Below are 57,671 nucleotides of genomic sequence, written 5' to 3'. Positions count from 1 at the left end.
GCGTCCCGCCGACGTGTCCCAGCTCGCGCACCGAGCTCTCGAGCAAACCGCTCGCCTCGGTACTCCGTTCGGCGACAGCCCGTACCCGCTCCATACTCTGGCCGACCTGCTCAGCCACCACGCTCTGCTCCTCGGCAGCCGCGGCGATCTGCCGACTCATTTGTTCAACGGTCGACACGCCCGCAGCGATTGTTTGCAATGCCTGTGACGCCTGAGTGGCAAGCACGACGCTTTCGCCGGTTAGCGCCTGGCTATCCTGCAGCCGTCCAGCGGCTTGCTCGGCGACCGTCCGCAGTTGCTGGATAATCGCGGCGATTTCATCGGTGGAGGCTTGCGTGCGCCGCGCAAGATGGCGCACCTCGTCGGCCACCACCGCGAAACCACGACCGTTTTCGCCAGCACGTGCCGCTTCGATCGCCGCATTCAGGGCCAGCAGGTTGGTCTGCTCCGCCAAGGCGTTGATGACGTCGAGGACTTTGCCAACAGCTGCACTTTCATTAAGCAGCAGCCCCATCGCATTGGAGCACCCGTCCATTTCGTGTGCCAGGCGATCGATCTTCGCCGCTGCCTGGTGTACCAGGTGATCGGCATTTCGCGCCTGACTGTCGGCCTGCACCACCGCCTTTCGGGTATCACTGGCGTTTCGCGCGACATCTTGTGCGGTTGCAGTCATCTGCTGCATAGCGGTCGCCGCCAGTTCTGTTTCCTCGCGTTGTTGCTCGACGCCCTGGCGGGTGCGTTCGGTGACCTGCACCAGATTGTCGGCCGCCTGGTTCAGCTGCCCGACACCCTGGCCGATGCGACCAACCAACCCTCGCAAACTGTCGAGCATGCTGCCGACGCTGGCGAGCAGCTGACCCATTTCATCGCGCCTACCCGAGGCATCGATCCGCGCGCTGAGATCACCCGATGCCACTTGGCGGGTCAGTGCAACGGCCTGGCGCAGCGGCTGCAGAATCAGATGCCGGATCAACACGCTGGCGCCAATGCCAAAGCCGAGGGCCAGCAGCACAATTACCGCAAGCAGCCTCGATACCCGCTGGCTCATCGTCTGCGAAGCCTGCAGTTGCGTGGCGCCCATTGAATCCAGCAGTTCGGTTACCTTGTCAGCGGCGACATTCATGGCGGTTTGACTGTCGGTGGCTTGCGCACGGCTGGCAGCGAAACGTTCAAACGCAGCGCGATAGTCACCCAGCGCCGCGCTGGCCTGGGTCAGAGATTCCTGCTCGGCGCCTTCGAGCCGCACTGCCAGGTTTTTCATGTAGGCATTCAGCTCCGCCATCCGCATTTCCCAGTCGTTACGCACCTGGGAACTGCCCTCCAGCGTGAAAAAGAGCTCCCGGTCACGCAGGTTCGCCAGCTTGTCACGCAGCATCGATGCTTGCTCGAGCTGCAGCATGCGCGTCGAATCAGCCGGCTGCGCCTGTTCGGCGAGCAGGTTGACCGCATCCAGTTGATCCAGCAGCACTACGGTGAAGCTCTTGCCAAGCTCCTGGGCCGTTTGCTGCATGCTCAAACGCGCAGAACGCGCATCTCGCTGCGCCTGGGCGTACTGCTCGAATTGGGTGAGATAGGTGTTTGCCGCCGCGATGGAATCGTCCTGCCCGGCGTCGCCCTGATGCCCATCCAATAACGAGACCAGCTCGCCGATGAGGTGGGTGACCCGCTCGCCCACTTCCGGCGCCAGTTCCAGCCCGAACACCTTTTCCGCTACCCGCGCTCGTAACATCAATGACTCGATGTTCGCCACGTCGCGCAGCTTCTCGCCGCGCGCCTCGAGCGTGTTCAAGGCATAAAAAGCAGTCGCCGCCACTCCAAGCGTCGACAACAGCACCAAACCGAAACCGAGGGACAACTTGGCCCCTACAGACAGGTTGCCCAGTACGCGAGCCAACATAGGAAATTCCTTTTATGCAACGAACGATCGACACTCCACTGTGAGTTGCGCAGATCTTTGAGATCTGCGCATCCATTCAGTAGCTGTAACGGATAAAACCAATGCTCGTAGCAGGAGCACTTCGCTCGTGATCAGGCGGCGCTGAACATCTTGTGTGGGTCGATGACGAATTTCTTCGGCACGCCGGCATCGAACTCGCCGTAGCCCTTGGGCGCTTCGTCCAGGCTGATCACCTGCACGCCGACCACTTCGGCAATGTTGATGCGGTCCCACATGATCGCCTGCATCAAGGCGCGGTTGTACTTCATCACCGGGGTCTGGCCGGTATGGAAGCTATGGGACTTGGCCCAGCCCAGGCCGAAGCGAATACTCAGGCTGCCCATCTTCGCCGCAGCGTCCACTGCGCCCGGATCCTCGGTGACGTAGAGGCCGGGAATTCCGATCTTGCCGGCGACCCGCACCACGCCCATCAATGAGTTGAGCACCGTGGCTGGCGCTTCATGCTGTACCCCGGCATGGCCATGACCGCGGGCTTCGAAGCCCACCGCATCCACCGCGCAATCGACTTCCGGCTCGCCCAACAGGTTGGCGATTTGCTCATGCAGCGGGGTGTCCTGGGACAGGTCGGCGATCTCGAAACCCTGTGCTTTCGCGTGCTGCAACCGCACCGGATTGACGTCACCGACGATGACCACCGCAGCACCGAGCAGACGCGCGGACGCAGCGGCGGCAAGCCCGACCGGGCCTGCACCGGCGATGTAAACCGTGCTGCCCGGACCGACGCCCGCCGTCACCGCGCCGTGATAGCCGGTGGGCAGGATGTCGGACAGGCAAGTCAGGTCGCGGATCTTTTCCATCGCCTTGTCGCGGTTGGGCAGCTTGAGCAGGTTGAAGTCGGCGTAGGGGACCAGCACGTACTCGGCCTGGCCGCCGGTCCAGTCGCCCATGTCGACATAGCCGTAGGCACCGCCCGGGCGGGCCGGGTTGACGGTTAGGCAGACGCCGGTATGCATTTCCTTGCACGAACGGCAGCGCCCGCAGGCCACGTTGAACGGCACCGAGACCAGGTCGCCAAGCTGCAGGTTCTCGACATCGTTGCCTTTCTCGATCACTTCACCGGTGATTTCATGGCCCAATACGAGACCGGTTTGGGCGGTGGTGCGACCGCGAACCATATGCTGGTCCGAGCCGCAGATGTTGGTGGAAACGACGCGCAGGATGACGCCGTGTTCGATCTTGCGTCCGCGCGGATCCTGCATTTTCGGATAGTCGATGCTTTGAACCTCGACCTTGCCTGCGCCGAGATATACCACTCCACGATTGCCTGTCATTGTTATTTTTCCTCGTGTATGGGGCCTTGAGCCGACGATGTCAGCCAAGGTTGCAGTGGCGCCGAAGGCGCCGGAGAACACAGGCCGCCGAACCGACGGCTTGCCTGAAGAATTTATCTAGCGGCGCCGCAAAGTCGATCGATGACGCGGCGAGCGCGATTGGCGCCAATGTCGACATGGATATCTATCATGGGTGGGCTATCGAACTGGCAGATGTTGCGGTACTGCGACTCGATGACGACCTTGTCCTCCATGAAGGTCAACGCCGTTTGCTCGATGACTTTGGCTTTGACCGCCTCATGGTCTTGCGTCGGGTTGGTCGCCATCGACCAGAAGTAGTGGCAGCTGGTGTCGGTCTCAGGCGTGATGCCATGGAAACCGCGCATGTGGAAGCCGCCGCGTGCTGGGTCATCAAGCGATTCGGTTCCCTCGTCCACCGCGCCGGTCCAGATGCGCAGGTGGTTGAAGAAGAATTCGATTTCCTGCCAGCGGTCGATCTTGTCCTTGAAGGGATAAGCAGCGGTGTAAGTCGGAGGTGGAACGGAACCGGGCATATGGCGAATGACCCGTACCGTGTCGCCCTCCTGCTCCACTTTCATCTTCGCATTCATATGAATGCTGGCATTGCCGCCGATAGTTTTCAGATGCACGTAACCCAGATGGCTGAGGTCCATCAGGTTGTCGTGAATCAGCTGCCAGGGCGCGTTGTAATGAAAGACGTCGCCATCGAACAGATACTGACCGTTGGTATGAACCTCGTAGGCTGGTGGTTCGTGGGTCGGCTGGGGATGCGCCTCACTGCCGAACCAGATCCAGACGATCTGATCGCGCTCCTGAACAGGCCATGCCGGCACGATAGCTTTGCTTGGAATCTTGTCCTGACCGGGGATCTCGATGCAGCGCCCTGCCCCATCGAACAGAAGTCCGTGATAGCCGCAGCGAATGCCGGTCGCCTCAAGCGTGCCGTCCGAGAGCGGCAGCGCACGATGGCAACAACGGTTCTCCAAGGCCGCGGCCTGTCCATCGGCGGTGCGGAACAGCACCACAGATTTGTTCAGCAAGGTTCGCCCAATGGGCTTGTCCTTGAGCTCCCACCCCATGGCAGCGACATACCACTGATCAAGCGGAAACGGCTGCACGGTTGGCTCTACGGGTTGCGCCTCGGCGCTGGGGACGGCAATCGATACGGTCATGTTCTTCTCCACGTTTTTGTTATGGCGGGTGGTCAAAGATCGAGCACGAGTCGGGCGCTCTGTGCTCGTGAACAACAGGGGGTGAATTGATCGTTGCGAGCGCGTTCGGCGTCAGTGAGGAACTGGTCTCGATGTTCAGGTTCACCTTCAAGCACGGGCGTCAGGCACGCGCCACAGATGCCCTGCTCGCAGGAGCTTTCCACCGCCACCCCCGCCGCTTCCAGGACCTGAAGAGCGGTGAGCTCAGCCGGCACCTGAACTACGAGTCCAGAGCGCTTGAGTTCCAGTTCGAAGGGCTTGTCCGTACCTGTATCCGTTGCCGTTGGTGCAACGAAGTACTCACGATGCAGAACGCCATCTGCCCAGCCCTGCTGCCGTGCGGTGTCCAATACATGATCCATGAACCCGGACGGCCCGCAGACGTAGACGTGTGTGCCTGCAGCGGCTTCGCTCAGTACAGCCTTGGCGTCGAGCTTTTGCTGAGCGGGCTCGTTATCGAAGTGAAACTGAACGCGATCTGCAAAGGGCGCGGCTTCGATAGCGTCCACGAAGGCCGCATGCGTCTTCGAGCGTGAGCAGTAATGCATCTCGAATTCAGCACCCATGGCGTGCAGCCGCCAGGCCATGCTGAGAATGGGCGTCACGCCGATGCCGCCAGCGAACAGCAGATGCCGCGTCGCAGTCGGGTCCAGCGCAAACAGGTTGCGCGGTTCGCCAATGTGGAGCCGGTCTCCCACCTTGATGCCCTCATGCAAGCCGCGCGACCCGCCGCGCGACGCCGGCTCGTTGAGCACGCCGATAACATAGCGATGCGACTCTGCCGGGTCGTTACACAACGAGTACTGCCGGATCACGCCGGGGGCGACATGCACATCGATATGGGCGCCGGGCTCGAACGCTGGCAGCGGACCTTCGACGCCAATCAGCTCGAAGCTACAGATGCCCTCGGCGACGGAGCACTTTTTTGAAACGATGACTTCAATCACGGCATTCCCTCCGAGCATTCATTCGCTTGAATAGTGAGCGTCCTGGCCGCCTCACTCAGCGTTCTGGTAGTAGCCGGTCGCGACCAGCAGATGACCGGTTTTACGCAACAGTGCGTACTTGTCTTCCACCTTGCCGGTGACTGGATTGCGCCAGCGATAGCCGTAGCCGCCTTCGGAGCGGTCTTTCATCATTTCCAGGATCGGCTTGCCCACCGGCTTGCCGTCCGGGTCCTTGATGGTCGCAAAGTCGACACCGAGCAGCCGTCGGTTATAGCCGTGCGCTACGTAGCGCCCGCTGCGCAGGTCGATGACGAAGAGGTACAGGTCGTCTTCATTGAACCGGGGGGATAGGCTGTTGACCGCCAGGATGCTGGCTTCCGGCTCCTGCTCGATCGCGTCGACCGCGCGGTCCAGAAACGCCCGGGCCTGCTCGGGAGTGGCTCTCGGCAGGTACACGCCTACAGCCAGCACGCGATCACCGACGCGCTCGAAGAACACGCGCTTGCGCTCGACCTTACCGTCTCTGGCATTCATCCAGCGGTACTCGGCCGAGCGTATTTCACCCTCCGCGCCGGCGAGCGCCTGACGGAAGCCGTTGCGCACTTCGGGTTCGAGCGCTTCGGTGACGTCCCGCCCGATCCAGGCTGCGGACGTGCCTCCGCTCGCCAGCATGGTGCCGCTGGTATCCACCACGAACACATAGTGCTCACCGTCGATGAACTCGCCCTGGCGGCTGAACGCGGCAAAGGCGGTATCGCCCTGGACGCGGTAGTAGTCCACGGCGCGCTGCAGCAGATCACGGGCGCGTTGCTCCTGGTCGGCACTCGCCGTGCCCTGGGTCAGCAGCAACAGTAAGGCGGTCCAAACGAACGTCATCAGACGCATACTCTCAACTCCCTGCACGCCAACGCGCACGGTTAATGCCGAACAGAGCGCAGCAGGCTCCGCTCACGGAGGGATGTGCTAGACGCTAGGATCAGCCGGCGCTGAGCCCTGCCGCCTCGACCCCTGCTATACAGATTTCTTCGTCTTCATCGCCGGTGCCGCCACTCGCGCCGACGGCGCCCACGACTTTGCCGGTCTCGTCCTTGATCAATACAGCGCCGGTCTGGGGAATGAACTTGCCTTGCCCAGTTACGGCCAGTGCATCGAAAAACGCCGGCATGGCTTGTGCCTTCTGCAACAACGCGCGCGAAGACGCGCCCATGCTCACGGATGCCCAGGCCTTGCCCGTCGCGATGTCGGTACGAAAAGCTGTCGCGCCGTCCTGGCGTTGGAGGCTGACCACCTGACCGCTTTCGTCCAGCACGACCACGGCCATTGGCTTGTAAGCCGCGGCCACGGCCCGTTGCAGGGCGACCTCGATGATCCGGTTTGCCTGTTCAAGCGATATCTTCATGACAAAACCACTCGCTGATTGATGGTGTTTTTCGCCGCCGCGTCAGACGGCGATAGAGGTAGCGATGGTCTGGCCCATGCGTTCCTGCCATTCAGCCAGCAAGCCCGCCAGGTCAACTTCGTTGTCCGCCGCACCGAACACGTAACGATCCGGTCGCACCAGCACCGCGCTGCATTCGTTTTTGTTCATCCAGCGCGAAAGGATGCTTTCTTCTTCGAGCAAACCGTGCGCCCCGACAGTGACAACGTTGAGCATGGGCAGGCGGGGCTGACTCATGGCTGGATCGACGACAAGCAACCAGCCCTCGCCCACCAGCTCATCGAAACGCAGCCGCTCGCCGTTTTTTCTCATCCACGGCTGCGGGAAAATCGTGCCCACGGCGATGTGTGGCGTCTGCGACAGCATCCCTCCGGCCAGCTTGGGCAGCACATCCTGGCGAGGCGAATCCCTGACGACACCGCCAGCCTCGGCCAGCAATTTCGCATCGCGCTGACGGGCCTTGATAGGGTCGCGCTCGCAGATCACCGAACCGATGGCCTTGATGCGATTGATCAGGTTGCTGACGTGTTCCTTGCGCTCTTCGCCATAGCTGTCGAGCAACGCCTGCGCGGTCTCGCCGCTGACTTCGCCCTTGAGCACGGCTGCCAGCTTCCAGCTGATATTCGCAACGTCGCGCAGGCCCTGGCACATCCCCTGGCCGAGAAACGGCGGCTGCTGATGCGCCGCATCGCCGGCGATGAAGATCCGCCCCTCGCGCCAGCGATCAGCCACCAGTGCGTGAAAGCGATAACTGGCCTGTCGCCAGAGCTCACCGTCTTCAGGGTTGAGCCAGGGAGACAGCAGCTCCCACGTGCGCTCGGGGGTCGCGGCCTGCAACGGATCCTCGCCTTCCTTCAAAGAAATTTCCCAGCGGCGGTGATTGCCTGGACCGATCACCAGAGTGCACGGACGATCCGGATCGCAATACTGCACGCTGGTCTTGGGTAACTTCGCCAGCCCCTGTTCGTTGACCAGTACATCGACGACCAGCCAGGGCTCGTCGAAGTCGAGGTCTTCAAGCAGGATGCCGGCCTCGTCACGTACCAGGCTCCGCGCCCCGTCGCAGCCGAGCACGTAACGCGCACGGATGTCACCGGAGTCGCCCTGTGGGCGCTTCACCGAAATCGTGGCAGCCTCCGCGTCCTGGGCGACCGAGGTCACTTCGATGCCCAGCTCCACGGTCACGTTGCCGAGGCTGGCCACCTTGCGGCGGATGGCCTTTTCCACGGGCGGCTGGGTGAACACGATGGAAGGCGTGTACCCAAGCGGGTACGGCTTATCGATCATGGTCAGCCGCTTGATCAGCTGACGATCGACACCGTAATACTCGGAGGGCGTAAAAGGCTCCGTATGCGGCATCACCTCATCGACTATTCCGATCTGCTGGAATATCCGCATGATTTCGTGATCCAGCGCGATCGCCCGAGGGATGTCGTATACCTCTTGCAGACGGTCGCCAACCCAGACGTTGAAACCGGCATCGCCAAGCATCGCCGCGGCGACGGCGCCCGCTGGGCCAAATCCCACGATGGCCACATCGTAGAGGTCTTGTCGTTGATGTTTGGCGTCCATGTCAGGCCTCGTCGATGATCGTGTTGACCAGCGTGCCAATCCCCTCGATTTCCACCTCGAAGCGGTCGCCGTCTTTCATCCAGACCGGCGGCGTGCGGCTCTGCCCGACGCCCGCCGGGGTGCCCATGACGATCAGGTCGCCAGGTTCGAGCGTCAGGCAATCGGTCAGCAACGCAATGGTTTCGGCCACGTTCCAGATCATGTCGGAGGTGTTGGCGTCCTGCATCACTTCGCCATTCAAACGTCCCTGGATCTTCAGGCCCGAGGCCCCGGCCGGCAGCTCGTCGGCGGTGACCAGTACCGGGCCGAAGCCGCCAGTGGCATCGAAGTTCTTGCCGATCGTCCATTGCGGCGTGCGCTTCTGGTAATCACGCACTGATATATCGTTGAAGCAGCTGTAGCCGAATACCAGATCGAGCGCATCCTGCTCGGCCACATGCTTGCCGCGCTTGCCGATGACCACCGCCAGCTCGGCCTCGTAGTCGAACTTCACCGAGTTGCGCGGGCGCAGCGCCTGGCCGTCATGAGCCAGCAGAGAACTGGCGCCGCGGTAGAAGAACCAGGGGTAATCAGGCTTGTCACGACCGGATTCCTTCGCGTGATCGTAATAGTTGAGGCCCAGGCAGATGATCTTGCCCGGTTCGGGCAGCGTTGGCGCCAGCTGCAGGGAGGCCATGGGCATGCGAGCGGCCTGCGACTCATGGGCGGCACCTGCGGCGGCCGCCAAATCCACGCCGTCGCGTAGCGCCTGGCGCAAATCAGACGGAACCTGAGGCTGGGCATCGTTGAAATCGATGACGTTATCGCCTTCCACCAGACCGAGACGCGGCTGTCCGTTCTTCAGATAGGTTGTCAGTTTCATTAAAAGCTCTCCTTGATGAATTCGATGGCCCGCTGTGCTTCTTTCAACCGAGCGCTCGGTGGTTGTGAAATGCCCCACTGATCGACGCGACCCGGTGGCCAGGTCCAGTCTTCGGGGCCGCCGACCTTGTAGGTGCTGTCGATCTGCTCGACTTCGGCGGTGTATTCGATGACGAACCCGTCAGGCCCGACGAAGTAGTTGAATGCGTTGTTGCCGGGGCCATGACGGCCCGGTCCCCAGTCGATCGAGTAGCCGGCATCACGCATACGCCCACCGCCACGCATGACCGAGTCGACGTCTGGCATGAGGAAGGCGATGTGGTTGAGCGCGTCGTTGTCCGAGTCGCCCAGCGCGATCGAATGGTGGTCGCGGTCACAGTTCATGAAGGCCATGATTCGGGTGCGATCGGCCAGGCGGAACTTCAAGGCGTTCTCGAGAAACGCCTGAGCGGCTGACAGCTCATGCGCGTTGAGGACGACGTGGGCGAGACGTACCGGCTTGTCACGGGTTTCATGCGCGTCGGCATGACACTCATCGCCATGCACCACCTGGAACACCCGACCGTCCGGGTCACGCAGGGTCAGGCCGACCCCGCCGCCGGGTTCGTTCACCGCGCCAACGGGTGACAGGACCGCGCCGCCCGCCTCAACCGTGGCCTGGGCAATGTCATCCAGCGCCTGTGTACTGCGTGCGCGCAAGGTGACGGCGCGAAGCGCGGCTCGCGGGCCGGGATGCAATGACAGGAGGTGATGGTCACGCCCGGTGCCCCGCAGGTAGACCGAGTCGTCAGTGCGAGCGGCGATGTCCAGATTCCAGACATCGGTATAGAAACGTGCGGCCGATTCAACATCCGGCACGATCAGGGCGACGCTGCGAAGCGCTTCAATCCAGGGCGAACTCATCTATAAACCTCCAGGCCGAGAAAACGCTCGGCATTTCCATAAGCGAGCGCGCTTGCCGTGGCCTCGTCGAAGCCCGCAGCAAGGATTCGCTGCACGGGGGTGCGGTCGTGAAAGTTGAATGGGTAATCGGTGCCGACCATGAGCTGTGATCCGCCGAACAGTTCGACCAGGTGGCGCAAGGTCGGCGTATCGAAAACCAGGGTGTCGAAATGCAATTTGCGGGCTTGCGCCATGGGCGACTCGGTGACCGCCTCGCGCAGCGCCGGGAAGACCTGCCAGCCTTGTTCGAGCCTCGGCAGCAGGGACGCGAGCGTGCCGCCACCATGGCTGAAGGCGATGCGCAAGCGTGGATGGCGCGCAATGAGGTTGGTCGTGATGCACGATGCGGCCGCCAGGCCAACATCGCTTGGATAGGCCAAGACCTGTTGCAGCGGCGCGGGCCCGATCAGCCGATCCATCCCGGTGGGCTTGAGGGCATGCACGAACACCGCTGCGCCCAGCTCGACACAGGCCTCGAAGAACGGATCGAATCGAATGTCGCCGATGGGCACGCCATTGACGTTGCTGCCGATCTCGACGCCAGCGAAGCCGGGCGTTTGCATGAGAAAGCGCAACTCGGTGATCGCCAGCTCCACGTCCTGCAGCGGCACGGCGCCCAGCCCCAGCAGTTGGCTGGGCTGGATTGCGACCATTTCGGCGATCTGCTCGTTCAGGTAGCGCAGCAGCTGCTGCGCATCGCGGGCATCCATCCAGTAGGAGAGCAGCTCCGGCATCGGCGACAACGCTTGCATACCGAGCCCGAGGCCGGGCATGTCGGCCAGCCGCTTCTCGACGTCCCAGCACTTATCCGTGACGGTGCGGTACACCTTCTCGCCAATCATGACGTGCCGGTGGCATTCGTGTGCCGGCGCCATGGACGGCCAAGCAGAGGGCAGTCGGTCACCGATATAAGAGGGCAAAGTTGCTGGCACTACATGCGCGTGGATGTCGGTGCCGCAGCAATTTTTAAGATTATTGTTTTGCATGGCCGCAGTATCTAGCGGCATCCTGTATCCAACAACGCAATACAACGAATAACAAAAATCCACGCAACGAATTCGGAATCGCTCGCTATATGAACTTGCGAAACGTCGATCTCAATCTTTTATTAGTCTTTCACGCGATGATTGAACAACGCAGCGTGACCCGCGCCGCTGAGTCCATTGGCCTGAGCCAGCCCGCCACGAGCGCTGCACTCAATCGACTGCGCTCGTTGTTGGGCGATCCGCTGTTTGTGAAGGCCGGAGCCGAAATGCATCCGACTCCGAGGGCGACGGAGCTTATTCAGCCCGTCCGCCTGGTCATGGAAACGATCAAGGGTGAAATCCTTCCCTCCGCCGCGTTTGACCCATCAACGACGGATCGTCAGTTCCATGTGCTCACGCCAGACATCGGCGAAATCAACTTCCTGCCCAAGCTGCTTATCCACTTCGCTGCCCACGCGCCCAATGCACGCGTCAAGACGGTGTCCATGCCCAAACACGCGGCGGCGGACGCACTTGAGTCAGGGGCGGTCGATCTTGCGTTGGGTTATTTTCCGGATCTTCAGAAAGCGGGATTCTTTCAGCAGCGGCTGTTTTGCAATGAATACGTTTGCATCGTGCGACGCGACCATCCGGACATCGGACAGACCCTGACGCTGGAACAGTTTCTGAGCGCCAAGCATGCTGTGGTTCATCCCGAAGGCCGTGAACATTTATTCGAAAAGTTTTTATTAGCCGAAGGTGTGAAGCGAGCAGTACATCTTGAGGTTTCGCACTTTATGAGCTTGCTGCCGATTATCTCCACCAGTGATCTGATAGCGACCGTACCGCACGACCTGGCAGAAGCTTGTATTCGCTACGGCAACGGCAATATTCGGATGCTCCCCTCGCCCATCAAGGCGCCCATAATCGAGCTGCAGCAACTTTGGCATCGCCGTTATCACAGGGATGCCGCGCATGCCTGGCTGCGCAAGTCGGTACACAGTTTGTTCAGTGCGGAATAAAGCAAAAAAGAGAGCGGCCGAAGCCGCTCGAAGTGCTCAAGTCATCCCAAAACGAGCGTGCTATTAGACGCGTGCCGTCTCGCGCACCGGACCGTCGGCCAGGGCGGTGCGTAACAGGACGGGCGCGGACAGCGCGCCAACCAGCGCGCCGTAGCCCATCTTGAATGCCACGAACGGCCAGAACGGCATCGACACTATTCCCAGCATTACGAATGCACCGATTGCAAGCGGGCCGATAATCGCAGCCATCAGTACAGCGGCCATCAAAGCCCGCAGGAAGGCGTTATCCGGAACCCGGTAACCCATGACGCGCGATGCGCCATCACCCAAGCGAGAAACGCGTCCGGCCTGAACTCGCTTGCGCGTGATCAGTATCACCGCCGTGCCAGCGAACAACGTGAGCATGAACACGGTGATGACCAGATCGACAGCGATGCCATCAGGCCCCCACAGACCTACCCTGGGGTCGTTTCTAAACAGCAGATAGGTAAATGCGAAGGCCAGCAGGGCGTTGATCACACAGCCCAACAGCACTTCCTTACGCACGTATTTTTTGTGCGCGGAACTCAGAACGGTTTCCATGAAGCGGATCCTCTGACTGCTCGTGCCAAACTCGACGTTGAGCGCTGGCCGGCCTCATTAGACGGCCGACCAGAGCTACCCCAGGGCGCCGATCAGTGCGCTTTCGCGCCAGGCAGCTTGATCTCGGACTTAGCCCCACGACGCACGTCCGGCATACGCTCATTCGGTGCGAACACCACGCCGTTCTGCACCACGTACTGATCCCACAAGCGCACCATTTGCATGACGATTTCAGGATGCTCTGCGGCGACGTTGTGGCTTTCGCTGCGGTCCTGCTCCAAGTCGTAAAGCTCCCACTCGTTCTTGGCGAACGGAACCATGACCGACACCAGCTTCCACTTTCCGTCGCGCACATAGCGGCCGCCGAACAGTTCGCCCACGAGTACGCGATTGGCCAGCTGCTCGGTGCTAGCGTCTCCCTTGAGTACCGGAGCCAGCGTGACCCCGCTCATGGGAGAAACGGCACGGCCGTTGTACTTGTTCCCTTCAGGAAGACGAATACCCGCGAAATCAAGAATCGTCGGCGCGATATCCGTCACGTGCGTGGGTACGTTGATTCGTTCAGTGGAACCGTTCTGGCCCGGCAGGCGAACGAAAGCTGGCGAGCTGATACCCCCTTCAGCCGTGTATCCCTTGAACAATCTGAACGGCGTCGCGCTGACCTCAGCCCAGCGCGCACCGTACCCGACGTTGGAAAGGCGGCGGCCGATGTTCTCGACGCTATTGTCAGTGTTCTCGTTTGGCGGGAAGAAACTATCCGTGGCCTCGGCACCGTTGTCGGACATGAAGATGACCAAGGTATTGTCGTACTCGCCCAGGTCCTTGAGCGTCTGTATCAAGCGCCCCACGTGCCTGTCCATGTTGTGAACCATCGCCGCATACACTTCCATTCTGCGCGCTTCGTTGGCTTGTTCTTCGGGGGTCAGCATGTCCCACGATGGATAATCCTTGGACTTAGGCAGGCCCAGGTTCGGCTGTGCGTCCTCGTCCATCAGGCCCAATGACTTCAGACGTTCAAGACGAGCCGCTCGAATCGCTTCATAACCGGCAGCGTACTGTCCTTTGAACTTCTGGATGTCTTCATCCGGTGCATGCAGGGGCCAATGCGGCGCTGTGTACGCAGCCCAAGCAAAGAACGGCTTTCCGTCCCCATGGTTTTGCTTGACGTACTGAATCAGCTTGTCCGTATAGGACTTGCTCGAATAGAAATCCGTCGGCAGCTCTGTCCGCTGGTCATCTTCAACATATTGCGCGCGGTCGGCGAAGATCGGCTTGCCAGGCACCGGGGCGAAGTGCGAGCCGCCGCCATTGATTAGAGCGAAGGAGTGTTCGAAACCGCGCGCGACCGGCCACTGTTCGGGCTTCGTGCCCAGATGCCACTTACCAGCCATGTAAGTGTGATAGCCGGCGTCGCGCATGACTTCGGGTAACCAATAGACGCGATCGTTGAGATAGCCCTCGTATCCCGGCTTGCCTTGCAATTTCGGCGCTTGGGGCAAGTACTCGCCCATCGTTCCCAAACCCGCCAGATGGTTATCGGTACCCGCCATCAATGCGGCACGCGTTGGCGAACAGGTCGGGGTGACGTAGTGGTTGGTCAGCAGCATCCCCTGATTGGCGAGCTGGTCGAGATTTGGCGTAGGGATTTCGCCACCAAAGGCGCCCAGGTCCGAATAGCCCAGATCATCCGCGACGATCAGCAGTACGTTCGGCCGATCAGCGTCTCCTTTAGCGCTTTCTGATGCGGCCGGTGCGGCGATACCGAGACTGGCCGCACCCATCGCGCATAGGCTCAAGGCAATACGGCACACCATGGTTGTTGCTTTGCGTTTATTGAACGGACCCATGCTTCCTTATCCTTATTTTTCGCTTCGAGCTTGCTTGAAGCGCCATTACTGGCGCTTCAAGCAGAGCCGAAAGCTTCTTCTCATCAAGCGAGCTGACAGCACGACCGCAGATAACCTGTCCAGCTTGCCTCACGCGCTGCGGCGCGACTCAGCGAACGCCCTGAGCAGCCAGACCGTCAGAAGTGAAAATAACGGTTGGCCAACGCTCAGTCTCCTTCTGGTGATAGGACTGATCGTTCATTACGTTTGCAATGTATGCGGTATTCGATAGCAAGTCGTTGTAACCAAAAGTCTGTTGCACTGCGCCGCCAATCCCCGGCATGACGTAGTTGAACATCCAAAGGGTCTTCCAGAGCTTGCCGTCCGAATCCCAGCGATCTCCAAGAGCGGCCTGCCAGGTATCCTCATCCAGGTAATAAACGGACCGCGGCGCCTGATGCCGCTCGCCTTCGGCCAGGTTCGCCTCGACGACCCAGACGCGGTGTAGCTCCCAGCGAACATGCTCAGGATTCAGGTGCTGGCCGGTCACGATGTCCGATTCCTTGGCCTGCAGAAACTTGTTCTCGTTATAGGGAACGAGCAACTCCTTCTTGCCAACGAGCTTCCAGTTAAAGTCGCTGGTCTTGCCCGAGAACACGCTGAGCTCGTCGTAGAACATCAGCCCTGCAGTGGTAGGTGTCGGCTGATCGCAGCAGGCGTTAGGGACGCGGCGAACACGGCGCTGACCGGAGAGGTATGTATAGGTTTTAGTCACGTCTTCATCGACGTTCTGACGCGCGACTACCAACTCCCCGGCACGAATGGGCGGGCCCAAGGTTTCGATGTTCAGGTCCCAGAAGTAACCTTCGAAGTCTTCGGCGGAGCCTTCTTCGAAGTAGTACGGCATACGCTGCCGCAGCTTGGCATTAGTCGTCTTGATCAGCTTACCGTCGCCAGTGATCTGATACTGATTCAGCGCCACTTCCCACGAAGAGCCGCGCCACGCCAACTTATGGTTCCAGATCGCCTCCTGACCGTCTTTCGGGATGGGGAACGGAATCCCACCATAAACGTTCTTGGGGATAGAGCCGTCAAGCTCGCCACGAACGGCATTCTGTGCCGTATTTTTGTAAACCCAATCTGGTGCCGAAGCGGTTCGGTGGGTGGGGTAGACGTTCAGCCGGTACGTATCCGGATACTTTTGCAGCATCGCCTTCACGCCATCAGTCAGCACATCGGCGTATTGGTCCATATTCTGAGCGGTTACGGTGTAGAGCGGCTTCTCGCCCTTAAAGGGATCGCCACGGCGACCTTCCGGCGTATCGCCTTCGATGCTGCCTTGGAAGCCGCCTGTCCATTCTGGAATGGTACCCGCTGCGTTACCCGCTTTCTCAGCACCCAGCGGCGTCAGTTGGTTGCCAAGTTTTGCAGCTTCCTCTTGCGAAACAGCGGCCATCGCCGGATGGATCATGGAGGTCAGCAAGGCGAAAGTAATGGCTGTAAGACGAAGTTTCATATCAGCGATCTCCAATCAGAACGTCGTGCGAATGGACAGCGTCAGGAAGTCCCGATCTGCCAACGATTGCTTGTATTGCTGTTGCTGCGCGGTGTTTTGTGGCACGCCGGGGTCGCCATAGAAATGCACGTACTGCGCCGTCAAATACCAATTGTTGAGGTAAACGCCTTCCACGCCCACGCTCATATCACCGCCATTATCAGCACCGAAGGTCGGCCCAACCGCGGATGAGTTGCCGTGCGTGTAGCTCACGTTCAATGGGATGGAGAGATCGAGGCCGTCGAGCACCTGGCGATAGCGTGGGGTCAGGATCATGCGAACCGCGGCCGAATCGCGATCTGCAAGCGGGTTGGCGAACTCTTCTCCCGAGGTAAAACTCAGCCGCCGGTTCCATGCGATCTCGCCGACGAACGAGGTTTCATCCGCCAGCCAATTCGGCCTTAGCGAAGCGATCCAGCTGAGGTTGGCATGCGCTGTCCGGCCCACGGCGTAGCCCGGATTATCATCGTTGTCGTAGTTCCCGTTGACCGTCACGCCGGCAGGCGTGGTGAAGATGGTCAGCCCGGTGCTTTGTAACGGCGCGTTGTCGCGAACCGAGAACTCAGCGCCGAAGTTAACGTTGCCAAAGGTCTTGTTCGCGCTGACCCCGTAGGCCTCGATACCTTCGTGGTATACCTCTTGGAATGACAGTGGCGCTGACTGCCCCGGCAGGCCGGTCCAACGCGTATAGATCCCGCTGGGCCCAGAGGCGTGATAGCGAATTGCGTGGAACCCGAAGTCGGTATCAAGCGACTCAGAGTAATAGCTAAGACTGACACCGCCCTGCCCCGAGTCCTTCGCTTCCTGCTCATCGATGACGGTGAAGGCTCCCAGCGGGCCGGCGTAAACCTGCTCTGCGCCTGGCCCTACCGAGTCACCTGCGGCCAGGTAGGAGCCGACGGGTAACAAGCGACTCTTCTCCCACTCATAGCCGAGGTACGCGCCCACTGACAGGCCATCTGCAAGTGATGCCTGCACCGAAACCTTGCCCGTCGGCATCAGGATTTCTTTGGTGGTCGAGCCCGGCACCGAGCGAGCCTTGATCACATCTGCCGGCCCCTGCCCACCCGCGATGGCGTTATTGGCAAAGAACATGCTCTCGCCGAACAGCAGCGTATGGCTACCGGCCCGAACGGTGACGGGGAGCTCGTTGACGCTGAACTGTCCGTATACGAACGAATCGAGCAATTCGGCATCCCTGCCCATCAAACGAGCGGTTTCAGAGGAGAACTCATTACGAGGCTCGCCGGCCGGCCGGTTGGCCGTCGTCGTGTCATTGTCGTTATCGCTTTGATAGACGTTGTCGTACCAAGCGGCACCACTAAGCCTCAAGCCGAAGTTTTTGTACTTCGCATCGAGCTCGGAATAAACATCGAGTCTGTTCTGAATCAGCGAACCCTTATCGAAGTTATTGTTGCCGTCGTTCTGATTGGGCGAAGCAGGCGATTCGGTTGAGAGTTCCGATTGACGCCCTTCAAGTCGCCAACCGAGGCTGTATTTAAGTGTGTTATCCCAGCGGACCGACAGATCAGGCACACCGGTATCGATTTCGAAAGCGTGCGCCTGAGTGGCCCCAAACAGAGCCAGCGCAATTGCAACTTTCAGAGAACGCGAGCGAGTGAGGCCCGCAGGCTTGAATGCTGAAGTATTCATCCCATTACCTTTCTTGTAATTTTAGATTATCGGAATCGGTTACCGACCCCTGGATGATCGTTTGCTATCAGGTCCTTCCATTTCCTTTTTTATATTTATTAATCCACTTCACATACACGAAGAATGAACCGCACTACCGGCTCACTTATCGACTGGTCATCAGTGCCAAAGCTGTAGCCCTGAGAAAAATGGTTATGTGCCGGGACCACCAGAAGTTCAGGCGAATAACCATGTTTGCTAACAAGCCGGGCAAACAACTCGCCGGCCTGCACCTGCATTTGAATTAGGTCCTGCTCGGTATAACTGATCAGCACCGGGAAAGGCTCGGCACTGACCTGGTCAACGGTACTGGCGATGTCCCATTGAGCCTTGTCCGTACCAAAGTAGGGCTCGTTACGCGGATCCGGCGTGGCGATATTGAACTGAACTCGCGACTTTCCTTCCAGACGAACGTTATAGGGACCGGATAGCAGTACCGCTCCCCGGATGCGCCAATCTTCCGGTTGGAACTCGGTACGCAATGTCGCGGCGGCCACATGGGCCGCGCCGGCCGACTCGCCCATCAGAACGACGCTATTCGGATTGCCGCCATAGGCGGCTCCGTGCTCCTGCACCCAGTGCCAGACACCCACCACGTCTTGGGGGCCGGAAGGCCACTGGCTCTCAGGCGCCAGCCGATAGTTCGGCAGGATCGTCACGAAGCCCTGCTGAGCCAGATGCCAACCGATATTCGCCCGGTGTTCCTTGTTGCCCCGTACGAATCCGCCACCGTGCATGAACACCACCACCGGCCATCCCTGTTTTGGCGGCGTCTGCTCCGGCTGATACACATCAAGCCGATGCCTGGCGTGATCGCCATAGATCAGATCCACATGGCAGCGCACGCCACTGCGGTCCTGTGCTGCAAGCAACGGCTCATAGAGCGCCGCTACCGCCGGCAAGTCATTGCCGGCTTCTCGCAACTGCGCGGCCAGCTCGGCTGTCATGCCCATGCCTGCTGCTCCGGTGTCTTGTGGAACTGCCCATCTTTCATGATGGCGACGAGCCGGTTCTTGTCCTGCATGATTCGCACGTCATCCGTCGGGTCGCCATCGACGAGCAGCAGGTCGGCGAGAAATCCCTGGCGCAATTGGCCAAGTTCGTTGCCCATGCCCATCAGTTGGCTGCCCAGCGCGGTCGCGGCGTGCAGCACTTCCGCCGGGGTATAACCGAAATGGCGAACCCAGAGTTCGAGATCCCACGCGTTACGGCCGTTGGGATTGAACGGGAAGCCATAGTCGCCGCCGATCAGCAACCGCAAGCCGCGCTTGCGCAGTTCTGGCACGAGCGCCTTTTGATGTTCGAGCACGATGGCCGCGTCTTCCTTCATGTGAGTCATGTCGAAGTGCGGCGGCGGGACCGCGTCCAACGCGGCCTGAACGATGCCGATGGTCGGCGCGATGAAGATCTCGTCTTTTTTCGACTCGAGCAGGTCGAGCGCTTCCTCGTCAGCGTAGGTGCAGTGATAGAGCACCCGAAAGCCTGCGCGTACGCCCAGTTTCACCGCTTCGGCCGCATGGGCATGGCCGGTTAGCCAGACATCTGATTCGCGCGCCTGCTCGCCGGCCGCCATCAGTTCTTCCTCGGTATAGAGCAGCTCGTGGGAAGCGCCGGGTTTGAGCGCGCTCTCACCCGAGATGAGAAATTTCACGGCCTTGGCGCCGATCGCCGCGCAGTCCTTCACGAAGGCGCGCATGCCGTCCGCGCCGAGCTGGTGTTCTTCGACCTTGCCCGGATCCAGCTCGCTCTCGTTTGGCGGCTCACGCTCCACCGAGGACGGGATCAGGCGCGGCCCTGGCATGCCACCGCTCTGAATTTGCTCGTTGAGCTTGATTTCGAGGGTCTTGCTCAGCGCCCCCGCTGAATAAAGGCTGGTGAAGCCATGGTCGAGCAGGATTCGCGCATTTCTGGCGGTGGTGAGCGCCAGCTCTTCGGGAGGCAGGTACATGCCCGGCACGAACTTCTCGACGGATGTCGGCCAGGTTAGATGGCCATGCGCCTCGGTCATGCCCGGCATCAGCACACGGTTCTGACAGTCGATGACGCGTGCATCGCTACGCGAGACTGTCGCAGGCCCCGTCGCGACTTGCGCAATGCGATTCCCTTCAACTCGAAGCTCGCCTGCAAACAGCGGACTGCCGCTGCCGTCGAAAATCCGCGCATTGGTGAAAACAGTATTCATCAGATGTCTTCCTTTCTTGTTATGTCCGGATGCCGGGGGTGGTATAGGTTGCAACTGCGTTAGGGCATGTCTGTGGAGTGTGGGTCAAGGTCGAAGCCTTACGGCGCGCTGGGTCAAGAAGAAAGTGGGCCAGAGCCGGAACCAGAATCAGGGCACCCAACATGTTCCAGACGAACATGAACGCGAGCAGCAGCCCCATGTCCGCCTGGAACTTGATCGGGCTGAACACCCAGGTAATGACGCCGATGGCCAGGGTGAAGCCGGTCAGCATCACCACTTTGCCGGTGAACAGCAGCGCGCTGTAGTAGGCCTCCGAAAGGCTTTTGCCCGCACGGATCTGCGCCAGCGTGACCGAGAGGATGTAAAGCGCGTAGTCGATGCCGATGCCGACGCCCAGCGCGATGACCGGAAGCGTGGCGACCTTCACCCCCATGCCCAGCCCGACCATCAGTGCCTCGGCCAGTATCGAGGTCAGCACCAGCGGCAGGACGGCGACGACCACTGCCCGCCATGAGCGGAAGGTAATGAAGCACAGCACCACGACCGCGCCGTAGACGAGGAACAGCATCTGCCGCCAGGCATCCTTGACCACAATATTGGTCGCCGCCTCGATTCCGGCCGAGCCGGCTGCCAGCATGAACTGCACATCGGGCGTGTTGTTTTCCTGGGCGAACGCCTCGACGTAATTGACCACGTGCGTGAGGGTGTCGGCCTTGTGATCACGCAGGTAGACGTACAGCGTCAGCAGATCGCAGCTCTCGTTATAGAGCCCGCGAGGCGCGCGGCCCGTCACGGTGTTGAGGACCTGTTGATTGGGGACGAAGGCGCCCCACTTAACGTTCGCCTCGTTCAAACCAGACAACAGGCGGCGGTTGAGCAACGCCAGGCTATTGGTGCTTTCCACCCCATCGAGCTGGCGCAGCTGCCATTCCAGCGCATCGATCTTGTTCAAGGTTTCATATTGGGCGCACTGACCCGCGGGCACCTTGACCATGACCGCCAACACATCGCTCGAGGCGCCATAGGCGGCATTCATGAACGCCATGTCGCGGTTGTAGCGGCTGTCCGGACGCAGCTCAGGGGCGCCCGGATCCAGGTCACCGATTTTCAAATGACCGCTGACCACGATGCCGCCGATGCCCATGGCGATCCCGACCAGCACTGCGGCACTGGCCCAGCGCCGACGGGTAAAACAATCCAGCGCGGCCCAAAGCTTCGGCTTCTTGCCACCGGCCATGACGTCCGTCTCGGCGCGCAGGCTGCGGGTTGCGGCGGTGGCGCTGACGCCTGTGTAGGAAAGCAGGATCGGCAGAAGAATCAGGTTGGTGAAAATCAGCACGGCAACGCCAATCGATGCGGCGATGGCCAGCTCGCGAATGACCTGGATGTCGATGGTCAGCAGCACGGCGAAGCCAACGGCGTCCGCCACCAGGGCCGTCAGCCCGGCGAGAAACAGTCGGCGAAAGGTGAAGCGTGCCGCAACCAGCCGGTCCAGGCCGCGACCCACGTCCTGCATGATGCCGTTCATCTTTTGGGCGCCATGGCTCATGCCGATGGCGAACACCAGAAACGGCACCAGGATCGAGTAGGGGTCAAGCTGATAGCCAAGCGTCGGCAGCAACCCAAGCTGCCAGACCACCGCGATCAGCGAGGCGGTCACCACCAACAGGGTCGAACGCAGGCAGCGAGTGAACCAGAACACCATCGCGGCGGCGATCACGACGGCCAGGGCGAAGAAGGCGATCACGGCTCGTACGCCCTCGATCAGGTCGCCCATGATCTTGCCGAAGCCGGTCACGTGAATACGCACACCTTCGGCTTCGTATTTGGTGCGCATGGCCTCCAGCGCCTGGGAAAACTCGGCATAGTCGAGCGGCTGGCCCTCGGCGGTCTTTTCCAGCAACGGTACGTAAATGACTGACGAGGTAGCATCGCGTGCGACGAGCTGCCCGATCTGCCCGGAGCGCTGAACATTGGATTCAATCTGACCGAGACTTCCGGCGCTGCCGTCGTAGTTCTGCGGCATGACCGGCCCGCCTTCGAGGCCATCTTCAGTCACACCGAACCAGCGGGTGCCGCTCGTCCAGATCGAGCGCATGAACGCCCGATCCACGCCCGGTAGCAGGAACAGCTCGTCATTCAACCTGCGCAGCGTCTCGAGGTAGTCCTTGTCGTAAATGGTCCCGTCGGGGTTGGCGACTGCGACCCGCACGGCATTGCCCAGACCGGTGAGCTCGTTCTTGTACTGAAGGTAATGCTGGATATAGGCATGCTGCGTCGGGATCGTTTTCTCAAAGCTGGCATTCAACTCCAGCTTGGTGGCTTGCCACCCAAGAAGCGCCGTTGTCAGCGCGCAGAACAGGACGACCAGTAACCGATTGTTGAACAGCAGCCGTTCGATCAGCGAGCCCGAGTTGGGGTCGAAATGCTTGGAGTCGACAGGCGTTGTGCTTGGCCCTGAGACGTTCATTGTTTAGCTCCTTGGGCCATGACAGGCAGCGGTACGACACCCGAAAGCGACAGGCCCAACGCAGCGCCATTTTCGAGAAACAACAGATCGTTCAGCGGGCGAAGCCGGCTCTTGATCATTTCAAGGCGATTGCCGTTGAGTTTGAAAACCATCCCTGCGGCATTGGCCAACCAGACCGATCCCGCGTCGTCCACCGCTGAGCTGTTGAAATTGGCGGACACATTTCGAGGCGCCTTTAGCGCCGTCCAGCTAGCGCCACCATCGCGGCTTTGCAAGGCGTTGCCTCGCAGCCCAGCGACGATGATTTCGCCGGTAGGCGGCAGTGCAGCGGTAAAGAAACTGCCCTCGTAGGGCACGCTCAAGGCTTGGAAAGACTTACCGGCGTCAACGGAGCGAAGCACCAGACCTTGCTCAGCAGCGACCACGATTTCGTCTCCGCGTGTGGCCAGTGCATAGAGATGGAGCGCTCCCGGGTTATCGAAGCGATCGGTTATCGGAAACCAGGTCTCGCCGCCATCTTCGGTGGCAAAGGCAAGGCCGTAGGCTCCGATGAGCATGCCGTGCCGAGCATCCTGGAAAAGCACGTCCAGAAAGGGCTTGTCCGGACCATCGGCCACCATCCACTCGGCTTCTTTCAATGCTCGTTCGTTACCGCTCCGCTTCGCGGCTTCGAGCATCAGCTGTGCCGTTTGGTGTCCGTCCAGCTGTTTGGTCCAGGTCTCGCCCCCATCCTGGGTTGCCAATACCACGCCCGAGTGGCCGACGGCCCAGCCGCGACGCTCATCGACGAAGCTCAAGGCCGTCAGTTCCGTGCTGACCGGAACAGGCACCTGGCGCCAGGAAGCGCCTTGGTCATCGGAAATGATGATGACGCCACGCTCACCAACCGCGACGATCCGCGATCCGGCAAGCTCCATATCCACCAGTGCAACGTTTTGAGGCGCCCTGACCATCAGCGCAGCACGATCGAGCGCCGGCCCGACAGGAGCCGCTAGAGTCGCTTGCGCCAGGACCGTGATCGCCGCGAGAACACCGATACCGCTGATCAGCCGCTTTGAAAGACCGAGGTTCATGCCGAGGCTCCCTTTTCAATCACCGACATGGCCTGGGCTTCGCGCTGGAGCATGCGAGCCCAGGCGGGTTGCGATTCCGCACGCGCCTGCCACGCGCCCAGGGCCTGCCAATTGCCAATCTCGCAACCGCTCTGCGCCGCCCGCTGAAAACACCACAGCAGATACAGATCAGCCAGGGAACAGCTCGAACCACACAACCACTGCCGGCCATCACTCAATGCGCGCTCAGCGAGCTGGAACTGAGTGGTGAGGCCCTCTATCGCAACCTGCTGAATTCCCTCATGCGCCGCGGCCTCAGGATGGACCCGGCCAGCCCTCCGAGCCCGGAATATGAGGGGGTGCAACATTGAACTGCACCAGACCAGCCATGACGTTGCGATGGCCGTGTCGTAGGGGCTGGCGGCAGGCAACAAAACGGCCTGGGGATAAACCTGATGGAGATACAGCGCGATCGCGACCGTCTCGGTAAGCGTCCCCTCGGGAGTTACCAGCAACGGCACTTGCTCCTTGGGATTCAGCGCCTTGTACGCCGGTTGCCGCTGCTGGTTGTCAGCAAGCAGAACCGGGCACAGCGCATAGTCGGCGCCAACCCACTCGAGCGCTGCAATGGAGACTCTCGAGCACGCGCCCGGTGAGAAATAGAGTTGATAGGCGCTGGTCATTGCTGCGCCCCGTGGTCCGGGTCGCCAGGGCAGGCAAACTGGCTTACGCCAACGCTATCGAGGGATGAGATCTGAGACGCTGCAGCTAAGGCATGGCCAGCGGGCAGGTGGATCAGCACTCTCGACTTCTGCTTGGCAATACCTTCAGATGGGCACGCCAGCGCGTCATTGACATGACACATCTTGCTCTCTCCGGTGGTCGTTCTTGTCAGTCGCTCACCACTGCGTAGTGGCGACATTCTTATTGCTCCGTCGGTAGGCTGAGTCTCATTGCAGGCGCCAAATAAGACAAATGGATTTCATGTATAAATCGAATCCATCTGATGGATACCGACACTCATACGCCAACGAATAAAGCTGACTTAAAAGTCAGCTAAAATTTCATCTTATTGATTTGTAAGTTAAATGAATTCAGGTATCGGCTTCGTATATAACCGCGACGGGGTTCATTAGCCGGTTATTCGCCCTAGCGTCTCGGTTGACGGTGCCGTAGCGCTGGATAATCCTGACGCCGCGGAACGGGTCGGAGATATACGAAGTTGGCACGAGTGGTTCGCTCGATGCCCACGTCCCGTTCAGGATTCATACCGAGCACTGCACATAAGTTGAAGCGCTTGCTATTGGCTGGCAGTGCCTGAGCGCGGCCAGATATCGAATAAGACACTCGCATAAAGCGATGCGTAGAAAGGTTAGCCAGCCGTAGACATGACCTATAAATTCAAGAATCGCCTTGGGTACACCATCTATCACGCTGTGCTGTTCGCTTTGCTGCTCCTGTCGCTGAACAGCCTGGCTAGCGAGTATGTAGGCAGCGAGTCTTGTAAGACCTGCCATACCGAGGAGTACGAGCATTGGCGGCAAAGTCATCATTTCGCCGCAATAGCCGAAGCGACCGACGAGACGGTCAAAGGCGACTTCAACGACAGCCGCTTCACCTATAACGGTGTCACCTCACGCTTCTACCGAAAGGGCGATGGCTTTTTCGTCCTGACCGACAACGCCGCTGGCGAGCTCGAAGAGTTCGAAGTCACCCATACATTTGGCATCTATCCGCTTCAGCAATACCTCATCGACTTCCCTAACGGGCGCAAGCAGGTGCTCGGCATCATCTGGGACACGCGCCCAAAAGAGGAAGGCGGTCAGCGCTGGTATCACCTGTTCCCCGACTCGCCAAGCATGAGCCACGGTGAACCTGCGGTGACCAGCAAGGATCCGCTCCACTGGACTGGCATCTACTTCAACTGGAACAGCCGCTGCGCCAGCTGCCACTCGACCGATCTCAAAAAGGGATACGCATCTTCAGAGAATCGCTACGACACGCAGTGGTCGGAAATCAGCGTGGGTTGCGAAGCCTGTCATGGCCCGGCTACATCTCATCTGGCCTGGGTATCTCAGCAGGAAGGCAGCCGGCAATCGCATGCGGGTTTCGGGGTCTCGCTGGTGGACGAGGGTATTTGGAAAACGGTGCAGGACATCTCTCAGGGCGATGCAACTTCGCCAACGCTCAAACGCAGTGGGCCGCGCGCAGATGTTCAGATGCAGCAATGTGCGAGCTGCCACTCGCGCCGGCTGGAACTTGGCCAGCCGGACCCACGAATCAGCTACTACGACACCCACCTGCTCAGCTTGCTCGAGCCCCCTCTTTATCATGCCGATGGGCAGGTCCGAGACGAAGTCTTCGAATGGGGCTCATTTCTCCAGAGCAAAATGCACCACGAAGGCGTTACCTGTAGCAACTGCCATAACCCTCACAGCCTCCACCTGAAAGCTGAAGGCAACGCCCTGTGCACTCAGTGCCATAGCGCCGCCGTTTTTGATGCCCCCAAACATCACAACCACCCGACTGAAAGCACCGGCAGTTTTTGCGTCAATTGCCACATGCCCAGCACGACCTTCATGGGCGTCGATACGCGCCGGGACCACAGCCTTCGCATCCCCCGGCCCGAGCAATCTGCTGCCGTAGGTGCGCCCGATGCCTGCACTCAATGTCACTCTGATCAAGATGCTGCTTGGGCTCAAAGCAACATAGAAAGTTGGCTGAACGCGACGGGTAAAAAGCTGGCGAAACATCCGTTCGCCGAGGCTTTTCACGCCGCCGATAGCGGCCATGCTGATGCGGGCCCGCAACTTCTCAGCATTGCTCAAGATGCGTCTCTTCCCGCTATCGCCAGGGGAAGCGCCATCCTTCGCCACGCGCCCTTTCATAACCAGCAAAGCGTGGAAGCGCTGTCGAAGCTGTTGAGTGATCCTGAACCGCTGGTTCGGCTGGGCGCGCTGCGCTCAATGAACACCTTGCCGTTGCAGCTGAGATACCAAGTGCTCGCGCCCCACTTGGGCGAGCAAACGATGTCGCTCAGAGTCGAAATAGCGCGCCTCCTGGCAGGCCTCGAACTCAATCAGATTGACGCCCGGCACAAGAAACAACTGGACGCCCTCTATGATGATTTCATCCAGGTCGCCACTTACAACGGAGACACCCCGGAAAGCCTGATTTCACTGGGCCAGTTCTACATCGATCGACAAGAATATGAAGCGGCCGAAACGGCCTTGAATCAGGCAGTGGCTGTCGCACCGCGGCACGAAAATGCCTTGTTGAGTCTGGCGGACTTCTACAGAAGAACCGCGCGTGACGCCGCAGCCGCCCCGCTGCTTGAACGAGCCGTCACCGCAGCGCCCGATTCGCCCGCGGGGCACTACGCCATGGGCTTGTTCCATGTTCGCCAGCAGGACTATGAGGCCGCTGCAAACGCGCTGCGCGTTGCGACTGAACTCGCCTCCGCTGATCCCCGCTATGCCTATACCTATGCCTTGGCTCTGGACAAGCTGGGACGCACATCGGAAGCCGTGGGCTTCCTTCGACAGTGGAGCGAAGCCCACGAACCCGACCCCAAGGTCAACCAAGTGCTTAGCGGCTTGTTAGCCAAACAGCAAAAATGACCCGATCAGGGGTCACCTGAGCACGGATGTACCCTTATTCGCTTCGGCGACACCGCACAACGGAACTACACAAGAAAGGAGCTACACGAGGTTTTAAATATTCAGCAGGCACGTGCGCTTTACTCTTCTCTACTACTGGTCGGTGAGTCAGCCGCGGGAGATCCAATTTGCTGAATTCATCCCCACATCGATTAGGTGCGCTTCGTCCGTTTCATCTGTGCGCCCTCGACGCGCTATTATCTCGACCTGAGACTGATCCGAGCCCGTCAGCCGCTACTGCAAAACAACAGATCGCTGACTGCGGTTGCCCTGGTACTGGATTCAAACGCTATCCGCATTTCAATCGTCGATTCCGTGAGTTCTTCGGCGTTGCGTCCTCGCACTGTCGGACCACCTTCGAGCGAAGCCGCGCAGTCCCGCAGATTGGCTCGGACCATGCCAGCGATGAGTCCTTAGGTTGTTACGCTAAAGGTTCACTATGAAGTCCGCGCGCACGTTCAGTGACAGTTTGCAGGGCCGAAACATCAACCCTCCCCGGCACGAGGCAGTTCTCGAAAGCAGCGTGTCGAGAGTCGGTTTCCTGCTGCTTAGCAACTTCTCGCTACCCTCGTTCACCCAGTCGCTCGACACGCTGGTGACCGCCAACCTTATCCGAGCCAACTCATTCGAGTTCGTCATCTTTGGTCTGACCGAAGAGGATGTCATGAGTGATCTGGGGATACCGATTGGTGTCACCCAGGTCATAGACGCAGCCGATACGGTGCAGCTTGATGCGTTGATCATCTGTGGCGGTCTGCGAACCCCCTGCAGCATGACGCAGCATTTGTGTGAAATTCTGAAGAAGGCTGCCGCCCGCGGCGTGGTGCTGGGAGGGCTGTGGAACGGCGCTTGGTTTCTGGCCGAAGCCGGTCTACTGGATGGATACCGGTGCGCAATCCATCCGGAACAGCGTCTGGCATTGACCGAAATAGCGCCCACTACTCAAGTAACCAATGTCACTCACATGGTGGATCGAGACCGACTGACAGCCGCCAGTCCCAACGGCGCCTTCTACATGCTTTTGGAATGGATCAGAGGGCTGTACGACTGCGGGCTCGTGAACGGGATCGTGGACATCCTGGCGTTCGACATGACCCGTGTGCGTGCGGTCACCGGTTCGCGCTACCGAAACCTTGCATCCTCCCTCCAGGAGGTGATCAGCCTGATGGAAGCCAATCTGGAGGACCCGTTGCAGGTGGATCAACTTGCCCACTACGCAGGCAAGTCTCGTCGGCAGATCGAGCGACTCTTCAGTGAGCAGCTCGGCACTACACCTCAGCGCCACTATCTCGAACTTCGTATAACCGAAGCTCGACGATTGCTGCAGCACTCTTCGCTTTCAGTCATTGAGGTCGGTCTGGCATGTGGCTTCGTGACATCGAGCCATTTCAGCAAATGCTACACCGAGTACTTCGGCCACAGGCCTTCGAAGGAGATCAAGCTGGATAGACGGATGGATCATCTCTATCGAAAAGCCCCATGACCGCAGCCGTCCAGTCGGCGTCGCCATCGACTCTGCATCCATAGCCCCTGGGCACGCCCGGCAATCAAGTTCGAGTCGGTGACAGCTGTTCTGGGCATTCAGCAGTCGACGCCATGAAACAGGCTCCTGAAACGCTTGGAACAAGCAGCGCGTGGACATGTGGCCTTGTTCATCTGCGCGTGCGGCCTCGATAGCTGCGTTAACGGCCAGCAGCTTACCCGGATCGTCCAGCCAGGGTGCCAGGTCGATGCTGGCTATTGCACCCCGTCCAAAGAGGCAAGACAGCCCAATAAGGCCCACGTCCGTAGCAGAACCGTGATGCCCATCCGGCTGCTACGCTGGAACTCGGGTACGGAATCATCATCGTTTTCTGCCCGCGGCGCTTGTCCAAACCGCTCATAGAGGTTGGTGGCTTTTGCCATTGTTGCGGGCGCGAGGCGGAGCCAATATCCGGGACATCCCAATAACAAGAAGCCAGGAGCCAGCCATGCGCGACTATGCCACCGCGGCCAGCGAGTTCGATTACCACCAGACGGTCTCGGCCATCCTGTCCGGCGATCTGTCCGCCATGAATGCCTGCGTCGAATGCTGCGACCGTCACGCGGACTCAGCCAAAATCGCCCTGATCTGGGAAGGACGCGACGGCCAGCGAGCCACCTGGACTTTCGCGCAACTCAAAGAAGCCGCCGCGCGCTTCGCCAACCTCTTGCACAGCTACGGCATCAGGCCCGGCGATACCGTTGCCGGTCTGCTGCCGCGCACCCCCGAACTGCTGGTCACCATCCTCGGTACCTGGCGTGTGGGTGCCATTTATCAGCCGCTGTTTACCGCCTTTGGCCCTAAAGCAGTCGAGCATCGGATCAAGGAATCCGGTGCGAAGATGGTCGTAACCGACGCAGGCAACAGCGAGAAGCTGGACGCCATCGCGGCGGCACCGCACCGACTCGTGGTCGGAGAGGGTGCTGAAGACTTCTGGTCCCAGGTGAATCGCCAGTCGTCCGAGTTCGAGCCGGTGCTGTTGAGTAGTGAGGCGCCTTTTCTGGCGATGTTCACCTCCGGCACCACCGGGCCGGCGAAACAGCTCCACGTGCCGCTCAAGGCCATCGTCGCTTTCGTCACCTACATGCGCGATGCGATCGACCTTCGCCCCGAAGACAACTTCTGGAATATCGCCGATCCGGGCTGGGCGTATGGCCTGTACTACGCCGTCACCGGACCACTGGCCATGGGGCACGCCACGCTGTTCTACGAAGGTGGCTTCACCGTCGACAGCACCTGTCGCGTAGTGAGCGAATACGGCATCACCAACATGGCGGGCTCGCCCACCGCTTTCCGCTTGTTGCTGGCGGCCCGCGACGAGGTGGAAGGCAAGATCAAGGGTCGCCTGCGCGCCGTGAGTAGCGCTGGCGAGCCACTCACGCCCGAGGTCATCCGTTGGTTCAGCAGCGGCCTCGACTGCACCATTCACGATCACTACGGGCAGACCGAGCTTGGCATGGTGCTGTGCAATCATCACGCACTGAGCCATGCGGTCAGCATTGGCACCGCCGGTTATGCCATGCCCGGCCACCGCGTCGTGGTGCTGGACGATCAACAGCGCGAGCTGGAACCGGGCACGCCCGGCATATTGGCGCTGGACCGTCGCCGATCGCCGCTGCTCTGGTTCTCAGGCTACGTGGGCGCCCAGACCAAGGCGTTCGTCGGCGACTACTACCTGAGCGGCGACACCGTCGAGTTGAATGCCAATGGCAGCATCAGCTTCGTCGGCCGCGCCGATGATGTGATCACCACGTCCGGTTACCGCGTCGGTCCATTCGATGTCGAGAGCGCACTGGTCGAGCATCCGGCCGTGATCGAAGCGGCTGTCATCGGCAAGCCGGACCCGGAACGTACCGAACTGGTAAAGGCCTTCGTCGTGCTGCATGCCAACCACCAGGGCGACAACGCATTGGCCGAACAACTGCAGCAACATGTACGTCAACGCCTGTCCGCGCATGCCTATCCGCGTGAGATCGAATTCGTCACCGAACTTCCGAAAACGCCGAGCGGCAAGATCCAGCGCTTCCTGCTGCGTGATCGGGAAAAGACTGCACAGCAGTCATCCGCAGCCGTGCAGGCCTAAAGCGGCCCTCCATACGAAGCCGCGCACTGGAATGCCGGCTTCGTTAGTCGAATCTGGTGCATGGCCTAGCACCCGATGAGTGAGCTGGCAGGCCTTGCGCCAGGAGGATGGTTCTTGTCTCGGCGCTGCGCGTTGCTGATCAGTCCTGATTGAATGCCGCGGTAAACCGGGCAAGTGGCCACTTTCACCGCAACGCGCCGAGCTGCCGCTTGAGGTGCTCGATCTGACCTTTTTCCGCTCGAAGTCCGGCGGTCAGCTCGACGTTTTCCTGCTCCAATCGCTGAATGATTGCACCGAGGCTCTTCAGCAGGTCGCGCAGTACGCTAAGTTCCGCCTTGTGCTGCTGGGTATGCAGCCATTGCACCCAAAGCAGGATCGCCAGCACCAGCACTGCACACAGAGATCCACCCATCACCAGCCAGGACACGCTCATCGCGTTCATTCATCAATTCCTTCTGTACCTTACCGGTCAATCCCGGAAGGGAGAAGTTATGTCGGGTTTGATTACAGGTCGATAATGTTTACTTGAACAGGTAAACAAAGGCAGCGGGTATATCCCTGCCGAACGCGCACGGGCCAACTTCTGACACAACCCAGCGGCTCGCCATTCCGGCGTGCCGCCGGTTTGTCGTCGACCATCGCCGCAGTACTAAAGCCAAACGGTATGTCGCAAATAACGGCAGATAGAAATGTAGATCGGTGCGAGCGGACGCTTCGTGGATTGAGCCGACAATGCGCCAACGAGACCGCTGCATCCGTAGACCGTTCAGCGGAACGCGCTAGGAAGGCGATGAGCGGGCACGGATAACGAGGTGCAAGCTGTCAGAATGACATCACTGCTACAGACGAGCAGCCACCTTCTAAATCGAGCATGAGCCTGCGAACCATGTCTTCTGAAAAACTCTACACCATTGTTCTGGAACACAGCCTGGAGGTACTCCTTGAGGCCGCCACAATGGAGCAGGTCGAAGCGTTCTGGGATGCGTATGACACCCGCTATTTCGGCCTGCGCATGGAGGAGGAAAACAGCCACCACGCACGGGTGATCGTGACTGACGAGGTACCCGAGGAAGAACAGGTCGATCTCTGCACCGGCTGATCTTAGCGGTCACTCGTCGTCGATGAGCCGGGCAGCCATGACCTGCTTGCTGTCCAGCTGAAAGAACAATGCGGCGGCCAGCATCGACATCCCACCAATGCACAGGAATGTCAGTTGGAACGCTTCCAACACGGCCTCGCCGTCGGCGCCCGGGACCGTGAAGCCACCCAGCAATGCACCCGCCGATGCCACGCCCAGACTCATCGACAACTGCACCACCACCGATAGCAGGCTGTTGCCGCTGCTGGCGTTCTGGTTGCTGAGCCCGACCAGGGTCACGGTATTCATCGCGGTGAACTGCATCGAATTGACCACGCCGATCAGGCTCAGCTGCAACAGCAGAAGCGCTGTCGGGGTGTGTGCATCGATCATCGCGAGGCTGGCAATCAGGCTGCCCAACAACAAGGTATTGCCCACCAGGATCCGTCGGTAACCCAGCCGGTCGATCAGCGGTTTGGCCAGGGGCTTGATCAACATCGCACCGAGCGCCAACGGAATCATGCTCATGCCCGCCTGCGCCGGCGAATAACCCAGCGCAACCTGTAGCAATAAAGGCAGCAGGAAAGGCAACGCCCCACTGCCCAGACGCGCGAACAGGTTGCCGAAGATGCCGACAGCGAAGCTGCGAGTATGAAACAACGTCGGGCTGAACAAGGGTTCGTCGACATGCCCGGCGCGCAACCAATAAGCCGCCAGGCAGGCGCTGCCCATCATCATCAGCAACAGAACGCGGGCGTGAGGCATCTGCATCTCGCCCAAGCCTTCGAGTGCAATGGTGATCAGCACCATCGCGCCACCAAATAGCAGGAAGCCGAACGTATCGAAGCGCATCCGCTCGGCACTCTTCAAATCAGGCATGAAGCGAAGCGCGGCAATGCAGCCGATCAACCCGACTGGCAGATTGATCAGGAAGATCCAGTGCCAGGATGCATATTCGACCAGCCAGCCGCCGAGGGTCGGGCCGATCAGCGGGCCGACCATACCCGGCAACGCAATGAAGGTCATCACCCGTACGAACTCGCTGCGCGGATATGCGCGCAGCACGACCAGGCGCCCGACTGGCAGCATCAGCGCGCCCCCGACAGCCTGCACCACACGTGACATCACCAACTGGTTGAAACTTGCGCTCATCGCGCAGAGCAGCGAGCCGAGCGTGAACAACACGATGGCGAAGAAAAAGATGCGGCGGGTACCGAAGCGGTCCGCAACCCATCCCGACGCTGGAATCAACAGCGCCACGGTGAGCATGTAGGCAATAACCACGCCTTGCATGCGTAGCGGGTCTTCGGCCAAATCACGCGCCATCGCGGGCAGTGCGGTATTGAGAATGGTGCCATCGAGGGTCTGCATGAAGAACGCGATGGCGACCAGCCAGGGCAGTACACGGGCGGATCGAGCATCCAGTGCGACGGCTTGAGGCATAAGACTCCCCGACTCGAAAAATACGTATGGTAGGCCGCTAACGATATCTCCCGCAGCTTTTATCTAGCTTCAGAAGCGTCGCTGACAGTTATGACTGGCATGGCAAGCCGGCGATTGGAAAGCCTGACGAGGTGCGACAACTCAACGCACCCGAGGCTTCAAGCGTCCAGCGCGCGGAACATCCAGGCTCATCACAACGATGGCTATAGCGCATGCGGGCTATACGTAACAAAGTATTTCGTTCACAATTGACGCGAATCATTATCGTTAAGCATCGCAGGTGCGAACCTTGGCACCTCACTCATAGATCACCTTCGGAGGCCTTCATGCGCATTCCCGCTACCCTCGCCGTTGCTTCGTTGCTACTCACTCCTCTCGCTCAAGCCAAGGAATATCCCATCGGCGAACCGCAGCAGTGCGGCGGCATGGAAATCGGTGCCGTTTACCTGCAACCGGTCGAAATGGAACCGGCCGGCATGATGCTGGACGCTGCCAAATCCGACGTGCACCTGGAAGCCGACATCGCCGCCATGGAAAACAACCCCAACGGCTGGCAGGAAGGCAGCTTTGTCTCCTACCTGAACATCCGTTACGCGCTGACCAAGAAGGGCTCGGACGAGAACATCGAAGGTGACTTCCATCCGATGGTTGCCAACGACGGCCCGCACTACGGCGATAACGTCAAGCTGATGGGTCCGGGCAAGTACCAACTGACCTTCATCGTCTCGCCGCCGGACGGCAAGCACAGCATGTTCGGCCGCCACGTCGACAAAGAAACGGGCGTCGCGCCATGGTTCAAGACCTGTGAGCTGAAGTACGAGTTCACCTACGCCGGCATCGGTAAGAAAGGCGGCTACTGAGCCGGAGGTCCGCCATGCGACGCGTCCTGCTCCCCTCCCTCGCCCTGCTCGTTGCCGGTTTCGCCGGCGGCGTCCAGGCCGGACTGCCGACCTACGAGCTGACCATCCGCGACGGCCATTTCGAGCCGGCGACAATCGAGGTGCCGGCTCGCCAGCGTTTCAAGATCGTCGTCATCAATGCCGGCAGCGGCCCGACCGAATTCGAAAGCACGCCGCTGCGAGTGGAAAAGGTCCTCTCGCCCGGTGTCACCTCGTTTGTCGTGATCCATCCGTTGAAACCAGGCCGCTACCCCTTCTTCGACGAGTTCCACCTGGATCTCCCGGAAGGGGAAATCATCGCCAAGTAGTTCCTTTACAGGAGAAGCGCCATGGGCCAATCCATGTTCATTGTCTGGCGTGAAAGCGTCGAGGCGCTGCTGGTCATCGGTATCCTGCATGCCTGGCTGAGCCAGCAACCGGATAATCGCCATGCGCTGCGTATGCTCTGGGCTGGCGTGGCCGCCGGCCTGGGCCTGGCGACGTTGTTGGCCTGGGGCATCCTCAGCGCCGGTGACTGGCTGGCTGGCCCGGCGGGCGAATGGTTCCAGTGCGCCATGCTGCTGATTGCCAGCGTGCTGATCCTGCAGATGGTCGGCTGGATGCATCATCACGGTCGCGATCTCAAACGCAACCTTGTCGACAGCGCTGCGGCCAGCCTCAGTCAGGGCAGCGGTATCGGATTGCTGGTATTAGCCATGCTTGCTGTCGCCCGCGAAGGCAGCGAGACGGTGGTATTCCTGTACGGCATCGGCCATCAGCAACAGGGCACGGACCTGACCAGTTTCGTCATTGGCGGACTGCTTGGTTTCGGCCTTGCACTGCTCAGCTACTTCGCTTTGCAAGCTGGCAGCCGGGTGTTCTCCTGGAAACGCTTCTTCAAGATCAGCGAAGCCTTGCTGCTGTTACTCGGCGCCGCCCTGCTGATGGCCGGGCTCGACCGTTTCAGCGGTCAACTGATGGGCATGGACGTGCCAGAAGTGCTCTACACCGTCTTCGGCGATCCGCTTTGGGACACCTCTGCCGTGCTCGATGATGGCGGCACGTTGGGTAGCACCATTGCCGGTCTCACCGGCTACCGCGCGATGCCATCGCTGGCCGCGGTGATCGTCATGGCGCTGTACTGGCTGGCGGTCTGGGCCTGGCTGCGACCGAAGTCGGAGGCTCGTCTGGAGACTCGCACCGCATGATCGCCAACACCCCCTGGCTGGCGCGTATCGGTGACCTGCTGCGCCAGCACGCCAAGACCATCCGCCTGATCCAATGGCTGGTGGTCGGCTTCTATCTGGTCCTGCTGCTGGTACCGGCGGTGCTTTCGCTGCCCCCGTCCGAGGCGCGCATGCTGGACAACATCACGGTGTTCGCCCAATTCCTGTTCTGGGGGCTTTGGTGGCCGTTCGTGCTCCTGTCGATGGTCCTTTTCGGCCGGCTCTGGTGTGGTGTGCTCTGTCCGGAAGGCTCGCTCAGCGAATGGATCAGTTGGCGCGGATTGAACAAGGGCACCCCGCAATGGATGCGCTGGAGCGGCTGGCCGACCATCGCCTTCGTGCTGACCACCGTCTACGGCCAGCTGATCAGTGTCTATGACTATGGCCGCGCCGCCGCGCTGATCCTCGGTGGCTCGACCGTTGCGGCGATGATCGTCGGTTTTCTTTACGGTCGCGGCAAACGCGTCTGGTGCCGCCACCTGTGCCCGGTGAGCGGCGTGTTCGGTCTGCTCGCGCGCCTTGCACCTCTGCACTACAAAGTCGACGAAGAACGCTGGCAGGCCAATCAGGGGCCAAAACTGGCGACACCCAATTGCGCCCCGCTGATCGACATCCGTCGCATGCAGGGCAACAGTGAGTGCCACGCCTGCGGTCGTTGCAGTGGGCAACGTGGTGCCGTCGCCCTCGCCGCCCGTTCACCGAACGAAGAAATCCTCATCGTTGGCAACCAATCGCAACACGGCCACTGGGACAGCACGCTGCTGCTGTTCGGCATGATTGGCCTGGCGATGGGCGCCTTTCAATGGACGGTCAGCCCCTGGTTCATCACCCTCAAGCAGACCGCCGCCGAATGGCTGGTCGATCGCGATATCTTCTGGCCGCTCCAGGCCAATGCACCCTGGTGGCTGCTGACCCATTACCCGCAGGCCAACGATGCCTTCACCTGGCTCGATGGCGCGGCGATCCTCACCTACATCGGAGCCAGCTCGCTGCTGATAGGGGGTGCGCTGTGGCTGCTGTTGCGCGGTGCGGTACGGCTGATGAACCGCGGCGGCGAGGTCTTTCATCATCTGGCGCTGGCCCTCACGCCGCTTGGCGGGGCCGGGCTGTTCCTCGGCCTCTCGGCGACCACCATCAAGCTGCTTCGCTACGAAGGGTTGATCCTCGCCTGGGCGCAACCGACTCGCGCGCTGTTGCTGGGCGGCGCCATCGGCTGGAGCCTGTATCTGGCGTGGCGCGTCATCACTCGCTACGGCGCTAACGGCCTGCGCCGGGTGCTTGCGTTCGGTTGCGTGGCCCTGGCAACCGCAGTGGTCGGTTACGGCTGGTATCTGCAGTTCTGGGGTTGGAGCTGATTCGTTCTTATATCCCCTCGTCGCCCTCGAATTCCTCGGTGGCGCGCGCCACCATCTGCCGCCAGGCCCCAGATTCGCTCGCCAACAACCGCATGGCCTTGAGGCTGGCGACGAAGGCCTGCTGGTAATGCTGCGGATCGTTTTCACTTGCCGCACGTTCGGCATGGGCCAGGGCCTCGGTCAGCAGCGCGTCGAACTGGTCATGGTCTAGAGCCATGGAAGTCTCCTCTGTAGGTGATGTCTGCAGCTTAGACCACTAGGCAGTCGGGACGACTCGCGCCAATTGGCAGCAACCGACGATAGAGCAGGCGCTGCGCGGGACTATTTGAGTTTCAGCCGTCTGGCCAGCTTGTGCAGGTTGCTGGAATCGACGTCCAGCAAGCGCGCCGCCTGGGCCCAGTTCTCGCCACTGGCTTCCAGGGCGCGAACGATGGCCTGGCGCTGGGCATCATCGACAGCCTGGCGCAGTGAGACGATTTCCACTTCCGCCGGCAGCAACTGGGCCTCGGCAAGCGGCACAAGCGAGACGGCATGTGTGCTGTCCAGATCGAGCAAATCGGGTTCCAGGGTCAGGATTTCGCTGCGCGAGGCGCCACGACTGAGCAGTCGCAGCGCCGCGCGACTGATTACATGCTCAAGCTCGCGCACGTTGCCCGGCCAGCCATAACCGAGCAGCGCACGTTCGGCGGCTGGTGACAGTCGCATGCTGCGCAGTCCCAGCCGGGCGCGGTTCAGCTCGAGAAAGTAGCCCGCCAGGATCAGCACGTCGTTGCCGCGCTCGCGCAGCGGCGGTATCGGCGCCGGGTAGACGGACAGGCGGTGGTAGAGATCGGCACGGAAATGCCCGTCGCGCACGCTGTCGCGCAGATTACGATTGGTCGCCGCGATGATCCGCACATCGACCTGGCGCGGCTTGTCGGCCCCGAGGCGCTGGATCTCGCCGTTCTGCAGAGTGCGCAGCAGCTTGGCCTGGACCACCAGCGGCAGCTCGCCCACCTCGTCGAGCAGCAGGGTCCCGCCGTTGGCCGCATCGAAGCGGCCGGGGCGGTCGGTGGTGGCGCCGGAAAACGCACCTTTGACGTGGCCGAACAGCTCGCTTTCGGCCAGCGACTCAGGCAACGCGGCGCAGTTGACCAGCACCAACGGCTTGTTGCGGCGGCGCGAATGGCGGTGCAGCCAACGGGCAAACAGCTCCTTGCCGACACCGGTTTCACCAAGCAGCAGCACCGGCAGCTCGGAATCGGCGACCACCTCCAGCTCGCGCAACAGATCGGCAATCACCTGACTCTGCCCGAGAATTTCACCATCACCCGGCAGCGGCGTGCTTTCCAGCACATCGCTGCGCGCCAGGCGTAATCCGCGGTTTTCATGTTCCAACCGGGTGATGCGGATCGCCGCCTCGATCACCAGGGTGTAGCGCTGCAGGTCGCGTCGCGCCTGGTCATCAAAGGTGCCGGCATGCAGCGCATCGAGGGTCAGTGCGCCCCATAACTTGCCTTCCACGAACAGGCTGACGCCCATGCAATCGTGTACCGGCAAAGGCTCGCCAGCATGTTCGTCAAGCAGCCCATCGTAGGGATCGGGCAAGCGGCTGTCGGGTTCGAACCAGGTGGGCTCGCGCTGCGACAGAATGGCGGCAAGCCGCGGATGCTGGGCCACCACAAAGCGTCGACCCAGCGCCTCCTGCACCAACCCCACCGCGGCCAGCGGGCGCAGGGTGTCATCGTCGAGGCGCAGCAACACCACCGCGCCACAGCGAAACCGTTCATGCAGGGTGTGCACCAATCGTTGCAGGCGAACCGCATTGGGCAGCTCGGTGACGAGGTCGGCCAGCAGTGCTTCTTCCATCATGTAGCCAGATACACTCAAGGTTTTTTACACCCTAATTCGCCGAGGCAACATTCACCAACCAATTTTTTTACCCTTTTAAAATCAATAGCTTGTCAGTGGCAAGAGTTGCACTGCCCAGCCCCTTCGAGCATGACCAGCACGGCGCCGCCCTGAGGCGCCTGGCCGAACCGACCACTGCTATCCCCCTCCGGCAATGCTTGCAACAGTTGAGGGTGCCGGAAATCATGATCGGCAGCTCGAGCCGAATTCGGCGGGCGCTCTGTAGCGGATTCGAGGAGCTTCAACCTCGAAGGACGACAACCTGTCCTATCAGGGCGAACCGGCCTTTCGTTCTATTCGTCAGCTACGTTCCGTACCGATCAAGATCTACCGATGCCGGACGGGCAGGAAACGCTGTTCGAAGTATCGCCAACCGGCAGATTTTTGCCTAAGCCATGATCCAGTGGAGCCCCCTTTTCGTGATCGGCCGCGACGCCTGGATAAACATGCTCGCCCTCCGACCGGCCGCGCCAAGCACGTCGGTCAACCGGTGTACAACGACGCCGGCGTCGAAGTCTGGCTCTCGGTCTGGAGCGATCAGGAGGAGCAAACCGCCGTCGTCGTGGTCGATGACAAGACGCTAACGCTGAAAAAGGTGATCGAGGACAAAAGGTTGATCGCCCCAGCCGGTAAATTTAACGTCTACACCACTCAGATCGATGTGAACTGAGTGCCCTGTCGGGGAGCGCAGACTCCCCTATCTAGCCTTGAGGAAGTAACTCATGAAGAAAGTACTGGTTCCACTGCTCGCCCTCGGCGGCGCGATGCTGTTCCAGCCCGCCATGGCTCAGGACGGTGAAGCGCTGTTCAAGAGCAAGCCTTGCGCGGCCTGCCACAGCGTCGACGCCAAGCTGGTTGGCCCGGCACTGAAGGAAGTCGCCGCCAAATACGCCGGCCAGGATGGCGCTGCCGACCTGCTCGCCGGCCACATCAAGAACGGCCATGTCGGTACCTGGGGCCAGATCCCGATGCCGCCAAACCCGGTCACCGAAGAAGAAGCCAAAGCCCTCGCCGAGTGGGTTCTGAGCCTCAAGTAACACCCAACAGGACATCATGATTCAGTCCCGACATGCAGTATTCGGTTTGGGCTCACGCAGGTGTCGCTCCCACTTACCCACTGCCCTGGCAAACGGCCCTACAGCCGAACGCCAGGTTCCGCTCGAGCATCTGGCTCGGGCCTCGCCAGGATGGGCTTCAGCCCACCGGAGAGCGGCCGGAACAATGTTCCCGGTGGGCTGAAGGAAAACACCGGCGGACCCGCCTCCAGTCCAGCACGTTATTTCTCCACCTTCCCGCCCAGCCTGCAGCGCCCTGACTGGCTTTCAACCTTCATCCCAACCTGCTTTCATATCACTCCTTTTGATATGAGGCGCTTCCATGGATATTGATCTCGCCCGCACCTTTCTCGAGATCATTCGCAGCGGCAGTTTCATCGCCACCGCCGAGCGCTTGCATATCACCCAGACGGCGGTGACCGCGCGAGTACGCAGCCTGGAAACGCAGCTCGGTTGCCGGCTCTTCATACGCAACCGCGCCGGGGCGCGGATGACTGCCGATGGCGAACGCTTTGTCGCCTACGCCACGCAGCTGGTGCAGACCTGGGAAACGGCGCGGCGCGATCTGCCGCTGCCGCGCGGCTACGACAAGCTGCTGTCGCTCGGCGCCGAGGTGAGCCTGTGCAACCCGTTGCTGCTCGCCTGGGTGCAGCGCCTGCGCCAGGTGATGCCCGACCATGCGCTGCGCAACGAGGTCGCGAGCGGCGATGAGCTGCAGAAGCAGCTCGACCTGGGTGCGCTGGACGCGGCGTTGGTGCACCAGCCCGAGTACTGGCCAGGGCTGCAGGTGGAGCAGCTGCTCGAGGAAAAACTCATTCAGGTGGTGCATGCGACCGAACCCGACCCCTACCTCTATGTCGACTGGGGCCCTGCGTTTCGTCGTCAGCATGACCTTTCCCTACCCGGTCATATGCGCGCCGCGCTGTCGTTCAGCCTCGGCCCGCTGGCGCTGCAGTACTTGGTCCAATGTGGCGGGCGCGGCTACTTCCGCACCCGGGTGGTACAGCGCTATCTGGACGAGGGTGTGCTCAAGCGCGTCGAGCACGCACCGGAATTCAGCTATCCGGTCTATCTGGTCCACGCCCGCGCGGCGCAGTCGCCGACCTTGTTCAAGGCGCTGGAACTGCTGCGCGAGGTCGCCCAGGACGACTACGACTGGTCGCGCTGGACCTACGAGATCTGAACCGGCCAGATTTGAACCGACAACACTTGCACCGGCGCGGCGATCAGCTGCTCAGCCGTTTCATCCAGCTCTGGTACAAGCCGGTGATCAGATCGCTCTGGGTGATCATGCCCACCAGCCGCTGCGACGGGTCGACCACCGGCAGGCAGGACATGCCGCGATCGGCCAGCAGATAGACCAGATTCGGCAACTGCGCATCCTCGCGCACCGACACCACCGGAGCGCTCATGATGTCGCTGACCCGCAGCTCCCGACGCAAAGACAGACGGCGCAAGCTGAAGCGCGAAGGGTGCGCTTCGAGGTGCTGCAACAGGTCAGTCTGAGTAACGATACCGATCAGTTTCCGGCTGTCCGGTTCGACCACGGCCAGCGCATGCAGCCGGTGTCGGCGCACCAGGGCGCGCGCTTCGTAAAGGCCATCGTGAGGAATGCAACTGTGCGGCTCCCGGCACATGATGTCGGCGGCGCTGACATCACCCATGCTGCGGCGGATAGCGTGCTTTTCGGTGCGCTGGATCAGTTCGAGCAGATCGTCGCGGGTGACATCGACGTACTCGCCGAACTCCTCCAACGCGCGGTCGACATCGTCATCGGTGAAGTTCAGGTGTTCTTCGCCTAGCGGCACGCTGCCGGCCTGGACGCCGCTGCCCTGGGTACGCGGCTTCGGATAGGGATGCCCGGTGAGGTTGTTGTACAGCAGGGCGAACGCGACCAGCAGCAGCGAATTGAATGCAACCGGATACAGCAGGCCATAGCCCAGCTCGGTGATACCTGGCCCACCGATGGCCGCGACCATTGCCAGCGCACAACTCGGTGGATGCATGCAGCGCAGCAGAAACAGGCAGGCGATCGCCAGGCAGATCGCCGTCACCGCAGCCGCCACTGCCGTCAGGCCACAGAGGCCGAGCGTCACGCCGATCGCGACCGCAATGAGATTGCCGCCGATCACCGACCAGGGCTGCGCGAACGGGCTGGACGAGGCGCTGAACAGGATCACTGCCGAGGCCCCGGCAGGCGCGACGATGTGCAGGGTCACCGGGCCTCCGAACATCAACAGCCCGATCGCCACCATCGGCAGCACCACCAGCCCGGCGCCGACCATGGCGCGAAACCAGTGCTTGTGGGACACGCCCTGGGGGGCCGGAAAGAAGGACCGCAACCAGTGGTTCAGACGCTCTTGCATGGGTTCGGCTTGCTCAGGGGGCTTTGGCTGTCAGGCACTGTACCAGCCGTCAGGTTCCTGTAACGCCATGAGAAGCCGCTTGCGCCGTACTCAGTCGGGCAGGTGCTTTAGCCAGTTCCGGTAGAGCGCGGCGATGAGGTCGGTCTGGGTGATCATGCCTACCAGCCGCTGCTGGTCGTCGACCACCGGCAGGCAATGCAGGCCGCGATCGGACAACAGGAACACCAGGTCAACCATGTGGCTGTTCTCGGTTACCGAGACCACCGGCGCGCTCATGATCGTGCGCAGCTGCACGCCGCGCAGAAATTTCAGCTGGCCGAACTTGATTCTTCCCGACGCCGGCTGGAAGTGCTTGAGCAGATCGACCAGGGTCACGATGCCCACCAGCCGGTGGCTGTCGGGCTCCAGCACCGGAAAGGAATGCAGGCGGTGCTCGCGCAGAGTTTGCCAGGCCCGTTGAATCGAACAGTCCGGTGTGCCCCAGTAGAGATCGCGGGACATGATGTGGGCCGCGGTGATCTCGCCCATGCTGCGTCGCAGCGCGTGCTTTTCGGTCTGTTTGATCAGTTGGGCGAGATCGTCCCGCGTCACATCGACGTATTCACCGAAGTCCGCCAGCGCCCGCTCGACGTCGTCTTCGCTGAAGCTCATGCGCTCACTGGGCAGCGGATCATGGGTGTGGTGCGGGTTCCCCTTGGGCGGGCGCGGCTTCGGATAGGCATGCCCGCTGAGGTTGTTGTAGACCAGCGCCACCAGCACCAGCAGCAGCGAATTCAAGGCCACCGGATAGAGCAGTTGGTAGCCGTAGGCGTGCAGCTGCGGGGTGCCCACCACCGCCACCAGCGCCAGGGCCGCAGCAGGCGGGTGCAGGCAGCGCAGGACGAACAGGCACAGAATCGCCAGGGTGCCGGCGATACCGGCGGCGCCCGCGATGGGCAATTCGCTGGCGCCCAGCGCCACGCCGATCGCCGACGCGAACAGATTGCCGGCGATCACCGACCAGGGTTGCGCAAAGGGGCTAGAGGGGGCGGCGAACAGCAGCACGGCCGAAGCCGCAACCGGCGCTACCAACGGTAGCGAAATGGCGCTGCCGAACAGCAGAGCACCGGCCGGAATCACCAGCAGCAGTGCCAGACCGATGCCGATTGCCGCGCGCAGCCATTCCGCGGGGCGCGCCGAAAGCGGCGCCGGAGCGAAGGATCGGCACCAGTCGAGAAGACGTTGTTGCATGCAGCCTACTTGATCGGAGGGAGGACGTACGGTGCCCGTCCGACAGGACGTGATACCGCATCAGGCTGCCTATCAGCGCACAAAAAAGAGGCGCTAGCCAGCCGGGCCGCACATTATCGGTGCGCCGAGCCCGTGCTGCCAATGAATCCTGTTGCGCCTTCGATGCAATAACTTTGCTGACAAGCCGCCGCTGCAGCGTCGCCCAACGCAGCCTCATGGTGGTGTTGAAAGCGAGCAGGATGGCAATGCCGTTGAAGAGACTGAAGATGCCGTTGCTTTCCTGCAATGGATGGCCAGGATCCCGACCTATTGCGAGGCCTGATCGAGACCGCTCGCGGACGGTCCGCTTGCATCCGAAGATCATCGTCAGCCTCACACGCTCAATTGAGCGTGTAGCCGCTATCGACGACCCAGTTCTAGCCCATAGACGCCACGCGCGCCCTGCGACAGCTGGAACAGGATCACGTCACATCGCCGCTATTCAAGTAGATGCCTCGGCAGCAGGCCCTTGGTGACGCCTATAGCGATCGCCGAGCCACAAGCGGCCCGACCCGAGATGGACGGGCAGCGGTTATTCGAGGGGTGCCAGAAAACGGTATCGGTGCGGCGATCAGCCGGGGTGGCCATCGACCCGCGCGCTCACCAGCATCGGTGCGTAGCGCCAGACATACAGGGCGAAGGCCAGCGCCCAGCAGAGGGCGGCAAGCCAGAGGCCGAGCATCGGCCACTGGCCGGCGAGAAACACACGCGAGGCGGCGCCAAGATTGAACAGCACGAAGGCCGCGACGATGCCCGACGGCAACTGCAACGGGCGCCCGGTATGGCCGAGCGTGACCCGCGCGATCATCGCCAGGATAAGGCCACTCATCGAGCCTACCGAGAGGGCGTGCAGCGCGGCGCTGGAATTGGCAAGCAGGCCGAAATTCCACAGCGCCAGACCGCTCGCGGCGGCCACCAGCCAGAGCATCGCCAGGTGCAAAGACCAGAGCAGCGGCACGCGCCAGATTCCCGTGTCGTACCAGCGCACCAGGCGCAGCAGGTGGCCAGCGGCGATGGCGGTGAACAACAGGCCGAGCAGCACATGCGGCACGAGYGCGACGCCGCCAGCGTACAGCGCGGCGGCCAGTCCGCTCCCGACCAGCAGCGCCACGTCCAGCCAGCGCCAGGGCTTCACCGCTTCGCTGCGCCCGAGGCCGCGCTGGGTAAAGAAGGGAATCACCCGGCCGCCGATGATCGCCATCAGCGCCGCCACCAGCCACAGCCCGGCGAGCATGCCCTGGCGCTGCAGCCCATCGTCGCGCAGGACGACGCCGCAAAGCACCAGCACATCGGCACCGGTCATGAGGGTGAGCACGGCGATGATCGGATAGTTGCGCTTCTGCCTGACCACCCAGAGCATGTGCGCCATCAGCCCGGTGACGCCGAACATGAACAGCAGATCGAGCGGTATCAGCAGCGCCAGCGGCAAGCCGAACAGCCAGGCCAGCCGCGCCAGCAGCCAAATCATCGCCAGGGCCATCAGGCGGTGGCCGGATATACCCGGCTGGCCGGTCCAGGTCTGCCCGGCGGTGAGGAGAAAGCCGGCAACGATGGCCATGGCAAAGCCGAAGAGCATTTCGTGGCGATGCCAGGCGAGCCAACCGCCGGTGGGGTGAAAGCCCGACCACAGCCCGGTCCATGCGCCGATCCAGAGCGGAATCGCCAGCATCGCGAAGAGGCTGCCGGCGAGAAAGAATGGACGAAACGCGAGCCGCCACAGGGGCGGGATACTGAGGGCTTTTCGCCGATCGATGACGTGCACGAGGCCTCCTGACACTTCTTCTGCAATGGCTCGCGAAGCGGTAAGCCGCCGGGCCGAAAAACCAGGGCTACAGAACTCCCGGAGCCAGGGTTACTTTCTACCGGTAGGAGGCGTTCCAAGACTTGATTGCGATCAGCTTTTTCGTGGAAGTCCGTAGGGCGGATCACGCTCCACCGATCCACTGAGCCGAGTCATGGTGGATGTGAAAAGCGACATCCACCCCACGCTGCGGAGGGAACGACCGGCCAGGTTAAGCGCGCGGCCGGTGGCTATTTCGGGTCGTGCTTGACCGCATCGGCGGCGGCGCTGTCGCCCTCGTTCATCGACTTGCGAAAGCCGCTGATCGCGCCGCCCAGGTCCGACCCCAGGCCGCGCAGGCGCTTGGTGCCGAACAGCATGACCACGATCATTAGCACGATCAGGAGTTGCCAGATACTGATACCCATCATTGCAAATACCTCGTTTCAAGTGGTGTTGGTCGCGGCCCGCGCGGTCATTGGAGCGGCGGCCGTTCAGTGCCCCGGGTGGGCCGGTTGATGATCGATCATGTCCATGGCATGGCAGCTCGGGTTGCAGCACCGATTGGTCGATGTCCTAGAAGCGCAACACCCGCCGGCCCTGCTCGGCTGCCAGGCGCTGAGCTCGGCTTCCTCGGCGAAGGTCGCCAGCACCGCGCCCAGGCGCCATTGAGCTTCGTGCCGGGCACATAGTAGGCGCTCGTTGCATCGCTCAGGTAGTGGTCATCGCGTTTCTCCCAACGGCTGCGGCCCATGTCGTGAACATTGAGCCTGGCCTGCAGCGTACGATCTTCCGTCTACACCACCAGCCGTGCAGCTCGGCGGTGGAGCAGAATTTTCTCACCTTGCCCTTCTCCACCGCTTCCCCTTTAGGGCTGGGAAAACCGCTGATAGCCATGCCGCAGACGCGGCACTCGTCGCCGGCATGGAAGGCCACCGGCGCGAGCGCCTGTTCACTCGGCTCCGGGTCGTTGCAGGCGGCCAAGCCCAGCAGTAGCGCCGAGGTTAGCAGCAGTCGTGACGAACGGATGTATAGCGCATTCATGGTTACAGTTTCCTTCTCCCAAGAGCGAAGCGCTTGGCGCACCGACCGTCGTCGACGTGGCCAACACAGGCGTCTCACCGCGGTGGGCTGAAGCCCACCCTACAGGGAACTGGACTTGTCCCGGAGGATGGTCGGCCTATACGAACTGGCCGCAACCGCGCGACCAAACCGTAGGGTGGGCTTCAGCCCACCGGATACCTCACCAGCCGTGATGCACGGGCGGTGTCAGGTAAGCCGCGGTGGCGCCGCGCGTGGCCTCGCTGGCCTTGATTTCCATCCGGGCGATGCTGCGCAGATGCACCTGGTCCGGGCCATCGGCGAAGCGCAGCGCCCGGCCGCTGATCCACATGTCGGCCAGCGGGGTGTCGGGGGTCAGCCCCATGGCGCCGTAGACCTGCATGGCGCGGTCGATCACCCGTGTCTGCATGCGCGGCACCAGCGCCTTGATCATCGCGATCTCCTTCCGCGCGGCCTTAGCGCCGACCTCGTCGATCATCCAGGCGGTTTTCAGCACCAGCAAACGCGCTTGTTCGATCTCGATGCGCGACTCGGCAATCCAGTCGCCTATATTCGAATATTGCTGCAGGTACTTACCGAACGCCTTGCGCTCCTGGCAACGCTCGACCATCAGCTCCAGCGCCAGCTCGGCCATACCGATCGAACGCATGCAATGGTGGATACGCCCCGGCCCGAGGCGCGCCTGGGCCATCATGAAACCGTCGCCTGCGCGACCCAGCAGATTGCTCGACGGCACCCGCACGTTGCGCAGCAGCAGTTCGCAGTGGCCTTCCGGCGCGAGGTGGTTCATCACCGGGATGTTGCGCAGCAGCTCAACGCCGGGTGTGGCGAAGGGCACCAGGATCATGCTCTGTTGCCGATGGGTATCGGCGTTCGGGTCGGTCTTGCCCATCACGATCAGCAGTTTGCAGTGGGGGTGCGAGGCGTTGGTGATGAACCATTTGCGGCCGTTGATCACATAGTCGTCGCCGTCGCGGCGGATCAGCGTCTGGATGTTGGTGGCGTCCGACGACGGCACGTCCGGCTCGGTCATGGCGAAGGCCGAACGAATCTCGCCCTCGAGCAACGGCTTGAGCCAGCGCTCACGCTGCGCCGGCGTGGCGAACAGGTGTAGCAACTCCATGTTGCCGGTGTCCGGCGCGTTGCAATTGAACACCTCCGAGGCCCAGTGCACCCGACCCATGATCTCTGCCAGCGGCGCGTACTCGAGATTACTCAGCCCCATGCCCGGTTCGCCCTCGCCGAGCGAGGGCAGGAACAGATTCCACAGTCCTTCAGAGCGCGCCAGCGCCTCGAGATCTTCCATGAAGGACACCGGGTAGGTCCCGGCGGCGACTTCCATATGCCAGGCGCCAATACGCGGCACGATGTATTGATCCATGAAGGCGAGCAGCTGCTGGCGCAGCGCTTGCACACGCGGGCTGTAGGCGAAATTCATCGGGACACCTCGTTGATCTGGCGGGCCTGGATGCGCTGACGATAGGCGCGATGCGGGCGAAAACAAACGAGGCTAAGGCGGCTGAATCTGCCCTCAATCACGCCGGCCGATAGCGCAAAGGGGATTGACCGAGGTCATCGTCGGCCACGTGTAGATGCAGTAGACAGGCGCCAGGCAAAGCCGCCCGCGCTTGACGAAACAGACACTCGGTGCGAGGCCGTGAGGCGATTGCGATAACCGTCGCAGGAGACCGCGACGCGGCTACCCGTTCAGGTAGAACATGCCCTTGGCCAGCAGCACGATGCCGATCATCTGCACGAAGATCGCCCAGTGGATCAGCCGGTAGCGCGACGGTGTCATGCGCCCGCTGCGCAGCAGCAGGGCGATCATGCCAAAGGTGAAGAACACCCCGATCGCCAGCAGGATCTTCAACGAAAACAGCGTCGCGAAACTGCTAGAGAATGGATGTGCGAGCGCCTCACGGTGCTGCCAGGCCAGACCGATGCCGGCGCCATAGACGAACAGAACCACCCAGTGCAGCACCACCCGCAGGCGGGCACCGACCGCCTTGTCTACCGCTTGCATGGTCGCCGGCTCGATCTGCTGGCGCACCCGACCGAGCACCGCCACCTCGACGAACAGCGTGCCGATAAAGAAGATTGCCGCCAGCAGGTGCGTGACATGCAAAAGGGAGTAGCTCATCTCGACTCCTTCGCGAGGGGTGCCGGCCAGCCTAGCAGAGCGGCGGCCTGCGCTGAGCAGCCCTAGCGATGCTCTGCGCTCAGACGCACACCGTCGCGCTGTACCTGCTGGCGGCGCCAGGCCATTGATCGAGGTGCGCATGCGCGACCGGGTGCCATCCTCCGCTTCGATGACATAGAGCGTTTGCTCAAGGCCCGCCGCCTTCTGCCCGCCCTGCCCGGCGAAATAACACAAACCACCGCCCACCAGCGCACCGATGGGCCCGCCAGCGGCCACCACGAGCATGAACCCACCGAGCCCACCGAAACCGCTGCCCACGACGCGATCCTCCCGCGCCGTTACCACCTCCTCCGCGCCAACCAGCGAACTGGCCAGCGGGTTGCACAGGTAACCAAAGCGACTAGATTGTTCATGCGATGCTATTTGATTGTTGTGCCGTTCATTGATGACACTCAAGAAGCGTTCCGATTTTTTATCGTTAATATTCAATAGCTTGAAGAAATTGGCGTATTTTTACCCAAAGCGAAACGGCAAATTCAACCAAGCTGAAAGTCATTTTCACCCTGAGCCGATCACCTATGCCAGGGTAACGGAGCCCGATCGATGATCCGCTGCAAACGCGCCTATCAGCCTCCGGAACCCGCCGACGGCCATCGCGTACTGGTCGACCGGCTCTGGCCACGAAACCTGCGCAAGGACGCGCTGGCACTGGACGACTGGCGCAAGGATCTGGCTCCCTCGACCGCACTGCGGCGCGCCTTCAAGGCCGGCGAAAAGTCTTTCGAGACCTTCCGGGACGAGTATCGGCGGGAGCTGGCCGGCCACCCGGAACACTGGTGGCCGCTGCTGGAAATCGCGGCGACAGGCCCGCTGACGTTGATCTATGCCGCCCGCGACGAGCAGCAGAACAACGCGCAAGTGGTGGCCGAATGGCTGGAAGATGAACTGGAGCGGCGCGGCGAACCCAGTTCGCCGACCTGTTACGCCGGCGAGCGAATGGCGTGAGGCTGCAAGCTCGCGAATGAGCGTTAGCACAGCGCGGCTCACATCGCCGCCGATTCCCGTTTCATAGGGCTGCCCATATCGGCCTCATTCTCGCACCACTGATCCAAGCGAACCCGTGCGACGCCAACGAGCGACACGCGGCTGCCTGCCAACGACTCGCGCCGCCGCGCCCCGCCGCTGGGAGCCGCGCCTATGGTTCAATGCACTCGACAGGTTCCGCCAGGAGATCCGAATGCAGGTCGAGTTGATCGAAATACGCGACCACCTGAGTCGCTTCGCCCCTTTCGACGGTCTGCCGGACGACTCCCTCGACGAAATTGCCCGGCAGGTCGAGGTCGGCTATTTCAAGGCCGGCAGCGACATTCTCCGCTATGGCGAACCGATCGAGGAACTGCACTACATCCGCAGCGGCGCGGTGGAGATCTACCGGCGTAATGGCGAACTGTATAACCGCCTGTCCGAAGGCGAGGTGTTTGGCCAGTTCGGCCTGCTGCGTGGCCATAGGGTGCGCCTGCCGGCACGGGCGATCGAAGACAGCCTGATCTACTTCATTCCAGGCCAGCTGTTCGAGCAGCTGTGCGAGGCCAATGATGCCTTTGCCGACTTCGTCGAGGCCGAAGGCCAGTCGCGCCTGAAGGTAGAAGAATCCCAGGGCAAGGCCAGTGAGCTGATGAAGATCAAGGTGCGCAAGCTGGTCACCCGGCGCACGGTCAGCGTACCGCTAGGCACCAGCGTGCGGGAGGCGGCGCAGGCGATGACCGAACATGGCGTCTCCTCGCTGGTGATCTTCGGCCCTCCCACGTCCTCCGCCGAGGCGCCCAAGGGCCAGATCATGGCCGGCATCACCACCGATCGCGACCTGCGCACCCGGGTATTGGCCGAAGGCCTGCCGTTGGATACTCCGGTCGATCAGGTGATGTCACCCAACCCGATCACCATCCGCGCTGACGATTCGGTGTTCGAGGCGATGCTGTGCATGCTGCGCCATAACATCCATCACTTGCCGGTGATGCATCGTCAGCGCCCAGTGGGCGTAATCAACCTGTCGGACATCATCAAATACGAGTCGCAGAGCAGCCTGTACCTGGTCAACAGCATCTTCAACAAGCAATCGGTGGCCGAGCTGCAGTCCTTGCTGCCGGACCTGCGCGCCACCTTCCTGCGCATGGTCAACGAAGAGGCCTCCGCGCACATGATTGGCAGCGCCATGTCGGGGATCGGACGCAGCCTGACCCAACGTCTGCTGGAACTGGCCGAGCAGCGGCTGGGTCCGCCCCCAGTGCCCTATTGCTACATGGTGCTGGGATCGATGGCGCGCGACGAACAGCTGATCGTCACCGACCAAGACAACGCCCTGGTGCTCGACAACCGCTTCGATCCGCGGATCCATGACGAATACTTCCTCCAGTTGGCGAGTTTCGTCAGCGACGGCCTGGCGGCCTGTGGCTACAGCTACTGCAAAGGCGGGATCATGGCCAGCAACCCCAAGTGGCGCCAGCCGCTGCGGGTCTGGCGGAGCTATTTCTCCCAATGGATCGAGCAGCCCAACCCGGAAACTCTGCTCAACAGCTGCATCTTCTTCGACCTCGACAGTGTCTACGGCGAGGCCGGCCTGGTGGAAAACCTAAAGGACCTGATCACGCAAAAAGCCAGTGGCAACCCGCTGTTTCTCGCCAGCCTGGCGCGCAATGCGCTCAACCGCACGCCGCCGCTGGGCTTCTTCCGCACCTTCGTGATGGAGAAGGACGGCCAGCAGAACAACATCATCAACCTCAAGGGACGCGGCACCGCGCCACTGACCGACCTGATCCGGGTCCACGCCCTCGCAGTAGGCTCCAAGGCCCAGAACTCGCTGGAGCGCCTGGACGCCATCGCCGCCACCAAACTATTGACCGAAGAGGCCATCACCCAGCTGCGCAACGCGCTTGAATTCCTCTCGATCGTGCGCATCCGCCATCAGGCCATGGACTTGCTGGAGGGACGCGAACCGGACAACTACATAGAGCCGGAAAAAGTGTCGGCCAACGAACGGCACAACCTTAAGTCGGCCTTCCAGGTGCTGAGCAATGCACAGCAATTTTTGCGCTTCCGGTACCCCGGCCAGCTACCAAGCCGACCGCTATGAGGCATAACGGATCTTCGGCAACCCCCGACTGGCCAGGCATATTCGCCGAGCTGGCGCAAACGGCCCGTGACCCACGCCTGGCGCGCTTCTATGGGGCAGGCACGCTGAGTGCCGACACGCCATTGGAACAGGTGCCCTTGCTGGCGCTGGACGTCGAGACCACCGGCCTGGACAGTCGCCGCGACTCGATCGTGAGCCTCGGCCTGGTGCCCTTCGACCTGCGCCGCATCCGCTGCCGTGAGGCCAGTTACTGGGTGGTCAAGCCGGTTTGCGAACTGAGCAGCCAGTCGGTCACGTTCCACCGCATCACTCATTCGGATATCAGCGACGCACCGAGACTGGCCACCGTGCTCGATGAGTTGCTCGCTACCATGGCCGGCAAGATCGTGGTGGTGCACTACCGCAACATCGAGCGGGGGTTTCTCGACCAGGCAGTGCGCCACCTGCTCGGTGAAGGGCTGCAGTTCCCGGTGATCGACACCATGCAGTTGGAAGCGCGCCTGCACCCGCGCCGGCGCCGACCCGGCTGGCTGCGCCAGCTCCTCGGCAAGCAGCCGCCGGTATCGATCCGCCTGGCCGACAGCCGTCTGCGCTATGGCTTGCCGTTGTACCAGGCGCACCATGCCCTGACCGATGCCCTGGCCACCGCCGAGCTGCTGCAGGCGCAGGTGGCCGGGCACTATTCACCGACGACTGCGGTGGGTGACCTGTGGAACTGAAAAGGCGCGACCGCTAACGGTCGCGCCCTCCTCAATAGCCTGCCAGGTTGATGGTGGGTTACGGCGCAGCCGATGTCGGCATACATCTCAACCATCAGAGCATGCGCCTAACCCACCCTACCGTGGCTCACTCATCAAACCCTTGACGATGGACACGCAGCCCACCAGCAGCACGATGGTAAACGGCAGACCGGTGGACACCGCCATGGCCTGAAGCGCGACCAGGCCGCCGCCCAGCAGCAGGGAAATGGCCACCACGCCCTGCAACACAGCCCAGAAGGCCCGCTGCGGAACCGGCGCGTTGACCTTGCCGCCAGCGGTAATGGTATCGATCACCAGGGAGCCGGAGTCCGACGAGGTGACGAAGAACACTACCACCAGCACGATACCGATAAAGGAACTGATCTGGGTCAGCGGCAACTCGCCAAGCATGGCGAACAGCTTCAGCTCCAATACCGCGTCCTGTACTCCGGTGAACTCATCGGCGACGAACTGGCCCAGAGCGGTGCCGCCGAACGCGGTCATCCACAGCACCGAGACCAGCGACGGCACCAGCAGCACGGCGATTAGAAACTCACGTACGGAGCGCCCGCGGCTGACCCGAGCGATGAACATGCCAACGAACGGTGACCAGCTGATCCACCAGGCCCAGTAGAACGCGGTCCAACCCTGGCTGAAGTTGACGTCGGTACGGCCAATCGGGTTGGACAGCGCTGGCAGGTGTGCCAGATAGCTACCCAGGTTGCTGAAAAAACCGGTGATGATCGCCAGGGTCGGCCCGACTATGACAATGAACAACAGCAGCAGCAGCGCCAGCACCATGTTGATTTCCGAAAGGCGCCTGACCCCCTTGTCCAACCCGGCCAGCACCGACATCAGGGCGATCACCGTGATACCGGCAACCAGGAGTACTTTGTTGGTGTCCGTGTTGGGCATACCGAACAAGAACTCGAGGCCGGCCGCCGCTTGCTGTGCACCCAGGCCCAGCGAGGTGGCCAGGCCGAACAGGGTAGCGAATACCGCCAGGATATCGATTACATGGCCGGGCCAGCCCCATACCTGCTCACCGAGCAGTGGGTAGAAGATCGAGCGGATACTCAGCGGCAGGCCCTTGTTGAAGGAGAACAGTGCCAGCGCCAAAGCCACGATGGCGTAAATCGCCCAAGGGTGCAGCCCCCAGTGAAAGATCGTGGCGGCCATGCTCAGGCTGGCGGCCTCCTGGGCATTGCCGGCTGCGGCGCCCAGCGGCGCCCAGTCGGTACGCACGCCATTCTCGACGCTGATGCCACCCAGAGCCGTTGAGAAATGCGTCATGGGTTCGGCCACGCCATAGAACATCAGGCCGATGCCCATGCCAGCGGCGAACAGCATGGAAAACCAGCCCGTGTAGGAATAGTCCGGGGTCGCCTCCTTGCCGCCCAGGCGTACCTTGCCCAGTGGTGAAAGGATCAAGCCCAGACACAGCAAAACGAAAACATTCGCCGAACCGAGGAAGAACCAGGCCAGATTGCCGGTCAACCAGTCACGCACAGCGGTGAACAGCGGTTCAACCTCTTTTTGCAAGGCCAGCGTCACGACCACGAACAGGACGATGGTCAGCGCGGAAATGCTGAACACCTTGCTGTGGATATCCAGAAACCTGCTCTTGATATTGTCCTGACCGATGACGTAGTCGGTGTCGATCAGATTAGCCGCACCGCTCGGAGCGGGGATGCTCTCCAAGGTCGTTGCCGTGTTTTGCCCAGGATTAGTTGCCACCTACTGTTCTCCTTATTCTTGGTTGGCACGTCAAACAACGCAAAGGACGCGTACTCCGCCCTGTTGCAAGGCGGGTCAATTGCGCCCTGCTCGACAATGCTAGCAGCCAGGGGCTGCGGCTTAACGACCAAGAACCGGCATCGACAAGCTCAGAACCGGCATACGTAGGGAGCAACGCTTGCCAGCGGCCTCGCTGCTGACGTAATGCCGTCCCCGCGCCGTGGCCGGCTTCAGGCAGGCTCTGCGGAGGAACCGACACGCCCGGGGGCGTCGGAGACGAATAACCCGCTGCTACCGATCCATGGCGAAGCGGCTTCGCCGTGAAGGCCACGGCGCGGAGGTTTTTTAGACGGGCTCAGCAGTTTCTGCCGCGCGACGGGTCGCAGATCAGCGCGCGATTGCTGGCGAATAGATGGAGGAGGAACTGGAGCGGGGGGCGTGCCACACTCGCCGACCTGCTGTGTCGGCGAGCGGAAGGCATGAGGTTAGCGTTTGCGATTGACCGTGAGTGCTGCGCGGATTACGTCAGCACCGATTTCCGTTTCATAGGACTGCCACACCGGCATCATCTTCTCGCGCCAGGCCTGACGCTCCTCCGGCGTGAGGGTGATCAGCTTGCTGCTGCCGCTGGCGAGGATTCGGTCACGGTCACGCTGGTTCAGCGCCGCGGCCTCGCGATTCACGGCCTGGGTCACTTCGAGAATGATGCCCTCGAGTTCTGAACGCACCGCAAAAGGCATGCTCATCCAGAACTCCGAACTGGTCACCAACATGTAGTTGAGTACCCCGTGGTTGCTCTCGGTAATGAACGGCTGAACCTTGTGCATGTTCTGGCTGGCAATGTTCGACCAAGGGTTCTCAGCGCCCTGAACCACGCCCGCCTGCAGCGACTTGTACACATCGGCGAAAGGCAGCACCACCGGCTTGGCCCCAACCGCGTTGAACTGCGCTTCCAATACCGCCGAGGGCTGCACGCGAAACGCCAATCCGGCGGCATCTTCGGGCATACGCAGCGCCTTGGTGGCGGAAAGCTGCTTAAGGCCGTTGTTCCAGTACGCCAGGCCATAGATGCCTGAATCGGCCATCGAGCGCAGCAATTCACGGCTCATTTCGCGCTTCTGGAACCGCTGGACCGCCGCTTCGTCATCGAACAGGAAGGGCAGATCGAAGACCTGCAGCTTCTTCGTGTACTTGCCGAACTTGGACAGCGAGGGCGCGAGGATCTGGACGTCGTTGTTCAGCAGCGCCTGCATCTCGTCGGCATCGCCGACCAGCGTCGAGTTCGGATAGACCTCGACCTTGACCTTGCCGGCCAGACGTTCGTGCACCAGCTTCTGAAACAGCAACGCCCCCTTGCCCTTGGGCGTGTCATCGGCCACCACGTGAGCGAATTTGATGACGAACGGCTCGCCTTCGGCCGCCATGACCGAGGCACTCAATCCACACATAACTGCGACCAGCGCAGCGACACAAGACTTGAACATCTACCCCCCAACGGGAAAAGCCCGAAGCGACACCTTGTGGGCACCGTTCGAGTGGTTAGTCGACAACGATAAGGCCTGACTCACGCAGCGGCGTGGTCGGTTCGTTTTTTCAGTTCGAGTTGGCCAGATCATCTCGACTGCGGCGGTCGGCGGCTGGCCTTTATTGGAATGCGGTTGGCGAAAAGCAGAGCGCTAGTGCCTTTACCAACCGAGCGGAAGTCTTCGCGATCACCGGGCGTGGCACAAGGCCAGAAAGTCCAACCAGCTCTCAAAACGACACATTGGTTAAGCGCGCAATGAGTGCGCGCTCGGCAGAAGTATTGAAGCACCGGCCCCCATACGGGCACCGGGGCAGGCCCGCACTAGCGACGGTTAACCGTCAGTGCCGCGCGCATGACGTCGGCGCCGATCTGCGACTCGAAGGATTTCCAGACCGGCTGCATCTTGTCACGCCAGGCCTGGCGCTGCTCTGGGGTAAGAGTAACAAGCGTGCTGTTGCCGCTGGCCAGAATCCGTTCACGCTCGCGCTGGTTGATGGCTGCAGCGTCTGCATTCACGGTCTGTGTCACTTCCAGCAGGATGTTGTCCAGCTCGGAGCGCACCGCGAACGGAATGCTGGTCCAGAATTTGGAATTGGTCACCAACATGTAATTGAGCACGCCATGATTGGTTTCGGTGACGTAACTCTGTTTAACACCCGCGTTCTGCCCGCGCATGTTGGACCAGGGGCCTTCAGTGCCCTGCACCGTGCCGCTTTGCATGGCTTTTGCCACATCGGCGAACGGTAGCCGGATGGCCTTGGCATCCACTGCCGCAAACTGCGCTTCAAGCACCGATGACGGCTGAATGCGAAACGCCAAACCCGCAGCGTCCGCCGGACTGCGCAATGGCTGGCTGGCCGACAACTGCTTGAGACCGTTATTCCAATAAGCCAGACCGTAGATCCCATGGCTGGCCATCGAGCGCAGCAGCTCGCGGCTCATCTCGCGCTTCTGGAAGCGCGCCACTGCCGCCTCGTCGTCGAACAGAAACGGCAGGTCGAAGACTTCAAGCTTCGGCGAATACTCGGTGAACTTGGACAGCGAGGGCGCCAGCATCTGCACCTTGTTATCCAGCAACGCCTGCATCTCGTCGGCGTCGCCAACCAGCGTCGAGTTCGGATAGACCTCGACTTCCACCGTGCCGGCGAGCCGCTCGCGAACCAGTTTCTGGAACAGCAAGGCGCCCTTGCCTTTCGGCGTATCGTCCGCGACCACATGGGCGAACTTGATCACGATGGGCTCTGCGGCGCTGGCCACCGTTGGCGCGAACAACAGGTAAAGCGCCGCACAAGGTGCAACGAAGAATGATTTGAACATTTGACCCCCACGGGAAATAAGCTCGATGCGACGCCTCGTGAGCACCGTTCGAGTGGTGTATTGCAGTTCGATATGCGTTCAGCCGGAACCTGTTGTGGCACGCCTGAATAGGTACAGCGGGGTGACCAGAGCACCGCGACGAATCGCAGGCTGGCCTTTATTGGAATGGCGATGACCGGTCAGTACGGATTGAATCCGCCCAGTCATCGAGCGGCGCAGTGTTGGCCATCAGGGGCTCTAGCACAAGGGTTTAAGGTCCAACCAGCTCTCAAAACGAAACATTGCACTCATCGGAAGAAGCGAACTTTCAAATCGCTCGCCACTTCTACAGGCAACATCCCCAGCCATTTCCGACCTGCCATGAACGACGTTTCGACCCAACCGCCGCCGAACCCCGACCTGATCGACTGCCTGGTTATCGGTGGTGGGCCGGGCGGACTGACCGCTGCGCTCTATCTGGCGCGCTTTCGTCGTAGCTGCAGAGTGGTCGATGCGGGCTCCAGCCGCGCCTCATGGATACCGCGGTCGCATAATTACCCTGGTTTCCCGCCAGGCATCAACGGCAACGATCTGTTGATTCGTCTACGTGAACAGGCCCGCTGCTACGGCGCAGAGCTAGAGCATGGTCGGGTCGAACATATCGAGCCCCACGCCGATGGCTTCAGCGTGCGCTACGGGGACAAAAGCTGCGTAACCCGGCGAATCATTCTGGCCACCGGCATCGAAGATACCTTGCCGGACATGCCGGATGTCGAGCAGGCCATCGGCGACGGCAAGCTACGGCTGTGCTCCATCTGCGATGGCTACGAGGTCAACGGTGACAACGTCGCGGTCTACGGTGAAGCGGAAT

General features: G+C 61.2%; 48 protein-coding genes and 3 pseudogenes (2 of these 51 cut by a window edge). 17 read left to right on the top strand and 34 right to left on the bottom strand.

What is annotated here, in order from left to right; all coding sequences use genetic code 11:
• From CH92_RS04255 to CH92_RS04210, 10 genes are all read right to left on the bottom strand, one after another.
• Positions 1–1,897: the 5' portion of a methyl-accepting chemotaxis protein gene (locus CH92_RS04255; protein ID WP_025240537.1), read on the bottom strand. The gene continues 38 nt to the left of window position 1, outside the view; only the first 1,897 of its 1,935 coding nucleotides appear in the window; its start codon is at positions 1,895–1,897; the stop codon falls past the left edge of the window.
• 131 nt (positions 1,898–2,028) lie between these two features.
• Positions 2,029–3,228 (bottom strand): formaldehyde dehydrogenase, glutathione-independent, encoded by a 1,200-nt coding sequence (gene fdhA / locus CH92_RS04250; protein ID WP_025240536.1) that lies wholly within the window; start codon positions 3,226–3,228, stop codon positions 2,029–2,031.
• Between the two features lie 113 nt (positions 3,229–3,341).
• Entirely contained in the window at positions 3,342–4,421 is a 1,080-nt protein-coding gene (locus CH92_RS04245) for an aromatic ring-hydroxylating dioxygenase subunit alpha (protein WP_025240535.1), read from the bottom strand.
• A 32-nt stretch (positions 4,422–4,453) separates the two neighbouring features.
• Positions 4,454–5,407 carry a PDR/VanB family oxidoreductase gene (locus tag CH92_RS04240; RefSeq protein ID WP_025240534.1) on the bottom strand — a complete coding sequence of 318 codons (954 nt, stop codon included), beginning with the start codon at positions 5,405–5,407 and terminating at the stop codon, positions 4,454–4,456.
• A 51-nt stretch (positions 5,408–5,458) separates the two neighbouring features.
• Positions 5,459–6,292 (bottom strand): cache domain-containing protein, encoded by an 834-nt coding sequence (locus CH92_RS04235; RefSeq protein WP_025240533.1) that lies wholly within the window; start codon positions 6,290–6,292, stop codon positions 5,459–5,461.
• 91 nt (positions 6,293–6,383) lie between these two features.
• Positions 6,384–6,806: a GlcG/HbpS family heme-binding protein gene (locus CH92_RS04230; protein ID WP_025240532.1), complete on the bottom strand. Its 423-nt coding sequence runs from the start codon at positions 6,804–6,806 to the stop codon at positions 6,384–6,386.
• A 42-nt stretch (positions 6,807–6,848) separates the two neighbouring features.
• Entirely contained in the window at positions 6,849–8,417 is a 1,569-nt protein-coding gene (locus CH92_RS04225; RefSeq protein WP_025240531.1) for a bifunctional 3-(3-hydroxy-phenyl)propionate/3-hydroxycinnamic acid hydroxylase, read from the bottom strand.
• A 1-nt stretch (position 8,418) separates the two neighbouring features.
• Positions 8,419–9,279, bottom strand: coding sequence for a fumarylacetoacetate hydrolase family protein (locus CH92_RS04220; protein WP_025240530.1), 861 nt, complete (start codon positions 9,277–9,279; stop codon positions 8,419–8,421).
• Positions 9,279–10,181 (bottom strand): VOC family protein, encoded by a 903-nt coding sequence (locus CH92_RS04215; RefSeq protein WP_025240529.1) that lies wholly within the window; start codon positions 10,179–10,181, stop codon positions 9,279–9,281. Before CH92_RS04215 ends, CH92_RS04220 begins: the two co-directional genes overlap by 1 nt.
• Positions 10,178–11,206 (bottom strand): amidohydrolase family protein, encoded by a 1,029-nt coding sequence (locus tag CH92_RS04210; protein WP_025240528.1) that lies wholly within the window; start codon positions 11,204–11,206, stop codon positions 10,178–10,180. Before CH92_RS04210 ends, CH92_RS04215 begins: the two co-directional genes overlap by 4 nt.
• A gap of 89 nt (positions 11,207–11,295) precedes the next feature.
• On the opposite strand from CH92_RS04210, the gene CH92_RS04205 reads away from it, so the two are divergent.
• Positions 11,296–12,207: a LysR family transcriptional regulator gene (locus CH92_RS04205; protein WP_025240527.1), complete on the top strand. Its 912-nt coding sequence runs from the start codon at positions 11,296–11,298 to the stop codon at positions 12,205–12,207.
• A 63-nt stretch (positions 12,208–12,270) separates the two neighbouring features.
• On the opposite strand, the gene CH92_RS04200 is transcribed toward CH92_RS04205, so the two are convergent.
• The 9 genes from CH92_RS04200 to CH92_RS21460 form a co-directional block, all read right to left on the bottom strand.
• Positions 12,271–12,789 (bottom strand): hypothetical protein, encoded by a 519-nt coding sequence (locus CH92_RS04200; protein WP_025240526.1) that lies wholly within the window; start codon positions 12,787–12,789, stop codon positions 12,271–12,273.
• 92 nt (positions 12,790–12,881) lie between these two features.
• Positions 12,882–14,636: an arylsulfatase gene (locus CH92_RS04195; RefSeq protein ID WP_235206192.1), complete on the bottom strand. Its 1,755-nt coding sequence runs from the start codon at positions 14,634–14,636 to the stop codon at positions 12,882–12,884.
• A gap of 148 nt (positions 14,637–14,784) precedes the next feature.
• Positions 14,785–16,131: a DUF1329 domain-containing protein gene (locus CH92_RS04190; RefSeq protein ID WP_025240524.1), complete on the bottom strand. Its 1,347-nt coding sequence runs from the start codon at positions 16,129–16,131 to the stop codon at positions 14,785–14,787.
• Between the two features lie 15 nt (positions 16,132–16,146).
• The gene (locus CH92_RS04185) at positions 16,147–17,823 is read right to left on the bottom strand and encodes a DUF1302 domain-containing protein (protein ID WP_025240523.1); all 1,677 of its coding nucleotides are present in this window, start codon (positions 17,821–17,823) and stop codon (positions 16,147–16,149) included.
• Positions 17,824–17,921: 98 nt separating this feature from the next.
• Complete coding sequence (locus tag CH92_RS04180; protein WP_200869640.1) at positions 17,922–18,815, bottom strand: alpha/beta hydrolase; 894 nt, start codon at positions 18,813–18,815, stop codon at positions 17,922–17,924.
• Complete coding sequence (locus tag CH92_RS04175) at positions 18,806–20,044, bottom strand: amidohydrolase family protein (protein WP_025240521.1); 1,239 nt, start codon at positions 20,042–20,044, stop codon at positions 18,806–18,808. The genes CH92_RS04180 and CH92_RS04175 overlap by 10 nt, the downstream gene beginning before the upstream one ends.
• A 19-nt stretch (positions 20,045–20,063) precedes the next feature.
• Positions 20,064–22,514 carry an efflux RND transporter permease subunit gene (locus tag CH92_RS04170; RefSeq protein WP_025240520.1) on the bottom strand — a complete coding sequence of 817 codons (2,451 nt, stop codon included), beginning with the start codon at positions 22,512–22,514 and terminating at the stop codon, positions 20,064–20,066.
• Positions 22,511–23,587: a WD40/YVTN/BNR-like repeat-containing protein gene (locus CH92_RS04165; protein WP_025240519.1), complete on the bottom strand. Its 1,077-nt coding sequence runs from the start codon at positions 23,585–23,587 to the stop codon at positions 22,511–22,513. Before CH92_RS04165 ends, CH92_RS04170 begins: the two co-directional genes overlap by 4 nt.
• The gene (locus tag CH92_RS21460) at positions 23,584–24,249 is read right to left on the bottom strand and encodes a glutathione S-transferase family protein (RefSeq protein WP_025240518.1); all 666 of its coding nucleotides are present in this window, start codon (positions 24,247–24,249) and stop codon (positions 23,584–23,586) included. The genes CH92_RS04165 and CH92_RS21460 overlap by 4 nt, the downstream gene beginning before the upstream one ends.
• A 705-nt stretch (positions 24,250–24,954) precedes the next feature.
• Between CH92_RS21460 and CH92_RS22480 the strand changes: the two are divergent.
• The 4 genes and pseudogenes from CH92_RS22480 to CH92_RS04145 form a co-directional block, all read left to right on the top strand.
• A pseudogene (locus tag CH92_RS22480) lies at positions 24,955–25,110 on the top strand (hypothetical protein); the annotation flags it as partial.
• Between the two features lie 234 nt (positions 25,111–25,344).
• On the top strand, positions 25,345–27,186 hold the full coding sequence (locus tag CH92_RS04155) for a tetratricopeptide repeat protein (RefSeq protein ID WP_235206190.1): 1,842 nt from the start codon (positions 25,345–25,347) through the stop codon (positions 27,184–27,186).
• A gap of 478 nt (positions 27,187–27,664) precedes the next feature.
• On the top strand, positions 27,665–28,708 hold the full coding sequence (locus CH92_RS04150; RefSeq protein WP_025240515.1) for a GlxA family transcriptional regulator: 1,044 nt from the start codon (positions 27,665–27,667) through the stop codon (positions 28,706–28,708).
• 487 nt (positions 28,709–29,195) lie between these two features.
• Entirely contained in the window at positions 29,196–30,830 is a 1,635-nt protein-coding gene (locus tag CH92_RS04145) for an AMP-binding protein (protein WP_025240514.1), read from the top strand.
• A 184-nt stretch (positions 30,831–31,014) separates the two neighbouring features.
• On the opposite strand, the gene CH92_RS04140 is transcribed toward CH92_RS04145, so the two are convergent.
• Positions 31,015–31,272 carry a hypothetical protein gene (locus CH92_RS04140; protein WP_025240513.1) on the bottom strand — a complete coding sequence of 86 codons (258 nt, stop codon included), beginning with the start codon at positions 31,270–31,272 and terminating at the stop codon, positions 31,015–31,017.
• Between the two features lie 444 nt (positions 31,273–31,716).
• Here CH92_RS04140 and CH92_RS04135 point away from each other — a divergent pair, with 444 nt between their 5' ends.
• Positions 31,717–31,929, top strand: coding sequence for a hypothetical protein (locus CH92_RS04135; protein ID WP_025240512.1), 213 nt, complete (start codon positions 31,717–31,719; stop codon positions 31,927–31,929).
• Positions 31,930–31,938: 9 nt separating this feature from the next.
• Here the strand turns inward: CH92_RS04135 and mdtD are convergent, their stop codons facing one another.
• Positions 31,939–33,351: a multidrug transporter subunit MdtD gene (gene mdtD / locus CH92_RS04130; RefSeq protein WP_025240511.1), complete on the bottom strand. Its 1,413-nt coding sequence runs from the start codon at positions 33,349–33,351 to the stop codon at positions 31,939–31,941.
• A 326-nt stretch (positions 33,352–33,677) separates the two neighbouring features.
• On the opposite strand from mdtD, the gene CH92_RS04125 reads away from it, so the two are divergent.
• Genes CH92_RS04125 through CH92_RS04110 form a run of 4 tightly spaced genes read left to right on the top strand, consistent with a single transcriptional unit; the run spans position 33,678 to position 36,810 of the window.
• Positions 33,678–34,211 carry an iron transporter gene (locus CH92_RS04125; RefSeq protein WP_025240510.1) on the top strand — a complete coding sequence of 178 codons (534 nt, stop codon included), beginning with the start codon at positions 33,678–33,680 and terminating at the stop codon, positions 34,209–34,211.
• A 14-nt stretch (positions 34,212–34,225) separates the two neighbouring features.
• A complete protein-coding gene (locus CH92_RS04120; protein WP_025240509.1) occupies positions 34,226–34,558 on the top strand; it encodes a cupredoxin domain-containing protein in 333 nt (110 codons plus the stop codon).
• A gap of 21 nt (positions 34,559–34,579) precedes the next feature.
• Positions 34,580–35,437 carry an FTR1 family iron permease gene (locus CH92_RS04115; protein ID WP_025240508.1) on the top strand — a complete coding sequence of 286 codons (858 nt, stop codon included), beginning with the start codon at positions 34,580–34,582 and terminating at the stop codon, positions 35,435–35,437.
• Positions 35,434–36,810, top strand: coding sequence for a 4Fe-4S binding protein (locus tag CH92_RS04110; protein ID WP_025240507.1), 1,377 nt, complete (start codon positions 35,434–35,436; stop codon positions 36,808–36,810). Before CH92_RS04115 ends, CH92_RS04110 begins: the two co-directional genes overlap by 4 nt.
• 7 nt (positions 36,811–36,817) lie before the next feature.
• On the opposite strand, the gene CH92_RS04105 is transcribed toward CH92_RS04110, so the two are convergent.
• Positions 36,818–37,027, bottom strand: a complete 210-nt coding sequence (locus CH92_RS04105) for a hypothetical protein (protein WP_025240506.1) — start codon at positions 37,025–37,027, stop codon at positions 36,818–36,820.
• A 104-nt stretch (positions 37,028–37,131) separates the two neighbouring features.
• Positions 37,132–38,661, bottom strand: coding sequence for a nitric oxide reductase transcriptional regulator NorR (gene norR / locus CH92_RS04100; RefSeq protein ID WP_025240505.1), 1,530 nt, complete (start codon positions 38,659–38,661; stop codon positions 37,132–37,134).
• Between the two features lie 529 nt (positions 38,662–39,190).
• On the opposite strand from norR, the gene CH92_RS22240 reads away from it, so the two are divergent.
• From CH92_RS22240 to CH92_RS04085, 3 genes are all read left to right on the top strand, one after another.
• The gene (locus CH92_RS22240) at positions 39,191–39,370 is read left to right on the top strand and encodes a cytochrome D1 domain-containing protein (RefSeq protein ID WP_423832922.1); all 180 of its coding nucleotides are present in this window, start codon (positions 39,191–39,193) and stop codon (positions 39,368–39,370) included.
• 52 nt (positions 39,371–39,422) lie between these two features.
• Entirely contained in the window at positions 39,423–39,737 is a 315-nt protein-coding gene (locus CH92_RS04090; RefSeq protein ID WP_025240503.1) for a c-type cytochrome, read from the top strand.
• Between the two features lie 340 nt (positions 39,738–40,077).
• On the top strand, positions 40,078–40,938 hold the full coding sequence (locus CH92_RS04085; RefSeq protein ID WP_025240502.1) for a LysR family transcriptional regulator: 861 nt from the start codon (positions 40,078–40,080) through the stop codon (positions 40,936–40,938).
• 43 nt (positions 40,939–40,981) lie between these two features.
• On the opposite strand, the gene CH92_RS04080 is transcribed toward CH92_RS04085, so the two are convergent.
• From CH92_RS04080 to CH92_RS22475, 8 genes and pseudogenes are all read right to left on the bottom strand, one after another.
• Positions 40,982–42,121: an HPP family protein gene (locus CH92_RS04080; protein WP_025240501.1), complete on the bottom strand. Its 1,140-nt coding sequence runs from the start codon at positions 42,119–42,121 to the stop codon at positions 40,982–40,984.
• Between the two features lie 90 nt (positions 42,122–42,211).
• A complete protein-coding gene (locus CH92_RS04075; RefSeq protein ID WP_025240500.1) occupies positions 42,212–43,351 on the bottom strand; it encodes an HPP family protein in 1,140 nt (379 codons plus the stop codon).
• A 610-nt stretch (positions 43,352–43,961) separates the two neighbouring features.
• Positions 43,962–45,152, bottom strand: coding sequence for an NnrS family protein (locus CH92_RS04070; protein ID WP_025240499.1), 1,191 nt, complete (start codon positions 45,150–45,152; stop codon positions 43,962–43,964).
• 269 nt (positions 45,153–45,421) lie between these two features.
• Complete coding sequence (tatA, locus tag CH92_RS04065; RefSeq protein ID WP_025240498.1) at positions 45,422–45,601, bottom strand: twin-arginine translocase TatA/TatE family subunit; 180 nt, start codon at positions 45,599–45,601, stop codon at positions 45,422–45,424.
• Positions 45,602–45,696: 95 nt separating this feature from the next.
• A pseudogene (locus CH92_RS04060) lies at positions 45,697–46,067 on the bottom strand (nitrous oxide reductase accessory protein NosL).
• A 346-nt stretch (positions 46,068–46,413) separates the two neighbouring features.
• Entirely contained in the window at positions 46,414–47,670 is a 1,257-nt protein-coding gene (locus CH92_RS04055) for an acyl-CoA dehydrogenase family protein (protein WP_025240497.1), read from the bottom strand.
• A 261-nt stretch (positions 47,671–47,931) separates the two neighbouring features.
• Positions 47,932–48,372, bottom strand: coding sequence for a CopD family copper resistance protein (locus CH92_RS04050; protein ID WP_025240496.1), 441 nt, complete (start codon positions 48,370–48,372; stop codon positions 47,932–47,934).
• A gap of 62 nt (positions 48,373–48,434) precedes the next feature.
• A pseudogene (locus tag CH92_RS22475) lies at positions 48,435–48,785 on the bottom strand (hypothetical protein).
• A 190-nt stretch (positions 48,786–48,975) separates the two neighbouring features.
• On the opposite strand from CH92_RS22475, the gene CH92_RS04045 reads away from it, so the two are divergent.
• The 3 genes from CH92_RS04045 (at position 48,976) to CH92_RS04035 (ending at position 52,221) form a co-directional block, all read left to right on the top strand.
• Entirely contained in the window at positions 48,976–49,377 is a 402-nt protein-coding gene (locus tag CH92_RS04045) for a DUF488 domain-containing protein (protein WP_025240495.1), read from the top strand.
• A gap of 232 nt (positions 49,378–49,609) precedes the next feature.
• Positions 49,610–51,502 (top strand): DUF294 nucleotidyltransferase-like domain-containing protein, encoded by a 1,893-nt coding sequence (locus CH92_RS04040; protein ID WP_025240494.1) that lies wholly within the window; start codon positions 49,610–49,612, stop codon positions 51,500–51,502.
• Positions 51,499–52,221: a 3'-5' exonuclease gene (locus CH92_RS04035; protein ID WP_025240493.1), complete on the top strand. Its 723-nt coding sequence runs from the start codon at positions 51,499–51,501 to the stop codon at positions 52,219–52,221. The genes CH92_RS04040 and CH92_RS04035 overlap by 4 nt, the downstream gene beginning before the upstream one ends.
• A gap of 117 nt (positions 52,222–52,338) precedes the next feature.
• Here the strand turns inward: CH92_RS04035 and CH92_RS04030 are convergent, their stop codons facing one another.
• From CH92_RS04030 to CH92_RS04020, 3 genes are all read right to left on the bottom strand, one after another.
• On the bottom strand, positions 52,339–53,979 hold the full coding sequence (locus CH92_RS04030) for a BCCT family transporter (protein ID WP_025240492.1): 1,641 nt from the start codon (positions 53,977–53,979) through the stop codon (positions 52,339–52,341).
• 485 nt (positions 53,980–54,464) lie between these two features.
• Entirely contained in the window at positions 54,465–55,463 is a 999-nt protein-coding gene (locus CH92_RS04025; protein ID WP_051517546.1) for a TRAP transporter substrate-binding protein, read from the bottom strand.
• A gap of 362 nt (positions 55,464–55,825) precedes the next feature.
• Positions 55,826–56,821, bottom strand: a complete 996-nt coding sequence (locus tag CH92_RS04020) for a TRAP transporter substrate-binding protein (protein WP_025240490.1) — start codon at positions 56,819–56,821, stop codon at positions 55,826–55,828.
• Positions 56,822–57,181: 360 nt separating this feature from the next.
• On the opposite strand from CH92_RS04020, the gene CH92_RS04015 reads away from it, so the two are divergent.
• Positions 57,182–57,671, top strand: the 5' portion of a protein-coding gene (locus CH92_RS04015; protein WP_200869639.1) for an NAD(P)/FAD-dependent oxidoreductase. Its footprint extends 461 nt past the window's final position; 490 of the gene's 951 nt are visible here — the first part of the coding sequence; its start codon is at positions 57,182–57,184; its stop codon lies beyond the right edge, outside the window.

The sequence above is a fragment of the Stutzerimonas stutzeri genome (assembly GCF_000590475.1).
Taxonomy (GTDB): Bacteria; Pseudomonadota; Gammaproteobacteria; order Pseudomonadales; family Pseudomonadaceae; genus Stutzerimonas; species Stutzerimonas stutzeri_D.
This window is presented reverse-complemented; position numbering and strand designations above follow the sequence as displayed.

Coding starts and splice junctions, on each gene's coding strand:
- fdhA (WP_025240536.1), bottom strand. CDS start 3,228: ATGACAGGCAATCGTGGAGTGGTATATCTCGGCGCAGGCAAGGTCGAG.
- CH92_RS04245 (WP_025240535.1), bottom strand. CDS start 4,421: ATGACCGTATCGATTGCCGTCCCCAGCGCCGAGGCGCAACCCGTAGAG.
- CH92_RS04235 (WP_025240533.1), bottom strand. CDS start 6,292: ATGCGTCTGATGACGTTCGTTTGGACCGCCTTACTGTTGCTGCTGACC.
- CH92_RS04230 (WP_025240532.1), bottom strand. CDS start 6,806: ATGAAGATATCGCTTGAACAGGCAAACCGGATCATCGAGGTCGCCCTG.
- CH92_RS04225 (WP_025240531.1), bottom strand. CDS start 8,417: ATGGACGCCAAACATCAACGACAAGACCTCTACGATGTGGCCATCGTG.
- CH92_RS04220 (WP_025240530.1), bottom strand. CDS start 9,279: ATGAAACTGACAACCTATCTGAAGAACGGACAGCCGCGTCTCGGTCTG.
- CH92_RS04215 (WP_025240529.1), bottom strand. CDS start 10,181: ATGAGTTCGCCCTGGATTGAAGCGCTTCGCAGCGTCGCCCTGATCGTG.
- CH92_RS04210 (WP_025240528.1), bottom strand. CDS start 11,206: ATGCAAAACAATAATCTTAAAAATTGCTGCGGCACCGACATCCACGCG.
- CH92_RS04205 (WP_025240527.1), top strand. CDS start 11,296: ATGAACTTGCGAAACGTCGATCTCAATCTTTTATTAGTCTTTCACGCG.
- CH92_RS04200 (WP_025240526.1), bottom strand. CDS start 12,789: ATGGAAACCGTTCTGAGTTCCGCGCACAAAAAATACGTGCGTAAGGAA.
- CH92_RS04195 (WP_235206192.1), bottom strand. CDS start 14,636: ATGGGTCCGTTCAATAAACGCAAAGCAACAACCATGGTGTGCCGTATT.
- CH92_RS04190 (WP_025240524.1), bottom strand. CDS start 16,131: ATGAAACTTCGTCTTACAGCCATTACTTTCGCCTTGCTGACCTCCATG.
- CH92_RS04185 (WP_025240523.1), bottom strand. CDS start 17,823: ATGAATACTTCAGCATTCAAGCCTGCGGGCCTCACTCGCTCGCGTTCT.
- CH92_RS04180 (WP_200869640.1), bottom strand. CDS start 18,815: ATGGGCATGACAGCCGAGCTGGCCGCGCAGTTGCGAGAAGCCGGCAAT.
- CH92_RS04175 (WP_025240521.1), bottom strand. CDS start 20,044: ATGAATACTGTTTTCACCAATGCGCGGATTTTCGACGGCAGCGGCAGT.
- CH92_RS04170 (WP_025240520.1), bottom strand. CDS start 22,514: ATGAACGTCTCAGGGCCAAGCACAACGCCTGTCGACTCCAAGCATTTC.
- CH92_RS04165 (WP_025240519.1), bottom strand. CDS start 23,587: ATGAACCTCGGTCTTTCAAAGCGGCTGATCAGCGGTATCGGTGTTCTC.
- CH92_RS21460 (WP_025240518.1), bottom strand. CDS start 24,249: ATGACCAGCGCCTATCAACTCTATTTCTCACCGGGCGCGTGCTCGAGA.
- CH92_RS04150 (WP_025240515.1), top strand. CDS start 27,665: ATGAAGTCCGCGCGCACGTTCAGTGACAGTTTGCAGGGCCGAAACATC.
- CH92_RS04145 (WP_025240514.1), top strand. CDS start 29,196: ATGCGCGACTATGCCACCGCGGCCAGCGAGTTCGATTACCACCAGACG.
- CH92_RS04140 (WP_025240513.1), bottom strand. CDS start 31,272: ATGAACGCGATGAGCGTGTCCTGGCTGGTGATGGGTGGATCTCTGTGT.
- CH92_RS04135 (WP_025240512.1), top strand. CDS start 31,717: ATGTCTTCTGAAAAACTCTACACCATTGTTCTGGAACACAGCCTGGAG.
- mdtD (WP_025240511.1), bottom strand. CDS start 33,351: ATGCCTCAAGCCGTCGCACTGGATGCTCGATCCGCCCGTGTACTGCCC.
- CH92_RS04125 (WP_025240510.1), top strand. CDS start 33,678: ATGCGCATTCCCGCTACCCTCGCCGTTGCTTCGTTGCTACTCACTCCT.
- CH92_RS04120 (WP_025240509.1), top strand. CDS start 34,226: ATGCGACGCGTCCTGCTCCCCTCCCTCGCCCTGCTCGTTGCCGGTTTC.
- CH92_RS04115 (WP_025240508.1), top strand. CDS start 34,580: ATGGGCCAATCCATGTTCATTGTCTGGCGTGAAAGCGTCGAGGCGCTG.
- CH92_RS04110 (WP_025240507.1), top strand. CDS start 35,434: ATGATCGCCAACACCCCCTGGCTGGCGCGTATCGGTGACCTGCTGCGC.
- CH92_RS04105 (WP_025240506.1), bottom strand. CDS start 37,027: ATGGCTCTAGACCATGACCAGTTCGACGCGCTGCTGACCGAGGCCCTG.
- norR (WP_025240505.1), bottom strand. CDS start 38,661: ATGATGGAAGAAGCACTGCTGGCCGACCTCGTCACCGAGCTGCCCAAT.
- CH92_RS04090 (WP_025240503.1), top strand. CDS start 39,423: ATGAAGAAAGTACTGGTTCCACTGCTCGCCCTCGGCGGCGCGATGCTG.
- CH92_RS04085 (WP_025240502.1), top strand. CDS start 40,078: ATGGATATTGATCTCGCCCGCACCTTTCTCGAGATCATTCGCAGCGGC.
- CH92_RS04080 (WP_025240501.1), bottom strand. CDS start 42,121: ATGCAAGAGCGTCTGAACCACTGGTTGCGGTCCTTCTTTCCGGCCCCC.
- CH92_RS04075 (WP_025240500.1), bottom strand. CDS start 43,351: ATGCAACAACGTCTTCTCGACTGGTGCCGATCCTTCGCTCCGGCGCCG.
- tatA (WP_025240498.1), bottom strand. CDS start 45,601: ATGATGGGTATCAGTATCTGGCAACTCCTGATCGTGCTAATGATCGTG.
- CH92_RS04055 (WP_025240497.1), bottom strand. CDS start 47,670: ATGAATTTCGCCTACAGCCCGCGTGTGCAAGCGCTGCGCCAGCAGCTG.
- CH92_RS04050 (WP_025240496.1), bottom strand. CDS start 48,372: ATGAGCTACTCCCTTTTGCATGTCACGCACCTGCTGGCGGCAATCTTC.
- CH92_RS04045 (WP_025240495.1), top strand. CDS start 48,976: ATGATCCGCTGCAAACGCGCCTATCAGCCTCCGGAACCCGCCGACGGC.
- CH92_RS04040 (WP_025240494.1), top strand. CDS start 49,610: ATGCAGGTCGAGTTGATCGAAATACGCGACCACCTGAGTCGCTTCGCC.
- CH92_RS04035 (WP_025240493.1), top strand. CDS start 51,499: ATGAGGCATAACGGATCTTCGGCAACCCCCGACTGGCCAGGCATATTC.
- CH92_RS04025 (WP_051517546.1), bottom strand. CDS start 55,463: ATGTTCAAGTCTTGTGTCGCTGCGCTGGTCGCAGTTATGTGTGGATTG.
- CH92_RS04020 (WP_025240490.1), bottom strand. CDS start 56,821: ATGTTCAAATCATTCTTCGTTGCACCTTGTGCGGCGCTTTACCTGTTG.